We start from the raw sequence: 54,139 nt of genomic DNA on the forward strand, positions 1-54,139 counted from the left end.
CTCCGGCTCGCTCGACGACCAAAGAAAAACGGCCCGCTCGACGACCAAAGAAAAACGGCCCGCTCGACGACCAAGAAGAGAGTCGCTCGACGACCGTGCGGACCGGGGACATTGTCGGCTCCCGGCGTCTCGACGTCGCCTCCGCTAGCGCTCCGGCTCGCTCGACGACCAAAGAAAAACGGCCCGCTCGACGACCAAAGAAAAACGGCCCGCTCGACGACCAAGAAAACCGGCCCGCTCAAGGTGCCTACCTGTGCAGCGTCTGACGTGCGGAACCCGGCACCTAGGCCCAGGCCGCCACGTCGCTCGGCCAGGGGTTCGCTGGGCGACGGTGAGGGATCGCCTGGTAGCGGCGCGGCTCGCCGGGGCGCGGGTCAGATGCGGCGGAGGCGGATGCGCTCGACCTGATGGTCCTCGCCCTTGGTGAGAATCAGCCGGGCGCGGGCCCGGGTCGGGAGGATGTTCTCGATGAGGTTCGGCCCGTTGATCGAGTCCCAGATCCCCGACGCGGTCTGCACGGCCGCCGACTCGGTGAGCTTGGTGAAGTGCTTGAAGAACGAGTTCGGGTCGGTGAACGCGGTCTCGCGCAGCGCCATGAACCGCTCGATGTACCACTTCTTGATGATCGCTTCCTTGGCGTCGACGTACACCGAGAAGTCGAAGAAGTCGGACAGGAAGATCGGCGGCACCTTGCCGGCGCGCGTCATGCCGTGCTGCAGGACGTTCAGTCCCTCGATGATGAGGATGTCGGGGCTGGAGACCACCTGCTTCTGGTCCGGGATGACGTCGTACACGAGGTGCGAGTACAGCGGCGCCGCGACCTCGGCGCGCCCGGCCTTGACCTCTCCGACGAACTGCAGCAGGGCGCGCCGGTCGTAGGACTCGGGGAAGCCCTTGCGATCGAGCAGGCCACGCTCCTCGAGGACGGCGTTGGGGTAGAGGAAGCCGTCGGTCGTCACGAGGTCGACCTTGGGCGTGCCGGGCCAGCGCTGCAGCAGGGTCTGCAGCAGGCGGGCGGTCGTGGACTTGCCGACCGCGACCGACCCGGAGACGGCCAGGATGAACGGGACCTTGCGGGACGTCGAGCGCAGGAACTCACGCTGCGCGTCCCACATCTGCTGCGTGCCGGTGGTGTACAGGTTCAGCAACCGCGACAGCGGCAGGTAGACCGTCTGGACCTCCTCGAGGTCGATCCGCTCACCCAGGCCCCGGATCTGCTCCAGCTCCTCGGCGCTCAGCGGCAGGGGAGTGCTCTCGGCGAGCTCCTCCCACTCCTCGCGGTCGAACTCCAGGAAGAGATGGGGGGAGTTACCGCTCCCGCGCTGTCGTCCTGCGGCACTGCGTCGACGTTCGGGGGCTGCCGCGTGCGAGTCGGTCATTGCACAATCTTCCGACGCCGTTCACCAGGTTGTCTGCTAGTTGCGGCAATTTTCACACGCTGCGCACGGGGCGTCCTCCGCGTGCCGGTACGTTGGGTCTGACCCCAGCGAGGACCGCAGACGGCCTCCAGCGACTGCGTGAAGGAGACGTGTGAGCACCAGCGCCCGGTACGCCTCGCTGCGCACCTTCTTCCGCCGTCACCCGTCGGCGATCCTGCTCGTCGCGCAGCTGCTCGGCCTGCTCATCTACCCGGCCATGGAGGGCACCACGGGCGGCCGCGCCGCCTACGAGGTGTTCGGCATCGTCGTGCTGTGCCTGGCGATCGTCACGGTGCGCCAGACCCGGGTGCCGGTCGCGTTGACCATCGTCAACGGCGTCGCGGCGGCCGGCTTCTCGATCGCCGGCGCACTCACGAACGAGACGTGGCTGGTGGTGATGTCGTCGTCCAGCCACGCGCTGTTCTACTTCATCGCCGGCGTGGCGCTCGTGGACTACATGCTGCGCGACTTCGAGGTGACGCGCGACGAGCTGATCGCCGTCGCGGCCACCTTCACGCTGTTCGCCTGGGCGTTCGCGTACCTGTTCCAGCTGGTCCAGGCACTCAGCCCCGGATCGTTCACCGCGGCGGTGGACCCGGAGGGGCCACGCAGCTGGATCGAGCTGCTGTTCCTGTCGTTCACCAACCTCTCGAGCACCGGCCTCAGCGACGTCGTGCCGGTCCGCGGCTTCGCGCGCGGCGTGACGATGATCGAACAGCTCGCCGGACTGGTGTATCTCGCCGTCCTCACCTCGTACCTCGTCGGCCTCACCATGCGTCGGGCCGCGGCGACAGCCGACCGTAAAGCCAAGGAGACCAACGAATGAGCACCCGCCACTTCGACCTCGTGATCATCGGAACCGGATCGGGCAATTCGATCATCGGCCCCGAGCACGATCACCTCGATATCGCGATCATCGAGAAGGGCAAGTTCGGCGGCACGTGCCTCAATGTCGGGTGCATCCCGACGAAGATGTTCGTCTACCCGGCGGACGTCGTCTCGTCCGCGACGCATGCCGACCGGCTCGGGGTGCACTTCGATCGGCCGGCGGTCGACTGGCCGGCGATCCGCGACCGGGTCTTCGGACGCATCGACCAGATCCCGCCCGCCGGCGAGGCGTACCGGGAGAGCCTGCCGAACGTGACGGTCTACAAGGGCGCGTGCCGGTTCGTGGACAAGAAGACGATCGACACCGGGACCGGTGAGACGATCACGGCGGACCAGATCGTCGTCGCGGCAGGGGGCCGGCCTCGGCTGCTCGAGGTGCCCGGCCTCGACCACGCCGACCCGGCCCGCGGGGTGCACACCAGCGACACGGTGATGCGGCTGGACGAGCTGCCGCCGCGGATGATCATCCTCGGCGCCGGCTTCATCGCCGCCGAGTTCGCGCACGTGTTCTCGTCCTTCGGTGTCGACGTGCGCTGGCTGCACCGATCGGAGCTGGCGCTGCGCGACGAGGACGAGAGCGTCTCGCGCGCGTTCACCGACCTCTGGGTCGAGCGCGGCCTGCTGCACCTGAACACGCCCGTCATGGACGCGTCGTACGAGGACGGCGTCTGGACACTCACCTCCGGAGGACCGGACGGACCGCACGCGCACCAGGCCGAGGTCGTGCTCATCGCGGTCGGCCGCGAGCCGAACACCGACCTGCTGGACGTCGCCGCGGGCGGCCTCGAGGTCCACGACGACGGGCGGCTCGTCGTCGACGAGTACGGCCGCACGAACGTCGACGGGGTGTGGGCCCTCGGCGACATCAGCAGCGAATGGCAGCTCAAGCACGTCGCCAACCACGAGGCGCGGGTGCTCGCGCACAACGTGCTGCACGCCGACGACCCGCAGGCGTTCGACCACCGCTTCGTGCCGTCGGCGGTCTTCGGCTCGCCGCAGGTCGCGGCGTTCGGCAAGACGGAGCAGGAGCTGCGGGCCGCCGGCGCCGACTACCTGGTCAAGGTCCAGCGCTACGGCGACATCGCGTACGGCTGGGCGATGGAGGACACCGTCGGCTTCTGCAAGGTCCTGGCGGACGCCGAGTCGCGGACCATCCTCGGCGCGCACATCATGGGCTACCAGGCCGCCGCGGTGATCCAGCCGCTGATCCAGGCTGCGTCGTTCGGGCAGACCGCTGATGCGGTGGCCCGCGGGCAGTACTGGATCCACCCCGCGGTCAGCGAGATCGTCGAGAACGCCCTGCTCGGCCTGGAACGGCCGGCCGGCTGACTCAGATGTGGTACATGAGCGCGTGATCGGTGGTCGCCGGCGTACTGACCCGAGCGGGGATGCCGGTGGCCACCGAGTCCGGCGGTACGTCCTTGACCACGACCGCGTTGGCGCCGACCTGGCTGCGGGCACCGACGGTCACCGGACCGAGGATCTTCGCGCCGGTGCCGACCAGCACGCCGTCCTCGAGCGTCGGGTGCCGCTTGACGCGGTCGAGGGTCTTGCCGCCGAGGTTGACCCCGTTGTACAGCATGACGTCGTTGCCGATCTCCGATGTCTCACCGATCACGACTCCCATGCCGTGGTCGATGAAGAACCGGCGCCCGATGCGCGCTCCGGGGTGGATCTCCACGCCGGTGGCCGACCGCGTCAGGTACGCGAGGATCCGCGGGATCAGCCGAGGAGCGCCGCTGTACCAGAGGCGGTGGATCAGGCGATGCATCCAGATGGCGTGCAGCCCCGGATACGTCAGCGTCATGGTGAGCGTCGAGCCGGAGGCCGGATCCAGCTCCTTCGCGGTGCGGATGTCCTCGCGGTATCGCGCGAGAAGACCGACGCGTTCGGGGGTGTAGTTCAGGTCCGTCTCCGGCTCAACGCTCATTCGGCTAGTCCAGCAGATCCTTGTAGAGGTCGGTCGAGAGGTAGCGCTCGCCGAACGACGGGATGATGACGACGATCTTCTTGCCGGCGTTCTCGGGACGCGCGGCGACCTGGGCGGCCGCGTAGAGCGCGGCCCCGGACGAGATGCCCACGAGCAGGCCCTCCTGCTGGGCGGCCTTGCGGGCCCAGTCCATCGCCGTGTCGGCGTCGACGTCGACGACCTCGTCGTAGATGTCGCGATCGAGGTTCTCCGGGATGAAGTTGGCGCCCAGGCCCTGGATGCGGTGCGGCCCCGGCGCGCCGCCGGTCAGGATCGCCGACTCGGCGGGCTCGACCGCGACGACCTTGATCTCCGGGTTCTGCTCCTTGAGGTACTTGCCCGCGCCCGAGATGGTGCCGCCGGTGCCGATGCCGCTGACCAGGATGTCGACCTTCCCGTCGGTGTCCTCCCAGATCTCCGGACCGGTGGTCGCGTAGTGGATCTGCGGGTTCGCCGGGTTGGCGAACTGCCGGGCCTCGACCGCGCCACGCTCCTTGGCGATCTCGGCGGCCTTGTCGACGGCGCCCTTCATGCCGGCCTTCGGGTCGGTCAGCACGAGCTCCGCGCCGTACGCCCGCAGCAGCGCGCGGCGCTCCTTCGACATCGACTCCGGCATCGTCAGGATGACCTTGTAGCCACGGGCGGCGCCGACCATCGCCAGCGCGATCCCGGTGTTGCCGGAGGTGCCCTCGACGATGGCGCCGCCGGGCTTGAGCTCGCCGGACTGCTCGGCGGCGTCGATGATCGCCACGCCGATGCGATCCTTGACCGAGGACGCGGGGTTGTAGAACTCGAGCTTGCCGAGCACCTGCGCCTGAGCAGGGTCGATGATGCGGTTGATCTGGACCAGCGGGGTGCGCCCCACCAGGTCGGAGACGTTCTCGTACACGTTCATGTGAGCTCCGGTTTCGGTTCGTCAGACGAGTCTGCGGGCATCAGCATTAGGTCAAATTTTCAACCACGACTCTAGCCTAGTGCGGCGACCGGTGTCGCGCCCGCGTGGTTTGATGTGCGGGTCTGCAGAGAGGACTCCCGTACATGACGACGCGCGACGCCGGCTCCGCCTGATGAGTGGTGCTGACATCGCCGGGTTCGTCGGTGAGCGCTTCTTCGCCACGGGAGACCTCACCCGACCGACCCTAGCCGCCTGCGTGGCGGTGGCGGCGCTCGCCGTCGGCCTGGACCCCGTCTGGCGGCGGCTGCGCTACCTGGTGACCACCGTCCACGAGCTGGGGCACGTCGTGGTGGGCTGGTTCGTCGGCCGGTCCATCCAGTCGGTGCACCTGAACCACGACACGTCCGGGCTGACCGTCACCCGCGGGCGACCGACCGGGCCCGGCATCTTCTTCCTGTACGTGGCCGGCTACCCGGCTCCGGCCGTCTCGGGATTCGTCATCCTGTACGCGGTGATCTACCGGCACGCCGGCTGGGCGATGGCCGTGCTGCTCGCGCTGCTGCTGGTGTGCCTGGCGCTGGTGCGCAACGCGTTCGGCGCGGTGGTCGTGGTGGCCCAGCTGCTGCTGTTCGGGGGCATTTGGGTGTGGAACCAGGCGACCGTGCTCGCCGGCACGCTCACGCTCGCCGGATCGGTGCTCGCGCTCGGCGGCGTCCGCGCCGGCATCGATCTCGTCTCGTCGCAGCGGCGGCGCCGCAGCGCGACCTCCGACGCGGCCATCCTCGGGCGCCAGACGCATCTCGGCGCGACGGTCTGGGCGTACGGCTTCCTCGCGCTGTCGCTGGTGCTCGTCGCGCTGTCGGCGGCGCTGCTCTACGTGCAGTCCGCGTCGCTGTCCTGATCGTCAGCCGCGGCCGCGCCGTGCGGCGTCCCAGCGGGCCACCACCCGGTCGGCGTCGTACGGCATCAGGCCGAGCGGGGGTCCGGACGGCGGCTTGCGGATCGCGTCGGTGATCCGCTCGTTCAGCGCGCGCAACGCGCGGCGGACGTCGTCCTCGTCCTCCATTTCGTCGATGGCGGCGAGGGTCAGCTCGGCCTCCTTGCGCAGCTGAAGGGACGGCGGGAGGTACGACAGGCCCTCGCGCTTCATGAGCTTGCGGACCCACCAGAACTCGGAGTCGTCGGACAGGTCCAGCGGCTTGCCCTTGCTGGGCAGATCGTCGAACGCGCCCGCGGCCTCCGCCTCGGCGATCTGCTTGTCGATCCAGCTCTGGTAGCCCGGCATTCTCCGATCGTAGGTCGCCGCGTCCCCGTCGGCGAGCGGTCGATCAGCCGAACTCCACGCCTTGGGCCAGCGGAAGGTCCCGCGAGTAGTTCACGGTGTTGGTCGCCCGCCGCATGTAGGCCTTCCACGCGTCCGAGCCGCTCTCGCGACCGCCGCCGGTGTCCTTCTCGCCGCCGAACGCGCCGCCGATCTCGGCGCCCGACGGGCCGATGTTCACGTTCGCGATGCCGCAGTCCGAGCCGGCCGCCGAGGTGAAGATCTCCGCCTCGCGCAGGTCCGTGGTGAACACCGACGACGAGAGACCCTGCGGCACGTCGTTGTGCAGCGCGAGCGCCTCGGCGAAATCGTCGTACTCGAGCACGTAGAGGATCGGGGCGAAGGTCTCCTGCTGCACGACGGCCGTCTGGCCGGGCATCCGGACGATCGTCGGCTGCACGTAGTAGGCGTCGGGGTGCTCGGCCTGCAGAACGCGTTGGCCGCCGGCCACCACCTGGCCGCCCTGCTCGCGCGCGGCGTCGAGCGCGGCGACGAACCCGTCGTACGCGCGCCGGTTGATCAGCGGGCCGACGAGCGTTCCCTCGTCCAGCGGCGAGCCGATGGGCAGCGTGCCGTAGGCAGTGGCGAGCCGGTCGGTCAGGTCCGCGGCGATGCTGCGGTGCACGATGATCCGGCGCAGCGTCGTGCAGCGCTGCCCGGCCGTACCCGCCGCGCTGAACACGATGCCGCGCACGGCGAGGTCGAGGTCCGCCGACGGCGCGAGGATGGCGGCGTTGTTGCCGCCGAGCTCCAGCAGATACCGGCCGAACCGGGCCGCCACGCGCGGCGCGACCTCGCGTCCCATCCGCGTCGAGCCGGTCGCGCTGATCAGCGCGACGTCGGGGTGATCGACCAGTGCCGTTCCGACGTCCCGCCCGCCGAGCAGCAGGGCGATGAGGCCCTCCGGTGCGCCCGCCGTACGCGCGGCCTGGGTCGCGATCGCGTGCGTGGCCATCGCGGTGAGGACCGCGTTCTCGCTCGGCTTCCACACCACCGGGTTGCCGCACACCAGCGCCAGCGCGGCGTTCCATGACCAGACGGCGACGGGGAAGTTGAACGCCGAGATCACCCCCACGACGCCGAGCGGGTGCCACTGCTCCATCATCCGGTGGCCGGGGCGCTCCGAGGCGATGGTCAGGCCGCAGAGCTGGCGCGACAGCCCGACGGCGAGGTCGCAGATGTCGATCATCTCCTGGACCTCGCCGAGCCCCTCGGAGCGGATCTTGCCCGCCTCGATCGACACCAGTTCGCCGAGCGCGTCCTGGTGCTCCCGCAGCAGCCGGCCGAGCTCGTAGACCAGCCGTCCGCGGACGGGGGCCGGGGTGTCGCGCCACGCCGCGAAGGCGTGGTGCGCGGCCTGGACGCGGGCGCCGACCGAGTCGGCGTCGTCGTGGTCCACGCGGCCGATCGTCTCTCCGGTGATCGGCGAGCGCACCTGCTGCGCGCCGGCGTGCGGCGGGGGAGCGCCGATCCGGGTGAACAGGTCGGTGACGCGGGCGCCGAGGTCGGTCATGGCGTCCTCCTCAGGGCGTCTGCAGGCCGGCGAAGAGCGCGCCGGTCCGGGTGGTCAGGAAGGTGGCGAAGTCGATCTGCTCCTGGGCGACGAACCCGCTGCGCGGGAGCTCGCCGCCGTTCACCATCTCCAGGACGGCGACCGCGGACGCCGCCGTCGTCCACGAGATGGCGCGCCAGGTGCGCCCGTCGATCTCACGCGGCTCGTAGGCGCGCACGTACTCCTTGCGGAACGGCTGGCCCGGCGCGTCCGGAGCATCGTCGCGCAGCCGGCCGCCCACCGCGGCGTGCAGGTAGACGACATCCGAGTCGACCGGTGGCTTCGCCGCGACGAGCAGCTCGCCGGCGAGGTCACGACGGTCGCGCATGCCGAGCTCGTCGAAGAAGAACCGCATCTGCTTGAAGTGCCCGGGGTAGCGCAGCGTCTTGTAGTCCAGCCGCTGGACGACGCCCTCGTAGGTCTCGCACATCGTGCCGAGGCCGCCGGACGTCAGGGCCGCTTCGAACACGTGGCCGCCGATGACCACCCGTTCCAGCTCGGTCATCGCCGGCACCAGCTTGCGGACGCCGCCGCGCACCACCTCGCAGTCGTTGAGGTACTCGTTGACGACGCCCTCCGGCGACCAGTTGAACGCGTAGCCGAGCAGACCCACCGGGTTCTGGGGCAGCGCGCCGACCTTCAGCTCGATGCTGCGGACGTCGGCGAACTGCCGGGTGAGCGAGGCGCCGATGATCCCGATCAGCCCGGGGGCGAGGCCGCACTGCGGCGCGAGCACGGTGTCGGCGCCTGCGGCGGCCAGCTCGCGCACCCGAGTCGTCGTGGCGACGTCCTCGGTGAGGTCGAAGTAGTGCACTCCGGCGCGGTGCGCGGCCTCGGCGACGCGCGTGTTGAGGTGGAACGGCAGGCAGGAGACCACCGCGTCGGCCCGGCGCATCGCGTGGGCGACCGCGTCACCGTCGCGCACGTCGACCACCGCTGTCGCGAACGGGAGGCTCAGGGCAGACCGATCCGCGGCGTCGAGCCCGCAGACCTCGAATCCCGAGGTGCTGAGCAGCCGCGCGACCAGCTCGCCGACCTTGCCGAGGCCCATCACGGTCACCGTGTCGATCACTGCTTCACCCACTCCGTCCTGTTAAGCACTCCTTAATGGGAGATCGCATCGCCTTAAGTCGGTTGGATCCAGTGTGGCATAGCATCGCCGAATGACGAAGAACTGGGAACGCGGCGTCGCCCTCGACGTCACCCGGCTGCGAGTCCTCGGTGCCGTCCTGGACTGCGGCTCCCTCACCGCGGCCGCGCGGGCGCTGGGCGTGACGCCGTCCGCCGTGTCGCAGCAGCTCGCCGCGCTCGAGCGTGAGGTCGGCACCGACGTGGTCGAGCGCACGAGCACCGGCATCGTCCCGACGGCCGCGGGGGAGACCCTGGCCGGCCGCGCGCGGCAGATCCTCGACCTGCTCGAGGAGACCCGCGCCGAGCTCTCCACGGCGCCCGGGGGCGCGTCGGGCCGCGTCGCGGTGTCCGCCGTCGCGAGCGCCGCCGCCACGTTCGTCTCCGCCGCCGTACGACGGCTCGCCGACGATCATCCGCACCTGCGGGTCTCGGTCCAGACCGGTGAGCCGGTCGACAGCCTCGCCGCGGTGGCGGCCGGCCGGGTGGAGGTCGCGGTGGTCGACGAGTACGACCACGTCCCGCTGGCGCTGCCGGAGGATCTGCAGGCGACCGAGCTGTGCGCGGACCGGCTCGTCGCCGTCGGGGCAGCCGGCCGCTTCGGGGACCGCCCGGTGCGGCTGGCGGCGCTGCGCGAGGAACGGTGGGTGATGCCGCCGGTGACCGCCGCGTGCGGCCAGGCGGTCCGCACCGCGTGCCGGTCGGCGGGCTTCGAGCCGGACGTGCGCTGGGAGTCCGACGACATGCTCGCGCTGGAGCTGGCCGTGGCGGACGGCCACGGGATCGCCGTCCTGCCGCGGCTCGCCGTTCGCGAGGTGAGCGGCCGCATCGGGACGGCCGCGCTGCAGCGACCGGCATTGCGCCGGCGGTTGCTGGTGGTCGTCCGGCGCAGCGCCGCCGCCCGCCCGTCGGTCCGCGCGGTGCTCGGGTCGCTCGCCGCACACGCGCGATAAGGTGACGCCGAACCGGTCGAGGAGGCTCACCATGAAGTTGTCCGACGCGCCCACGACGCAGGCCCAGGTGGAGATCGCGGCGCCGGCCGAGCGGGTCTGGGAGATCATCGCCGACATCCAGACGCCGTCGTTGAGCAGTCCCGAGTTCTCCGGCGCCGACTGGCTCGACGGCGCCACCGAGCCGGCGGTGGGCGCCCGGTTCGCCGGTCGCAACCAGCACGACGCCATCGGCCACTGGGAGACGGTCTCGCAGTTCACCGTCGTCGACCGGCCGCGGGAGCTGGTGTACGCCGTCACGGACGTCGACAACCCGGGAGCGGTCTGGACCTACCGGATCGAGCCCGCCGGAGCCGGGTCGGTCACCCTCACCCAGATCGCGCAGATCGGTCCGGGGCGCAATGGGCTCAGCATCGCCATCGAGCGCTGGCCCGAGAAGGAGGACCGGATCGTCGAGCGCCGCCTGCAAGAGCATCAGGCGAGCATCCGGGCGAACCTCGAGAAGATCAAAGAGCTCGCCGAGAGTGCGGGGGAGTAGGAGTGCGCATCGGCGTCAACGTCCAGCCGCACACCGAGGACGGTGCCCGCGTCGCCGTCGAGGCCGACGCGATGGGCGTCGACTCGCTGTGGGCTCCGGAGGCGTGGGGCTACGACTGCCTGACGCCGCTTGCGTATCTCGCGGGACGGACCAAGCACGCTCGGCTCATCACCGGCATCGCCCAGCTGGGCGCCCGCACGCCGGCGATGCTCGCTATGTCCGCGATGTCGCTGCAGGCGCTCAGCAACGGGCGCTTCGTCCTCGGCCTCGGCGTCAGCGGCCCGCAGGTCATCGAGGGGTGGCACGGCGTCCCGTTCGCGAAGCCCGTCGGCCGCACCCGCGAGACCATCGACATCGTGCGGATGATCCTGCGCGGTGAGCGGGCGGCGTACGACGGGACGACGTACCGGCTGCCGCTGCCCGGCGGGGAAGGCAAGAGCATCCGCTCGATGGCGCCCACCCCCGTCGACGTCCCGATCTGGCTCGCCGCGCTCGGCCCGGCCAACCTGCGGCTGACCGGCGAGCTCGCCGACGGGTGGATCGGCAACTCGTTCATGCCCGGCACCGCGGGGGACGCGCTCGTGGCGCCCATCGCCGAGGGCGCCCGGGCGGCCGGCCGCGACCTCGCCGACGTCGAGCTCACCGTCGCGGTCAGCCTCGAGCTGTGCGAGGAGTCGGAGGTCGACGACCTCGCCCGCAAGCACGCGGGCGGCTACGCCTTCACCTTCGGCGCGATGGGCAGCGCCAAGACGAACTTCTACAGCGCGGCGTTCGCGCGCCAGGGATTCGGGCCGCAGATCGAGGAGGTCCACCGGCTGTGGACGTCAGGAGACCGGGCGGCCGCGGCCGCCGCCGTGCCCGCCGAGATCGGCCTGGGCACCAACCTGGTCGGCACCCCCGAGATGATCTCCGCGCAGCTCGCGGCGTACGCCGCCGCCGGGGTCTCGACCCTGCGGGTGAGCCTGACCGGCGACGGGCCGGACACGCAGCTCGCCGCGCTCGAGCAGCTCCTCGCGCTCGCGGCCTAGCCGCGCCGGGCCGGCTTCTGGTACGGCACGACCGGGTGGCCGGCCGACTTCCAGGCGGAGAAGCCGCCCTCGAAGTGCGTCACGCCCGGAACCCCCATCTCGGCGAGCGCCGCCGCCGACAACGACGAGCGCCACGCGGACCCGCAGAACAGGATCAGCCGCCGGCCGGTGTCGAGGGCCGGCTTGTAGTACGGCGACTCGGGGTCCACCCAGAACTCCAGCATCCCGCGGGGCGCGTGGAACGCGCCCGGTATGGTGCCCTCGCGCTCGAGCTCGCGCGGGTCGCGGATGTCGACGAACAGCACGCCCGGGTCGTCCAGGCACGCGGCGGCGTCCTCGAGCGGCATCGTGTCGATCTTGCGCCGCGCCTCGGCGATCATCGCCTGCGAGTTCTTCGGCAGCGGGGCGCCCGGCTCGCGTTCTGTCACGGTGTCCTCCTCGGACTAGAATCGACGTCGACTCTAGTCCGCAGCGTGATCTGGTTCACCGACCCGGTTAGGATCACCGCACCGAAGCCCCGACGCTGGAGACACCGTGCCTGTGACCCTTTCGACCTCATCGCCCGAGACCGATCCGCACATCGAGTGGTCGCTCATCGAGGGACGCGCGGCGTCTGTCGCGCAGCTGTTCCGGGACCGGGTCGCGGCGACTCCCGACGCCGAGGCCTACCGCTACGAGCGGGACGGCGAGTGGCTGTCGCTGACCTGGCGTGAGGTCGCCGAGCTCGCGTACACGTGGGCGGCCGGTCTCGTCGCGCTCGGCGTCGAGCCCCAGGACCGGGTCGCGATCGCGAGTGGCACCCGCTGGGAGTGGGCGGTGGCCGACCTCGCCGTGATGTGCTCGGCGGCCGCGACGACGACGGTCTACCCGACGACGATCGCCGGGGACGTCGCCTACATCATCGCCGACTCGGGCTGCAAGGTCGTCTTCGCCGAGGACGACGGGCAGATCGCCAAGCTGCGGGAGCGGCGCGCCGAGCTGCCCGACGTGGTGAAGGTGGTGACCTTCGACGGCACCCCGGACGGCGACTGGGTCATCTCCACCGACGACCTCGCAGCCCTCGGGCGCGAGCGGCGCGCCGCCGAGCCGGATCTGATCGACCGGCGCATCGACGGGCTCGCCAAGGACGACCTCGCCACGATCATCTACACCTCGGGTACCACGGGCCGCCCGAAGGGCGTCCGTCTGCCGCACTCCGCGTGGACCTACACCGGGGCGACGGTGATCGCGTCCAGGCTGGTGAGCGACGACGATCTGCAGTACCTGTGGCTGCCGCTCGCGCACGTCTTCGGCAAGGTGCTGCTGACCATCCCGATCGCCTCCGGCACGCCGACCGCGATCGACGGGCGGATCGACAAGATCATCGACAACCTCGCGGTGGTACGACCGACCTTCATGGGCGCCGCCCCGCGCATCTTCGAGAAGGCCTACTCCAAGATCGTCCAGGTCGCCGAGAGCGAGGGCGGCCCGAAGGCCAGGATCTTCCGGTGGGCCACCGCCGTCGGCATCGAGGCCGACGCCGCCCGCCAGGCCGGCAAGGAGCCCACCGGGCTGAAGTACAAGCTCGCCGACAAGCTCGTGCTCAGCAAGATCCGCGACCGCTTCGGCGGCCGGATCCGGTTCATGATCTCCGGCTCGGCGCCGCTGAACCTCGAGATCGCCAAGTGGTTCGGCGGCGTGGGACTGCAGATCCTCGAGGGGTACGGCCTCACGGAGACCAGCGCGACGGCCACGCTGAACCTGCCCGGGGACGTCGTGTACGGCAGCGTCGGCCGGCCGACGGCCGGCACGACGGTCAAGATCGCCGAGGACGGCGAGGTGCTGGTGAAGGGCCCGCAGGTGATGACCGGGTACCACAACAAGCCGGACGCGACGGGGGAGGCGCTCGAGGGCGACGGCTGGTTCCACACCGGCGACATCGGCCGGCTGAGCTCGACCGGTCACCTGTACATCACCGACCGCAAGAAGGAGCTGTTCAAGACCTCCGGCGGCAAGTACATCGCCCCGTCGCAGATCGAGTCGCGATTCAAGGGCATCTGCCCGCTGGTCAGCCAGTTCATGGTGGCCGGCGCGGCCCGCAACTTCGCCAGCGCGCTGGTGACCCTCGACGCGGACGCGATCGCCGAATGGGCCAGGCAGAACGGCCTGGAGGGCACGTCGTACGGCGAGCTCACCCGGCACCCGAAGGTGCGCGAGGCCATCCAGGGCTACATCGACGAGCTCAACGCCGGGCTCAACCGCTGGGAGACGATCAAGAAGTTCGTCATCCTCGACCGCGACCTCAGTGTCGAGCAGGGCGACCTGACCCCGAGCCTGAAGCTCAAGCGCAGCGTCGTGGCCAATAAGTACCGCGCGCAGATCGACTCGCTGTACGAAGGCTGAGCGGGGTTGCGCGGTGAAAGCGGGGAAGATTCCCCGCTTTCACCGGCAAAGCCCGCTTTCGGTGGCGCCGGCGCCGGCTCCCTCAGCGCGAGCCGGGCAGCGCGCCCGGCCGACCGCTGCGTCCGGCCGCCGTGATGGCGGCCTGCGCGGCCCGCCGTCCGGCGCGCCGTCCGCGCGACAGCCCGGGGGTCAGCGGCGGCATGACGACGACCGGGCACCGGGCGTGGTCCAGCAGCCGCGCCGACACGCGGTGGCTCGACTTCGTGGCATCGCGCGGGCTGCCCAGCACCAGGAGCCGGGCCCCTTCGGTGGCCGCCGCCAGCGTGGCCACCGCCGGTCCGCTCAGCACGACCGTGGTGACGGCGTGCCCGTCGCCGAGCGCCGCCTGCACGAAGTAGTCCAGCCGGTCCTGCAGCAGGTCCTCCGGCTCGCTGTCGGTGGTCGCCACCACCGGCGGCCGATGGGCCGACCCGGACGCCGGGATGCGCGGGTTGTTGTGTGCGATCACCGCCACCAGCGGCAGGTCGAACCGCGCCGCGTAGTCGGCGGCCCACGTCAGGGCGCTCGGGGATCCCGATCGCCGGCTGACTCCGACGACGACCGCTCCCTCGGGAATCTCGGTCATGGGAATGATCCTTTCCGCTAGCTGCCTGCGCCGCGGCCGGTCGGCTCGGGGTCGGGCAGGTCCGGGGTGATCCCGCCGCCGTCCCCGCCGACCTTGACCGCCGACATCGGCTCGGCGACATCCTCCAACGACTTCTGCTCGGCGTCCACGCCGATGAACCAGGCGACCAGGCCACCGACGATCATCAACCCGGCACCGATGATGTAGCCCCACGTCAGCGGCCCGTTCGGCGGCGCGTGGCCGAGCTTCTGCAGCGCCTCCGGATCGCCGATGAGCTTGCCGAAGATGAACGGCGCGAGGACACCGCCCGCGCCCTGGCTGATGGCGAAGAAGTACGAGATCGCCTGCCCGCGCAGCTCCAGCGGGAAGATCTCCGAGACCGTGAGGTACGCCGAGGAGGCGCCCGCCGACGCGAAGAAGAAGATGATGCACCAGAGCACGGTCTGGGTCACCGCCGACAACGCGCCGGCCTTGAACAGGAACGCGGTGATCAGCAGCAGCACGCCCGAGCCGCCGTACGTCAGCAGGATCATCCGGCGCCGCCCCCACGTGTCGAACAGGTGGCCCAGCAGCAGCGGTCCCAGCAGGTTGCCGATCGCGAACGGGAAGAAGTACCAGGGGATCTGGTCCGACGGGATGCCGTAGAAGGCCTTCAGGACCAGCGCGTAGGTGAAGAAGATCGCGTTGTACAGGAACGCCTGGGTGACCATCATCGTGAAGCCGAGGATCGACCGGTGCGGATATCGCTTGAAGAAGATCCGGGTCATCTGCCCGAACGTCATCGGCGGCGTCTCCTTGAGCAGGATCGCCTTCGAGTCCGGCACCGGCGTCAACGCGCCGCCCTCGGCCTCGACGCGCTTCTCGATCTCCTCGGTGGTGCGCTCGGCCTCCTCGGCGCGGCCGTGCATGAGCAGCCACCGCGGGCTCTCGGGGATCACCCGGCGCAGGAAGATGATGACGAGGCCCAGGACCGGGCCGATGAAGAACCCGATGCGCCAGCCCCAGTCCAGCGGGACCAGCTCGGTGTCGTAGATGAACAGCCCCATGACGTTGCCGATGATCGCGCCGGCCCAGTAGGTGCCGTTTACGGCGATGTCGACGCGGCCGCGGAAGCGAGCCGGGATCAGCTCGTCGATGGCAGAGTTGATCGCGGTGTACTCGCCGCCGATCCCGAGCCCGGCGACGAACCGGCAGATCGCCAGGGACCAGAAGTCCCACGAGAACCCGCCGAGCCCCGAGCCGATCAGGTAGATCGCCAACGTGAGGATGAACAGCTTCTTGCGGCCGACCTTGTCGGTGCGGCGCCCGAAGTACAGCGCGCCCACGACCTCGCCGAGCAGGTAGATCGATCCGAGGGCGCCGATCTCGCCGGCGGTCAGCTGCATGGTGCCGTGCGCGTCGGTCAGCGGACCACTGTTGAGCGAGACGATCTGGATCTCCAGCCCGTCCAGGATCCAGGACACGCCGAGGCCGACGACGACGAGCCAGTGGAAGCGCGTCCAGGGGAGCCGGTCCATGCGCGCCGGGATGGTTGATTTCTTCACTACCGGCTCAGGTATGCCGGCATCCGTCATGGCTGTCACCCTCGGCACTTCCTCTCGGATCGCTGGTCTGCGCACCCCCTCGGGCCATCCGGAGTGTTGCGGACCGCGACTATGGCTCGCAACACGTTCCGGGATTTTCCGGAAACTTTTTCGCCGCCGGGTTCGTTCCGGATCGTCCGCGGCCGTCGGCGTCCGCTGGGTAGGGTGGGACTCGACCGAACCGGAGGAAGCGTGCCACGGATCAGCTTCAGCAGCATCTTCGTCAGTGACCAGCGACGCGCCAAGGCGTTCTATACGACCATCCTGGGCTTCCAGCTTGCGGTGGATCGCCCGGCCGGCGACGACCGGTGGCTCGCTGTGGTCAGTGACGACGACCCCAGCGGTACCCAGCTGCTGCTCGAGCCCGCGGACGCCGCCACCGGACGGTCGCGCCAGAACGCGCTGTTCCGTCAGGGGATCCCGGCGACCTCGTTCGAGGTCGACGACATCGATTACGAGTACGAGCGGCTGGTCGCCGAGGGCGTGACGTTCCAGAGCCCGCCCACCGACTCAGGTGGGGTGCGCAGCTGCATCCTCGACGACACGTGCGGTAACTGGATCAGGCTGACCGAACCGATCGAGGAGGACCAGTGACGAACGAGGACAAGAAGATCGAGGTCGAGCGGGTCATCGACCAGCCCGCAGACGTGCTGTTCGAGGTGCTGTCCAATCCGCAGCGGCATCCCGAGATCGACGGCTCGGGCATGGTCCGTGCGGACGAGAAGACCGACCGCATCCAGGAGGTCGGCCAGGTGTTCCGGATGAACATGCACAACGACGTGCTGGGCGACTACCAGACCGACAACGTCGTTACCGGCTACGAGCACAACAAGCTGCTGGCCTGGAAGACCGGTATGGCCGACAAGGAGCCTGCGGGCTGGCAGTGGGTATGGGAGCTCGAGCCGGAGGGGCCCGGGTCGACCATCGTACGGCACACGTACGACTGGAGCGGGGTCACCGACAAGGGGGTTCTGCAGCGCATCCCGTTCCCGCTGATCTCGCAGGACGCGATGCAGGAGAGCCTGTCCCGCCTCGCCGCGGCCGCCGGCAGCTAGGCAACGGAACCATAACGATCGACCCCGCCGACGGCGGGGTCGATCGTCGTTCGGGGGCGCGTTTCTGACAGATTGCTCTCAGCATCGCCGAACGCCTGACCTGCAGGCCTGCCCCCGAGGAGCACGATGAAGAAGTTCACCCGGTCCGTGGTCGGCGTCCTCGCCGCCGCGGCGACCGCCTTGCTGACCCCCGCGCCGGCGTCCGCGATCACCGGTGGCACCGCCGACGGTGACGCGCATCCCAGCGTCGGGATGATCGTGTTCTACGAGAACGGCGGACGGTACCGCTGCTCCGCGACGCTGGTGTCGCCGACCGTCCTGCTGACCGCGGCGCACTGCACCGCCGGCACGGCCGGGAAGACGGCCGTCACCTTCGACTCGGTGATCGCCGAGGCGCCGCCGTCCGGGCTGCCGGTCGCCGACGACCCGGCCGCCGGCTACACGTCGACGGAGATCACCCACGGCGGCTATCTCGCCGGGACGTCGCACGCTCACCCGGACTACTCCGACTTCACCGACATGCAGAACTGGAACGACGTCGGCGTGGTCCAGCTCGACGAGCCGGTGCAGGGCATCACCCCGTCCCCGATCGCGCCGCCGGACTACCTCGAGCAGTTCCAGCAGCCCACGCTGAACAAGACGCTGTTCACGATCGTCGGCTACGGCACCGAGGTGCGCAAGCCGGACGCCGGCCCGCAGAAGCCCACCCCGATGAGCTACCCGCTGCTGCGGCGGGTCGCCGAGGCGCCCGGGCAGAAGCTCACCCCGCAGATCCTGCAGGTCAACGGCAACCCGAACGACACCAAGGGCACCGGCGGCTCGTGCTTCGGAGACTCCGGCGGTCCGACGTTCCACAGTGGGTACGTGGTGACCGTGACGTCGTACGGGTACACCGACAACTGCCGCTACCTCGACGGCCTGCAGCGCGTCGACATCGCGAGCGTGCAGGACTGGCTGGCGACCTACGAGGTCCGTCCCGCGTCGTGAGCGTCGTAGAGGTCCACGAGGCGCAGCTCCTGGAGGGCCGCTATGCGGTGAGCCCGCACGGCGCGCAGGTGACGTCGTGGTGGAGCGCGCGGTACGGGGACCTGCTGTACCTGTCCTCGGCCGCGCGCTTCGAGGCCGGCAAGGCGATCCGCGGCGGCATCCCGATCTGCTTCCCGTGGTTCGCCGGCGGTCCGTCCGGCGACCGGGCGCCCGCGCACGGCTTCGCGCGGCTGGCGCGCTGGCGGGAGATCACGTGGGACGTCGACGAGCAGCGCAGCCGGCTGCGCGCCGGCTACCTGCTCGACCCCTCGGCTGCCGGCCGCGCCGCGCCGGGGAGCGACAGCCCCTTCGTGCTGCGGTACGACCTGGAGCTGACGCCGCGCTCGGGCCGGTTCACCCTCCGGATCGAGAACCGCTCCGCGGCGCCGGCCGGCTGCGAGGCGGCCCTGCACACGTATCTGCGGGTGGGCGACGCGACCTCCGTCGCCCTCCACGGACTGGACGGCGCGACGTACGCCGACAAGACCGCCGGTGGGACGCGACGGTCGCAACGCGGACCGCTCACGCTCGGCCCGGAGGTCGACCGCGTCTACGACTGCGCCGGGGACGTCACGCTCCAGGACCCGGCGCTCGCCCGGTCGTTGCTGGTCCGCGCGGGCGGCGCTTCGCAAACGGTCGTGTGGAACCCGGGTGAGACCAAGGCCGCTGCGCTGGCGGACGTCGGGGCGGGGGAGTGGCGATCGTTCGTGTGCGTCGAGGCCGCCGCGGTGGGCGAGGACGCGATCCGGCTGGGCGCGGGACAGTCGCACGAGCTGGCCCAGGAGATCGTGCCCGGCGCCTAGAGGTGCAGGGTCGCCTCGGTCGACGCGACCAGCTGCTCGGTGCTCACGCCGGGGCCGAGCTCGACGAGGTGCAGGCCGTCGTCCTCCACCTGCAGGACGGCGAGGTCGGTGTACAGCCGGTCGACGCAGCGGGTCGCGGTGAGCGGGTAGCGGCAGTCGCGGACCACCTTGGAGCGACCGTCCTTCGTCGTGTGGGTCATCATCACGAACACCCGCTTGGCGCCGATCGCGAGGTCCATGGCACCGCCCACGGCCGGTGCCAGGGTGGGCTCACCGGTCGACCAGTTGGCCAGGTCCCCGCGCTCGGAGACCTCGAAGCCGCCGAGCACGCAGATGTCGAGGTGGCCGCCGCGCATGATCATGAACGAGTCGGTGTGATGGAAGATCGCGCCGCCGCGCAGCAGCGTGACCGGCTGCTTGCCGGCGTTGATCAGCTCGGGGTCGAACTGCTCCGGCGTCGGGGTCGGCCCCATGCCGAGGATCCCGTTCTCGCTGTGCAGCAGGATCTCCTTGTCGGCCGGCAGCGCGTCCCCGACCATGGTCGGCATCCCGATGCCGAGGTTCACGTACGAGCCGTCGGGGATGTCCTGCGCGACCCGGGCCGCCATCTGCGCACGGGTGAATCCGACGCTCATGCGCGCTCTCCGATCTGTACGACCCGGTCGACGAAGATGCCGGGCGTGACGATGTGCTCAGGGTCGAGCTCACCGAGCTCGGCAAACGACCGCACCTGCACGATGGTCGTGTCGGCGGCCGCGGCCATGGTGGGGCCGAAGTTGCGCGCCGCCAGGTGGTAGACGAGGTTGCCCCAGCGGTCGGCCGTCTCGGCGTGCACGAGGGCGATGTCGGCCGGCAGCGGGTCCTCCAGGACGTGCAGCCGGCCGTTGATCATCCGGGTCTCCTTGCCCTTGGCCAGCTCGGTGTCCGCGCCGGTGGGCGTGAAGAAGCCGCCGAGGCCGGCCGCCGCGGCGCGCATCCGCTCGGTGAGGGTGCCCTGCGGAACCAGCTCCAACTCCACCGAGCCCTCCTCCCAGCGCTGCTTGAACCAGTGCGAGCCGACGGAGCGGGGGTAGGAGCAGATGAGCCGGGCGACGCGGCCCTCCCGCAGCAGGGCGGCGACGTCGCTCTCACCGGCACCGCCGTTGTTGGTGATGATGGTGAGGTCGCGGACGCCCAGGTCCAGCATCGCGTGCGTGAGCTCGACGGGGACACCGGAGTCGCCGAACCCGCTGATCATCACGGCCATGCCGTCGGTGATGCCGGCTACGGCGTCCTCGAGGGACGGCACGCGCTTGTCGATCATTCTGCTCCCAGGGGTGTGTAGACCGTTGCTCATGCTAACGAACGCACCCGGTGCCGGCGAGCACGGGATGCGCCACGGTGCGGCTAGGCCTCCGGGATCGGCCGCGGCTCCTGATGACGCGACGCGCCGTGAATGGCGACCTTCCTGCTGAGCTCGATCTCCGCAGGAAAGTCGCCGTAGGCGCGTGGGTCCTCGATCGGCTCGAGGTGGCAGGTCACCTCCACGCCGTCGAACTCGCGGGCCACGGCCGTCTCGATCTCCTCGACGAGATCGTGCCCGCGCCACACCGTCCAGGCGCCCGGCACCAGCACGTGCATCTCGGCGTACCGCTGGTGGCCGGCCATCCGAGAACGCAGCGCGTGGATGTCGACCTCGTCGGTGCGAAAGGCCCGCACGATCGTCGCCAGCCGCTGGTTCTCCTCCTTCGACCAGGAGACGTCCATCAGGCCCTCGGTCGACTCGAACACCAGGCGGTAACCGGCCACCAGGATGTTCAGGCCCACCGCGATCGCGATCGCCGGGTCGAGCCACGGCAGACCGGTCAGCCCCACGAGCAGCACGCCGAGCACGACGCCGGCCGACGTCCACACGTCGGTCATCAGGTGCTTGCCGTCGGCGTGCAGCGTGTGCGACGTGTAGCGCCGGGCCGCGCGCAGCAGCACCACCGCGACGGCGCCGTTGATCAGCGACGCGACGACCGACACGGCAAGGCCGAAGCCGATGTTCTCGATCGCGCGGGGCGTGATGAGCCGTTCGATGCCCGTATAGATGATGAACGCCGCCGCGAGGAAGATCATGATCCCCTCGATCCACGCCGAGAAGTACTCGGCCTTGCTGTGGCCGAAGTTGTGGTTCTTGTCGGCCGGCTTGGCGGCGATGTGCAGCACGAACAGGGCGACGACCGCCGCGACGAGGTTCACGATCGACTCGGCGGCGTCCGACAGCAGGCCGACCGAGCCGGTGAGCAGGTAGGCACCGAACTTCAGCACGATCGTGGCGAGCGCCGCAGCGATCGACAGCCAGGCGAAACGAGTCAGGTTCCGGGGCGCGCGGGCGTGGGGGTTGGTCGTCGGCACGGCTCGATTATCGCCGATCGGCGCGCGCGACGCAGCGGGAGTGTGATTCGCGCGGTCCGGCTGCGCGCAGCGCCCGAACCCAATAGGGTCGTCCGCATGCGTATCAGAGTCGGCTTCGACATCCACCTCGGCGTGTGGGCGCCGACCCGCGTCATCCACATGCTGCGGGTGCACCCGTCCCGGCGCCAGGACATCGTCGGGGAGGAGACGATCACCGTCACCGGTGGACTGCCGCCGGCGCAGTACGTCGACTCGTTCGGCAACCTGTGCGGCTATGTCGACGTGATGGAGCCCGTCGACGCGGTGAAGCTGACCGGCGAGGCGATCGTGGAGTGCTCGGACGAGCCGGACCCGGTCGACCTCGGCGCGCAGCAGCACGCGGTCACCGCCCTGCCGCACGAGGTGCACCAGTTCCTGCTGCCGAGCCGGTACTGCGACTTCGACAGCGACCTCATGCAGGTCGCGTGGGACACCTTCGGCAAGGTCCCCGAGGGCTGGGAGCGGGTGCAGGCGATCAGCGACTTCACGCACGAGCGCATCACCTTCGACTACCAGAAGGCGCGCGCCAACCGCACTGCGCTGGACGGCTACCGCGAGCAGGTCGGGGTGTGCCGCGACTTCGCGCACCTGTTCGTCGCGCTCTGCCGCGCGATGAACCTCCCCGCCCGCTACGTGACCGGCTACCTCGGCGAGCACGGCGTGCCCGCGAGTGGGGACCCCGGCGACTTCTCGGCCTGGTCGGAGGTCTACCTCGGCGGCAAGTGGCACACCTTCGACGCCCGGCACAACGCCCGGCGCATCGGACGGGTCGTCATCGCGCGGGGCCGGGACGCGGCCGACGTCCCGATCACCATGTGCTTCGGCCCCAACGTCCTCAAGAAGTTCCACGTCGTCTCCGAAGAGGTGGATTAGCCATGCCCAACGGTTACTGGATCGCGCGCGTCGACGTCAGCGACGAGAGCAAGTACCAGCAGTACGTCGCCGCGAACGCGGCCGCCTTCGCGAAGTACGGCGCGCGCTTCCTGGTCCGCGGCGGCGACCACGACACGGTCGAGGGGACCGGCCGCGCCCGCAACGTGGTCATCGAGTTCCCGTCGTACGAGCAGGCGTTGGAGTGCTACCACTCGCCGGAGTACCAGTACGCGAAGTCGTTGCGCGCCGGTGCCGGCGACGCGGACATCACCGTCGTCTCCGGCTACGACGGGCCGCAGCCGACGGCCTAGCGATCCTGCCGGTCAGCCGGTCCGGCGGTGCCAGTGTGCCGGGCGGGTCACCCCGGGCGGCAGCGTGGTCAGCTCGTCGCCGCGCGCGGCGTTGAGCTGCGGCTGGGTCAGGAACAACGCGCCCGCGAGCGCGGCCCCGCGCAGGTCGCAGTCGCGCAGGTCCGCACCCAGCAGATCGGCGCCGCTCAGATCGTTCCCGGCCAGGTTCGCGCCGATCAGGACCGCTCCGCGCAGCGACCCGCCGACGAGCCGGGTCGCCCGCAGGTCCCGCCCCGCGAGGTCGGCGTGCGCGTGGTCCTCGCCACCGCGGCGCAGCCGGGTGCTGACGGTCGTCAGGAACGCGCCGACCCTGCTGCGCAGCGGACCGATCGGCGCCCAGAGCTCGTCGGTCGTCTGCTCCGTCGCCGCGGACGCCTCGACGCGGTCCGCGGCGGCCAGCGCCACGCGCAGCAGCTCGTCGCGACCGGACCGCATCGCCGCGGGCACCGGTGCGTGCCGCAGCAGGAAAACGACCTCATGCGCGGCCTGCAGTGCGGAGAAGGCCGCGAACAGCCGACCCGGCACCGGGGCGTCGCGCCACGATCCGCGCGCCGCGGTGAGCCGCTGACCCGCGCCGTAGCACTCGTACACGGTGCATCCCGACCAACCGGACTCGCGCAGCCGGTGGTGGATGGTGCACCGGTGGTCGGCGCCGAGGTTGGCGCACGGCTCGCCGGCCGGCTTGGCGGCGGCGAAGGCGCTGCTGCGGGTGATCTGCAGCGCGACGCAGCACAGGCCGCTGCAGCGGGTGCAGTCGCTGGCCAGCTCGAGCTCGTCGGCTCGGGTTCCCGCGCTGCTGGCGTCCATCCCGCGCTCCTCGCTAGGGTCGGTGGCGCGCCGGTGCCGCGCTCTGCCGGTACTGCCGACTCTACGAGAGCACGCGCGCTGCCCACGATGTGAGTCGCTGTGCCGGGCAACTAGTTAGCACTGTTAACGTTGCGCTGATGGCTCTCGTTCGAGCAGAAAGGCCAGGTCGCCGATGGCTTCCTCCCACGCACGCATAGCGGGTGCATACGAGCACCCCGGACGGCATCTCCCGGACACCTCCCACGCGGCGATCCACGCCGAGTCGGCGCTCGGCGCCTGCGCGGACGCGGGCATCACGCTCGCGGACGTCGACGGGTTCTTCTGCTCCGGCGACGCGCCGGGCTTCGGGGCGCTGTCCCTCGCGGACTACATGGGCCTGAAGCTGTCGTACGTCGACGTCACCGAGATGGGTGGCTCCTCCCCGGTCGCGCAGGTCGGGCACGCGGCCGCCGCGATCGCAGCCGGCAAGTGCCAGATCGCGCTGATCACCCTCGGCGGCAAGCCTCGGACCGGCGGCTCGGTGGCGGGTGCCCCGCGCCCCGGCGCCCCGGAGTACTCGTTCGAGAACGTCTATGGCCTGACCACTCCCGGCGGCTACGCGCTCGCTGCGCGCCGCCACATGCATGAGTACGGCACCACGTCGGCGCAGCTCGCCGCGGTCAAGGTGGCCGCCTCCAAGCATGCGAAGCACAACCCGAACGCGTTCCTGCAGAAGGAGGTCACCGTCGACGAGGTGCTCGCCTCGCCGATGGTCAGCGACCCGCTGCACCGGCTGGACTGCTGCGTGGTCACCGACGGCGGCGGCGCGCTCATCGTGGTGAGCCCCGAGGTCGCCAAGCGTCTGGATCGCCAGTCGGTCGCACTGCTCGGGCACGGCGAGTCGCCCAAGCTCGCCGACAACGGGCGGATCGACCTGACCTACACCGGCGCCCGCTGGTCCGGTCCGCGCGCGTTCGAGGAGGCCGGCGTGACGCACGCCGATATCGACTACGCGAGCATCTACGACTCCTTCACGATCACCGTCGTGGAGACCATCGAGGATCTCGGCTTCTGCAAGAAGGGCCAGGGCGGCGCGTACGTCGCGGACGGCGCGCTCGAGGCGCCCGACGGCGCACTGCCGTTCAACACCGACGGTGGGGGCCTGTGCAACAACCACCCCACCAACCGCGGCGGCATCACCAAGGTCATCGAGGCCGTCCGCCAGCTGCGCGGCGAGGCCCATCCCGCCGTACAGGTCGCCGACTGCGAGATCGCCCTCGCGCACGGGACCGGCGGCAATCTCGGCAATCGCATGGGGTCGGCCACGCTGATCCTGGGAAGGGAGTAGTCGATGAGCGAGCAGCTTCCGACGCCGGAGGTCGTGATCGACCCCGACACTCGTGAGTACTGGGCCGGCACGACGCGCGGCGTGATCACCCTGCAGCGCTGCGACGACTGCAACGCGGTGATCTGGATGCCGCGGGCGATCTGCCCGGTCTGCCACAAGCAGAGCCTCTCGAGCTTCGAGGCCAGCGGCAAGGGCACCGTCTACAGCTGGACGCGCACCGCGAAGGGGCTGGCGGAGTACCGCGACGCCGGTCCGTACGTCCTGGCGTACGTCGAGCTGGAGGAGGGGCCGCGGGTGATGACCAACCTGGTCGGCTTCGACGGCGACCCCGAGATCGGCGCCGCGGTCACCGCGACGTTCGACGCGGTCGGCGACGACGCGGCGCTGCTTCGGTTCACCCCGGCGTAACCGACGACGAACGAGGGGACACCATCGTGATCGATCGTGCCGAGGTCCTCGACCGATTCGGGGCCGTGGTGGACGGCGTGACCGACTGGGACGCGCCCACTCCCGTGGCGGAGTGGCGCGCCCGCGACGTCGTCGGTCACCTCACGACCTGGCTGCCGGGTTTTCTGCAGGGCGCGGGCTTCCCGCTCGACACGCCCCCGGACGACGTGCCGCCGCCGGCCGCGTGGGCGCAGCACCGGGCGGCGGTCGAGCGGCTGCTGGCCCAGCACGGTGACGAGCCGCTGCAGCACCCGATGACGCCCGGGGACGGGACCCTCGCCGAGGGCGTCGATCGGTTCTACACCGCCGACGTATTCATGCACACGTGGGACCTCGCCCGCGCGAGCGGTCAGGATCCGCGGCTGGACGAGCAGAGCGCCTCGGAGCTGCTGTCCGGGCTACGGGCGGCGGGGCCGGCGCTGCACGAGTCCGGCCAGTTCGGCCGCCCGCGCGACGTACCGGAGGACGCGCCCGTCACCGACCGGCTGATGGCGTTCATCGGCCGGGACCCCCGGCTGGCGCTGAGCCCGCGTGCGGCACGCTACGGCTTGAACCCCATCGACCTGCGCAGCTGCGCGAGCCGGTCCTGGCCGGCTCGCTTGAGCGCGGCCACGTCGTCGGTCTCGTGGCGGCCGCGATCGGACTCGCTGTCGAGCACCTCGTTGCCGTCCGCCATCGCCGCGCGGCGGTGGATCCGCTCGGCCACGGCGTCGAAGGTCGGGGTGCCGCCGGCGGTGTAGTAGTCCGCCGGCAGCGGCGACTGCGGCAGCGCCAGATCGTCCGTGTCGTTCGGCGGGGTGGTCGGTGCCGTCGGAGCGCCCTGTGTCGGAGCGGCCGCCGTGGGGGCCGCCGGGGCCACGGCCTTTGTCTGCACCAGCTGGATCGGATTGCCGTCCGGATCGGCGATCCAGGCGACGCGCAGCCGGCCGAGCCAGTCGTGCGGAGCGCTGAGCGCCGGCGCCCCGGCAGCGGTGAGCCGCGCGACGTCGGCGTCGGTGTCCGTACTGGTCAGCACCAGCTCCACGCGGTGGCCGCCGAGGTCGGGCGTCAGCCCGTGGTCCGCGCGCGCCGCGTCCGCGTCGGCGATCCCGAGGGTGAACCCGTCCAGCGTCATCTCGACGTGCCGGACCGTCCCCGTCGCGGGGTGCCGGAACGTCTCGTGGAACCCCAGGCTGGCGTAGAACGCGCGCAGCCGAGCAACGTCGTCCGTGTACAGGTTGATCTGCGGGCTCCCGAACGTCATGGCCCCAGCCTAGGCGCGACCGGCGGCGTCCGGGACGCGCTGGAGCAGGCTCGGCGCGGTTTGCGAGAATGGCGGCACTATCCCCACGGAAGGACAGCGGATCGTATGTCGACCAAGACGGTGCAGGGCAACTACTTCGAGGACTTCGCGGTCGGGCAGGAGCTCGTGCACGCCACGCCGCGCACCGTGACCGAGGGCGACATCGCGCTGTACACCGCGCTCTACGGCCCGCGGTTCGCCGCCACCTCGGCCGCGACGTTCGCCCAGTCGATGGGGTTCGACCGGATGCCGGTCGACAGCCTGCTCGCCTTCCATATCGTCTTCGGCAAGTCGGTCCCGGAGGTGTCGCTGAACGCGGTCGCGAACCTCGGGTACGCCGCCGGCGTGTACGGCGCACCCGTGTACCCCGGTGACACGCTGACCACGACGTCCACGGTGATCGGGCTCAAGCCCAACAGCAACGGCAAGTCCGGCAACGTCTACGTCCGGTCCGTCGGCAGGAACCAGCGCGGCGAGACTGTCCTGGAGTACGTGCGCTGGGTGATGGTGCGCAAGCGCGACGAGTCCGCCGAGGTGCCCGCCGCGCAGCTGCCCGAGCTGCCGGACGCCGTGGACGCCGCGGCGCTGCAGGTGCCGTTCACCGTCGACACCGCGGCGTACGACACGGTGCTCGCCGGCAGTGACTTCCTGTGGGAGGACTACGAGGCGGGTGAGCGCATCGACCACGTCGACGGCATGACGATCGAGGAGTCCGATCACATGCTCGCCACCCGGCTGTACCAGAACACCGCCAAGGTGCACTTCAACCAGCACGCGCAGGCCCAGGAGAAGATCGGGCGCCGGCTCATCTACGGCGGCCACATCATCAGCCTCGCCCGGGCGCTGTCGTTCAACGGGCTGGCGAACGCGCAGCTCATCGTCGCGATCAACGGCGGAACGCACGCCAACCCGACCTTCGCCGGTGACACCGTGTACGCCTGGTCCGAGGTGCTCGAGAAGATCGAGCTGCCGGGCCGCACGGACGTCGGGGCGTTGCGCGTCCGCACCGTCGCGACCAAGGACCTCCCGACCGCAGAGTTCCCGTACAAGGGCGAGGACGGCAAGTACCTGCCGAACGTCGTGCTCGATTTCGATTACACCGTCGTGATGCCGCGTCGCGGCTAAGGAGGCAGCATGAGCGAGAACGCCGAGATCGCGCCGATCTGGGGGCGCGTCGAGGAGATCAAGCAGAACCTCGAGAACCTGTCGATCGATCAGGTCGCGGACGAGATGGACGCCGGGGACGAGCGGTTGCTGGTCGTCGACATCCGCGAGATCCAGGAGCGGGTCGACTCCGGCGCGATACCGGGCTCGGTGCACGTGCCGCGCGGGATGCTGGAGTTCTGGGCCGATCCGGCCTCGCCGTACTACCGCGACTACTTCACCGCCGACCGGCGCATCGTGCTGTACTGCGCGGGGGGCGGGCGGTCGGCGCTCGCCGCGCAAGCGCTCAAGGACATGGGGTTCCCGGACGTGGCGCACGTCGAGGAGGGCTTCACCGGCTGGGCCAAGGCCGGCCGGCCCGTCGAGGACGCCGCCGCGACCAGCCGCTGGGTCCGCCGCGACCGCTAGCCGCTGCATCGGTCATCAGGTCAGGCTCCTTCGACGGTCGTCGGGTCGTTCCCCTTTCACGTCGTCGAACCGGTTCACCTTCCCGGTCGTCGAGCTGGTTCACCCTCACGGTCGTCGAGCGAGCCGGAGCGCCAGCGGAGGCGACGTCGAGACGTGGTGCGCCGTCCTGTCGGCTTGCGGCGTCTCGACGTCGCTCGTTCCTCGCTCGCTCGACGACCGTGGGGAAGCTCGCTCGTCGGTGGGGTCGCTCGACGACCGGGGGGAAGCTCGCTGGTCGGTGGGGTCGCTCGGCGACCGTGGGGTGGCCGGCGTCGGGTTGGGGTGGGTCGGATGCCGCGACCCGCTGCGGTGCGCCGTGTCCGGGCGGCGCGCCCTTCGACGGTCGTCGAGCGTAGGGGTCCTTTCCCGGTCGTCGGGTCGTTTTCCTTTCGCGGTCGTCGAGCTGGTTCACCCTCACGGTCGTCGAGCGAGCCGGAGCGCCAGCGGAGGCGACGTCGAGACGTGGTGCGCCGTCCTGTCGGCTTGCGGCGTCTCGACGTCGCTCGTTCCTCGCTCGCTCGACGACCGTGGGGAAGCTCGCTCGTCGGGTGGCTGCCCTCGTGGACGTCGGCAGCTAGGCGCGTTCGAGGAGTACGAGCACCTCGTGGTGCCAGGTCTGCGGGAACATGTCGAAAAGCCGCGCCCGTGCGGGCCGCAGTGACGGCATGCGGTCCAGGTCGCGCGCCAGCGACTCGGCGTTGCACGAGGAGTACAGGACCGTGCGGACGTCGCCGCCGTCCAGGAGGCCGGCGAGCTCGCCGATACCGCGCCGCGGCGGATTCACCACGATCAGGTCCGCACCACGGTGCCGGGCGGCGTACTCGGTCGCGTCGCCGACCACGAACTCCAGCTCACCCGGCAGCCCGGCGGCGCTGATCCGCGCGCTCGCGATCGCCTCCGCCGAGCTCTCCACGCCGACGACGCGCCTGCCCGGCGCGGCAAGGTGCAGCCCGAAGCCTCCGACGCCGCAGTACAGATCCCAGACATGGGCGGCACCCGCGTCGTGCGACCAGGTCACGGCCTGGGCGTACAGCGCGTCGGCGACCGCCGTGTTGGTCTGGAAGAACGATTGCGGCCGCAGGTGCACGGTGATCGCCGACAGCGGCATCGGCATGGTCTGTTGCGCGGTGAGCGGGATCTCCAGATCGCCCTCGAGCACCGCGCGGTGCTCCGGCAGGATGTTGACCGAGACGACGTGCAGCTGCGGGAGCGCCGCACGCAGCGCCGGTAGGTGCTTGCGGATGCGGGCGACCGCCTCCTGCGAGCGCAGCACGAACCGAAGCATCAGCTCGCCGGTCGGCGACCTGGTGACCAGCAGGTTCTTGAGCTCGCCGCGCCGCGTCGAGAGCCGGTACGGCTCGATCGCGGCGAGCGTGACGAACTCCGCGAGGCGCGGCAGGACCTCCCGCAGCCCGGGCTCGTGGATCCCGCAGTCACGCAGATCGACGCCGGCGCCGTCACGGTCGAGCAACCCCAGCGTCGGCGCGGTGGTCGTGCCGCCCACCGCGAGCTTGGCCTTGTTGCGGAACCCCGACTCCGGACCCGCGAACGGCGTCGCCCACGCGTCGTCGGGGACCTGCGCGGCCAGCAGGCGGCGCACCCGGGCGTCCTTCTCCGCGAGCTGGACGTCGTACGGCGTGCCCATGAGGGTGCACGAACGGCATCGGGCGGAGTCGAAGTAGTCGCACTGCATGGCTCCACCAGGGTACGGCCCGGTCGTAGGCTGAGCGCATGAGTGTTGAGGTGAAGCTGGCGGACCTGGGCACGGCGCTCGAGGACTTCGACGTGGCGTACCTGCTGAGCGTCGGCGGCGGCCGCGTGAAGGTGGTCTGCGTCGACGTGCGGGTGGACGGCGACGTGCTGGTCATCCCGACCGCGAGCAAGGGGACGCTGCGCAACCTCGAGGGGAACGATGCCGTCACGGTGCTCTGCCCGCCGCGGGAGCCCCGAGGGCTGAGCCTCATCGTCGACGGCACCGCGGCGCCCGACGGCGACGGGTTCGTGGTACGCCCGGCCAGCGCGATCCTGCACAGGCCGGCCACGCACGCCGACGGGCCGGTCGGCTCGGCTTCCTGCGACAACGACTGCCGTCCGGTCGGCTGACCTACCTGCGGTCGTCGGCGAGCAGGCCGCCGGCGATCCAGCCGATCGCCATCGCCGGGGCCGCGGTCGCCCCGCTGGTGTGGAACGGCAGGATGGACAGATCCGCCACGCGCAGGCCCTCGGTGCCGCGCACCCGCAGCCGCTCGTCGACGACGTCCGCGGCCTGCGGGCCCATGGCGGCCGAGCCGACCGCGTGGTACACCGACAGCGCGGTCGGCGCGGGGGACACCCGCGCCGGATCGGCCACCCCCGCCAATGGATCGGTCGCGGCGAGGTCCTGCAGCAGCCGCCCGATCTCATCGTCGGCCGCCACGTCGTCGGCGCTCCGTGGAGCGAGCTCGATCAGCGCAGGGCCGTCGGGATCCGCCGCGCGCACATGGATGCGGGCCGTCGACGACGGCTTGATCCGATAACCGCCCAGGAGCACCGCGGGGTGCCGCGCCGGGCGCAGCCGCCCGCCCTCGTCCAGACCGAACGGCGCGGCCACGAGCTGCGCGCCGCCCGAGGTCGTTTCCGCGATGGCGGCAACGTCGTACGCCGGACGCGCCAGCGCCCCACCGCGGTCGACGGCATAACGGGCTGCCTGGCGGGCCAGCGCGAGGAGGGACCGGAGCTCGCTCGCTCCGCCGACCGGCTCGCGCAGCGGGATCTGCAGAGCCTGGCCGCGCTGCTCCCGCACGTTCTCTCCGACGTTCGGGCTCGGCACCCGGACGTCGATACCCGCCGCGCGCAGCCGCGCGGGATCGCCGACCCCGGACCGCTCCAGCAGCAGCGGCGTCTCGATCGTCCCGGCGCACAGGATGACCGTGCGGCCGGTCAGCTCGCCCATGCCGCCGTTCCGCTCGGCGCGGACTCCGGTCACCCTGGTGCCCTTCCACAGCAAGGATCGAGCGCTCGTGCCGGTCAGCACACGGACGTTCCCGCGCCGGCGGGCCGGCTCCAGCAGCGCCCGGGCGGCACTCATCCGGCGACCGCCGGAGATCGTCGCCGGGGTCGCACCGGACCGCGGTCCGCCCGCCGCGTTGAGATCGTCCACCCGGTGCATCCCGCGCGACTCCACCGTCTCCAGGAGCAGCTCGTCGAGCGGGTTCAGCGTCGAGCGGGTGGGCCGCACGAAGCGGCGCTCGAGCTCCTCGAACGCCTCCTCAAGCACCGCCCAGCCCCAGCCGGGGTTCCCGCCCGACTCGAGGTCGTCGTACGCCGCGGGTGCCCCGCGCAGGTACATCATCCCGTTGAGCGCCGTCGACCCGCCGAGCCCGCGGCCCCGGACCCAGTAGCTCGCCTCGCCGCCCGGTGCTGCGCGCACCGGGTAGCTCTGCAGGAGCTCGGACTCGAGAGCGAACGGGAAGGCCCGCGGGACGACGGTCGAGGGACGTCGTGTCGCGCCGCCCGCCTCGAGCACCAGCACCTGCACGGTGGGGTCCTCGCCGAGCCGGGCGGCCAGCGCGCAGCCGGCCGCACCGGCACCCACGATCAGGTAGTCGACCTGCACCGCGCCTCCCGCCTCGTTCGATGCCGTAACGCTACTGGCCCCGGGCGAGAGCGCTGCCGTTATGGTGCTGGCATGCCTCCATCGACGGCCGAGCCGCTCTCGACGACCTTGATCGGCGACGGCGGCCCGCTCACGGTCTTCCTGCACGGCCTGTTCGGGCAGGGCAAGAACTTCACGACCATCGCGAAGGCGCTCGCGCCGGGCCGCAGCTCGCTCCTGGTCGACCTGCCCAACCACGGCGGCTCGGCCTGGACCACCGACGTCGACTACGAGCAGATGGCTGCGGCGGTGGCGGCCGAGATCGCCGCCTCCGGCCGCGGGCCGGCCGCGGTCGTCGGCCACTCCATGGGCGGGAAGGTCGCGATGGTCGTGGCGCTGCGCCACCCCGAGCTGGTGGAGCGGCTGGTGGTGGTGGACATCGCGCCCGTCTCCACTTCCGGCATGTCGCAGTTCGCCGACCTCCTCGGCGCGCTGGGGGAGCTGGACCTCGGCACCCTCGGCTCGCGGTCGGAGGCCGACCGGCTGCTGCGCCGCCGGGTACCCGAGGACAGCGTCCGCGGGTTCCTGCTGCAGAACCTGCGGCACCGGGACGGACGGTGGGTCTGGCGCGCCAACCTGGATCTGCTGCGCAGCAGCCTGCCGCGGATCGGTGGCTTCCCCTCCGGGCTCGACGCCGCGCCGTACGACGGCCCCGTGCTGTGGATCGCCGGCGGCGACTCGCAGTACATCCGCGACGAGCACACCGAGGCCATGCGCGCGCTGTTCCCGCGGGTGCGCAAGGTGACCATCAAGGGCGCCGGGCACTGGGTCCACTCGGAGCAGCAGGCGGTGTTCATCGAGGTGCTCCGGCGGTTCCTCGACGGTCCGTCGTAGGTCTCCAGGGCCACCGGAGCGGCGCCGTCGCCGATAGTTAGGATCGGCAACAAAGGGAGGTGCCGATGCCGGATTCGTACTTTCGACGGCTCGCGGAACACCGCTTCCAGGCGACCGAGCACACGACCGGCGCGTGGGATCCCGGCGAGCAGCACATCGCGCCGGCCCTCGGCCTGCTGCTGCACGCGGTGGAGACAGACCGCGACGCCCGCCGCGACGACGGCCTCGTGGTGGGGCGGCTGTCCTACGACATCCTCGGCACGGTGCCGGTGGCGGACTTCGACCTCGACGTGCGGGTCGTGCGGCCCGGCCGGACGATCGAGCTTGTCGAGGCGACCCTCGCCCACGCCGGACGGGCCATCGTGCTGCTGCGGGTGTGGCTGATGAGCCGCGCGCAGACCTCCCGGTTCGCGGCCAGCCCGTTCGCCGCGATGCCGCCCCGAGACCGGATGCGGCCGTGGAGCCCCTCGTCGGTGTGGCCGGGCGGATTCATCGCCTCGGCCGAGGCCTACCGGCTCGAGCAGGAACCGGGCAGGGCGGCGTACTGGGTGCGCCCGAAGGTCGAGCTGATCGACGGCGAGCCGGTCAGCGCCCTGTCCCGCGCCGCCGGCCTGATCGACATCGCCAACGGCATGACCGTGCGCGCGAGCCCCGACGAGGTGCTGTTCCCGAACATCGACGTCACGGCCCACTTCTTCAACCAGCCGGAGGGCGACTGGCTCGGCTTCGATACGTTCGTGTCGTTCGGGTCCGGTGGCCTCGGGCTCACCCACAGCGTGCTGCACGACGAAGGCGGCCCCATCGGCGTGCTGTCCCAGGTGCTGACGGTACGGCCCAGATGACGGAGGATCAGATGACCCGAAAGACCGCCCGCGTCGACGAGCTCGCGCAGCGGCTCGCCGACTTCATGGCCGAGCATGTCTACCCGAACGAGCGTCGCTACTACCTGGAGGCTGAGCGGCTCGGACCCTGGGCGGTGTACCCCGTGATCGAGGAGCTCAAGCCGCTGGCCCGCGAAGCGGGCCTCTGGAACCTCTGGCTGCCGGCGTCCGAGTCCGAGAACGGCCTGACGAACCGCGAGTACGCGCCGCTCTGCGAGATCATGGGCCGCAGCGCGCTGGCCCCCGAGATCTTCAACTGCGCTGCTCCCGACACCGGCAACATGGAGACGATCCTGCGCTACGGCACGACCGAGCAGAGGCAGCAGTGGCTCGAACCCCTGCTGGCCGGCCAGATCAGGTCCGCCTTCGCGATGACCGAGCCCGAGGAGGCGTCGTCCGACGCCACCCAGATCGGCAGCTCGATCGTCCGCGACGGCGACGAGTACGTCGTCAACGGCCGCAAGTGGTACACGACCGGCGCCACCGACCCGCGCTGCCAGATCATCATCTTCATGGGCAAGAGCGACCCCGACAACGCCAACCCGCACCAGCGGCAGTCGATGATCCTCGTCCCGAAGAACGCGCCCGGCGTCGAGGTGCTCCGGTCGCTTCCGGTGCTCGGCTTCTACGGCGTACCCGACCGCGCGTCGGAGGTGCTGTTCTCCGACGTGCGGGTACCGGCCTCCAACATGCTGCTCGGCGAGGGCCGCGGCTTCGAGATCGCGCAGGGCCGGCTCGGGCCCGGGCGCATCCACCACTGCATGCGGCTGATCGGCCTGGCCGAGCGGGTGCTGGAGCGGATGTGCCGGCGTGCCGAGCTGCGCGCTCCGTTCGGCCGGCCGCTCAGCGAGCAGACCGTGACGCTCGAGCGCATCGCCGAGTCCCGCATTCTCATCGAGCAGGCCCGGCTGCTCACGCTGAACGCCGCGGAGATGATGGACGCGGTGGGCAACAAGGGGGCCAAGCAGCACATCGCGATGATCAAGGTCGCCGCGCCGCGGATGGCCCAGACGATCATCGACTGGGCCATGCAGGCCTTCGGTGGCGGCGGCACCGGCAACGACCACTTCCTCGCCTCGGCCTTCGGCACGGCGCGGCTGCTGCGGCTTGCCGACGGCCCTGACGAGGTGCACCGCAACCAGATCGGCCGGCTCGAGCTGCGCAAGTACCGTGACGTCGACCCGGCCCGCACCGGCGGTGGCGCGGAGGTGCTCGCGCTGGACGAGTCGCGCCGCCTGGCGGCCGAGGGCCTGTGGCCGCGCCCGACCGACGAGGGTGCCCGATGACCTCCCTACGCGCGCGCATCGCCACCCCCGCCGACCTGGCGGCCGTGCAGGACATCGAGGCGGCAGCGGACCGGGTCTTCGCGCCCGTGCTGGACGTCGCCGGCTGGGGAACGCCGCCGAGCGGCGCCGAGCGGGCCGAGACGGGCGGGTTCGTGCTCGTCGTCGGGCAGCCGGTCGTCGGGTTCGCGCACGTGGTCGAGGTCGACGGCCATCACCACCTCGATCAGGTGGCCGTCCACCCCAGCCACATGCGCCAGGGCATTGGCACCGAGCTGGTGTACGCCGCGGTCGACATGGTCGCGAGCCTGGGCGGCGGCGACCTCACGCTGATCACCTTCGCCGACGTGCCGTGGAACGCGCCGTTCTACGAGACGCTGGGCTTCGAGACGGTCGATCCGGCGCCGGCGCGCCTCGAGCCGCTGCTGGCGCGAGAACGCGCCGGCGGCCTGCACGCCGCCGGTCGTCGCGTGGTGATGAGCCGCAGCATCACCGCCGGCGTCGTGCCGCGCCCCGCGGTGAGCGTGATCCCCGTGCGCGACGGCGAGCGCGGGCTCGAGGTGTACGTGCAGCACCGGGTGCACACCATGGACTTCGCGCCCGGCGCGGTGGTCTTCCCCGGCGGCCGGGTCGACCCCATCGATGCTGAGCACCCACCCGAGGTGTCCGCCGCGGTCATGTCGGATCTGCTCGACGCCTGGCGGGACTCGACGTACGTCGGCAATGCCGAGGACCGCAGCCTCGCCGTGCGAACCATCCTGGCGACCGGGCTCCGCGAGATGGCCGAGGAGACCGGCGTCGACCTGCGGGTGGAGGAGCTGCTGCCCTGGGACGACTGGACCACGCCACCGGGATTCCCGAAGCGATTCCAGGTGCACTTCATGGTGACCGGGCTCCCGAGCGACGATCCGCGCTCGCCGCAGAACACCACCACGGAGGCGCTGGCTTCGGAGTGGCTTCCCGTGCGCGAGATCCTCGAACGCGGGCGCGGGGGAGATCTGCAGCTCATGACCCCGACGCGGGTGATCCTGCAGGAGCTGGAGGAGCTGGGGTCGGCGGATGCCGTGCTGGCTGCCCATCCGCAGCCGACGCCGGTGCACCTGGACCGCAGCGGGACCCGACCCCGCCCCAGCCGCAAGCCGGGCTAGCTCTCCCCGTCCACGCAGGAGGCCGACGTCCGGCTCAGCTCACCGAGCGGTTGCGGTTGCCGACCGGAGCGGGCTTCGTCTGCTGCACCCGGTCGCTCGGACCGTCGTCCTTGCGCGTCATGATCTCGGTGATCTCCGCCCGGATGGCCGGCCCGGGCAGCCCCCAGCCGTCGCGGTAGGAGTAGACCTCGCGCAGCGGCGACTGGCCGAGGTGCCCGTCGAGCATCGCCACATCGTCCGGGGTGATCAGCCCGGGATGCGCGACGCCGGCGGCCTCCGACACCTTCAGCAGGTCCCGGCGCAGCGTCATGACGTAGTTGGCCAGCCGGTCGGCCTTCTTCGCCGGGTCGAGCCCGTGCGCGAGCCAGGGGCTCTGCGTCGCCACCCCGGTGGGGCAGTGGTCGGTGTGGCACTTCTGGGCCTGGATGCAGCCGATCGCGAGCATGGCCTCGCGCGCGACGTTGACCATGTCGGCGCCCAGCGCGAAGGCGACGATCGCGTTGTCGGGCAGCCCGAGCTTCCCGGAACCGATCCAGACGACGCGGTCGGTGAGTCCGGCCGCCGCGAAGATCCGGTAGACCTCGCTGAACGCGACCCGGAACGGGAAGGACACGTTGTCGGAGAAGACCATCGGCGCGGCCCCGGTGCCGCCCTCACCGCCGTCGATGGTGATGAAGTCGACGCCGCGGTCTCCGGGAGCCATCCGCTCGGCCAGCTCGTGCCAGAACTCGAGGTCTCCGACGGCCGACTTGATGCCGACCGGAAGACCCGTGGCGTCGGCGATCCGCTCGACGAAGTCGAGCATCTCGTCGATGTTGCCGAACGCCGAGTGCCGCGAGGGGCTGATCACGTCCTTGCCCTGCTCGACGCCGCGGATGCGGGCGATCTCGGCGTTCACCTTCGCGCCCGGGAGGTGGCCGCCCAGACCCGGCTTCGCGCCCTGGCTGAGCTTGATCTCGATCATCCGCACCGGGGCCGACTCGACCACGGAGACCAGCTTCTCGAGACTGAAGTGCCCGTCGGCGTCCCGGCAGCCGAAGTAGCCGGTGCCGATCTGCATGACCAGGTCGCCGCCCTGGCGGTGGTGGTCGGACAGCCCGCCCTCGCCGGTGTTGTGCATGAAGCCGCCGAGCCTGGCCCCGGTGTTGATGGCGGCGATCGCCTGGGGGCTCAGCGAGCCGAACGACATCGCCGAGACGTTGACCACCGACGCGGGCCGGAAGGCCAGCCGCCGGCCGCGAGCGGCGCCGACGACCTTGGCGCAGGGCAACGGTGTCTCCTGGCCACCGTGCAGCTTGGCGTTGGGCGCCACGTCCGAGAACGTGCGCTGCTTGATGATCGGGTAGACGCCGTGCTCCATGTCGTTGTCGGTGCCGAAGCCGAAGTAGTTGTTCTCCTTCTTCGCCGACGAGTAGACCCAGCGCCGCTGGTCGCGGCTGAAGGGCCGCTCCTCGTCGTTGCCGGTCACGATGTACTGGCGGATCTCCGGACCGATGGCCTCCAGCGCGTACCGCAGCCGCGCGATGACCGGAAAGTTCCGCCGCAGCGCGTGGTCGCGTTGGATGAGGTCCTGCAGGGCCATCCCGGCGGCGCCGACGACGGGGGCGAGGGCTGCGATGGTGCGCTTCTTCATATGCCCAGCCTGCCACCGACGCGGCGTCCGCGGGGCAAGTACTACGCGAATGACGCGCCCCGCAGGTACGGTCGAGCGATGGACGCGCGCGACGTACTCATCGACGGCATCGAACGCAGCTGCGAGGTCTGCCACGGCCTGCTCGACGGCCTGACCGCCGACCAGGTCAACTGGCGACCCGGCGGCGATCACAACTCGATCGGCTGGCTGGTCTGGCACATCGCCCGCGAGCAGGACGTCCAGATCGCCGCGCTGGCCGGAAGCGAGCAGGCATGGACCGCGAAGGGCTGGGTCGACCGGTTCGCCCTGGACCTGCCCGCCGGGTCCATGGGGTACGGCCACACGGCCGAGGAGGCCGGCCGGGTCGTCGTGCACGACCCCTGCCTGCTGTCCGGCTACCTCGACGACGCGGTCGACGCGACGATCCGCTATCTGAAGAGCCTCGACGAGGGGTCCTTGCAGGACGTCGTCGACCAGCGGTGGGATCCTCCGGTGACCCGGGGCGTGCGGCTGGTCAGCGTCGTCGACGACGCATCCCAGCACGCGGGGCAGGCCGCCTACGTGCGCGGGTTGCTGCCCTGACCGAGGCGCGCTCAGGCGGGCTTGACGTCCAGGACGACGTCGAACTCGAGCAGGTTCGCGCCTTGGGCGACCGGCTTCCCGTGCTCGCCGGCGTGGGCGGCACGGGCGTCGCCGTCCCGCCACGCGGCGTACGACGCCTCGTCCGCCCAGTGCGTGACGACGAAGTAGCGCTCCTCGCCGGCCGTCGGACGCAGCAGCTGGAATCCGAGGAAGCCCGGCGACGACTCGACCGCACCCGCTCGCGCGGCGAACCGGCGCTCGAGCTCGGGTCCGGCCTGCGGCGGGACGTTGATCGCGTTGATCTTCACAATCGACATGCCCATCAGCGTAGTGAACGCGCGTCGTCGGACGTCAGGATGACGAGCTGCTGGGTCGCCCGCGTCATGGCGACGTACCGGTCGACGGCGCCCTCGATGCCGGTGCCGAAGCGCTCCGGGTCGACCAGGACCACGAGGTCGAACTCCAGGCCCTTCGCGGTCTGCGGGGTGAGCGACCGGATGCGGTCGGTGCCGAGGAACGCAGGATCACCGATCACGCATCCGATCCCGTCCTCGTGCGCGCCCAGCCAGCCGTCGACGACCGAGCGCAGCGCAGAACGGGGAGCGTGCACGACGGGCTGCCCGGTGCTGCGCACCGAGGCCGGCACGTTCGCGTCCGGCAGCAGGGCGGTGATCACCGGCGCCGCTTCCTCCATGACCTCGGTCGGCGTCCGGTAGTTGATGCCGAGCGTGCGGACGCGGACCCCGTCGAGGCCCGCACCGCGCAGCCGCTCCGGCCAGCTCTCGGTGAACCCGTGCCGCGCCTGGGCCCGATCGCCCACGATCGTGAGGCTCAGCGACGGGCAACGAGTGAGCACCATCTGCCACTCGGCGTCCGTCAGCTCCTGCGCCTCGTCGACGATGACGTGCGCGAACGGCCCCGCGAGGGGGTCGGGGGCCGCCGCGCGGACGCCGCTGTCGTCGACGAGGACCTCGCGCAGGTCGGCGCCGCGCAGCATGCGCATCACCAACAGCTCCGAGTCGTCGGCGCTGATGAGGTCCTCCACGACGTCGGACATCCGCTGCCGCTGCGCGGCGAGCGCCCGCCGGCGGGCCCGCTGCCGTCGCGGCTCGTCGGGGTCACCGAGGCGACGCCGGGCGGCATCGAGCAGCGGCAGGTCGGACGACGTCCACGCGCGGGCGTCGACCCGCTGTAGAGCGTGCACCTCGTCGCGGGTCAGCCACGGCGCGCACATGCGCAGGTAGGCCGGGACGCTCCACAGATCCGCGACGAGCTGCGCCGCGTCGATCAGCGGCCACGACCGGCTGAGCGCGGCTGCCAGCTCCTCGTCGCGCTCGAGCTGGGCGCGGACGGCGTCCACCGGCGCGTCGCCCTCGTAGGCATCCAGCAGGATCTGCACGAGCGCCTGCCAGACCGTCTCGCGTGCCGAGTTGTGCGGCGTGCCCGGCTCCACCGCATCGAAGGCCTCTGCCCAGTCGTCGGCGGTCAGCCGCAGGTCGCCCCAGTCGGTGGCCACGATGAGGTCTTCGGTCGGCGGCTCCTCGTAGAACGCGACCGCCTTCTCGATCGCGCGCACCAGCTCGGCCGTCCCCTTCAACCGGACGATCTCCGGATCGTCCTCGGTGGACGCCTGCGCGCCCTCGGGCACCAGGTCGCGCAGGGTGCAGGTCAGCACGCCTTCCTCACCTAGGCTCGGCAGCACGTCCGCGACGTAGGCGAGGTACGGCTCGTGAGGGCCGATCACCAGGAGACCGCCTCGGCGGTGGCCGAGCCGCGGGTCGGTGTAGAGCAGGTAGGCGGCGCGATGCAGGGCGACGACCGTCTTTCCGGTGCCGGGTCCGCCGTCCACCACCAGCGCACCCGCCGAGGGCGCCCGGATGATCGCGTCCTGGTCTGCGGCGATCGTGCCGAGGACGTCGCGCATGTGCGGCGTGCGGCTCGCGCCGAGGCTGGCGATGAATGCGGACTGGTCGTCGAGTGCCTCCGGCGGGGTGCCGGTGTCGGTTGCGAAGACCTCGTCCCAGTAATCGGTGATGTGGCCGCGCGTCCACCGGTAGCGCCGCCTGCTCAGCAGCCCCATGGGGTGGGCGTGGGTCGCCGCGAAGAACGGCTCGGCGGCCGGTGATCGCCAGTCCACGAGGAGTCGTCGGCCACTGCCGTCGCCGAGGCCGAGGCGACCGACGTACACCGGCTCGGACCGGCCGGCGAGGACCATCCGGCCCAGGCACAGATCGACCCCGTAGCGGCGCAGCGTTCGCAGCCGGGCCGTCAGGTGCCGGATCTCGTCGTCCCGCTCGAGCGCGTCCGGTCCGTCCCCGGCCACGACCTTCCGCTGCTCGGCGAGCCGGGCGGACAGCGTGGCCGTCGACTCCTCCAGGCTGCGCGCGATCGCGGCGAGGTGCCGTTCGTCGGTCTCCACGAGGGTTGGCTCGGTCTTCCGGGCGAGGCGGTCCGGGAGGCTGAAAATGCTGCTGGGAAAGGGATCCATGGCGTCGGCTCCGATCTGAAGAGGTCACGATAGACCACGATCGCGAGGTTCATGAGGCGCCGGAAAACCTGCTATAACTAAGGTGAGGGGCATGGGCCCCGAAGAGGACGAGCGCGCCCACATCATCCCCCGGCTCAGGGCCGCGGGGTGCGTGTACGCGGAGCAGGAGGCAGCCCTCCTCTGCGACGCCGCACCCGATCGCGAGGCGCTTGCGCTGCTGGTCGAGCGGCGCGTGGCCGGTGAGCCTCTCGAGCACGTCCTCGGGCACGTCCGCTTCTGCGGCCTGCAGCTCGTCGTCCGTCCGGGAGTGTTCGTGCCGCGACAGCGCACCGCGCTGCTGGTCGAGCACGTGGCACGGGGCCTGCCGGCCGACGGCGTCCTCGCCGACCTGTGCACCGGTGTCGGCGCCGTCGCCGCGGCTGTGCGCGTCGCGCGGCCGGAGGCGCGGATCTTCGCCGCGGACGTCGACCCCGCGGCGATCGCCTGCGCCGAGGTCAACCTGCCCGGCGCGTGGGTGGGGATCGCCGAGCTGTTCACCGGGCTGCCGGCCGAGCTCGCCGGCCGCATCGACGTCGTGAGTGCGAACGCCCCCTACATCCCGGACGCGGAGCTCGCGCTGCTGCCGCGCGAGGCGAGATCGTACGAGCCGGCGCGGGCGTTGCTCGGCGGCGCGGACGGCCTGGCGCTCCATCGCCGGATCGTCGCGGAGCTGGGCGCTTGGCTTCGGCCCGGCGGGTGCGCCGTCCTGGAGGTGAGCCCGCGCCAGTGGCCGAGGGTCGCGGACCTCGCGCACCGGCACGGATACGCCGTGGAGTTCCGGCAGGACGGGGACGGCGGTCAGGTGGCCGTGCTGCGCGCCGCGCGGAGCAAGGCGCCGGCGTCGAGCAGCGCGAAGCCGGCCGCGCTGTAGAACGGGACCGAGCCGCGGCCCACGGCCACGCCCGCTCCCAGGGCGGCCGCCGACGCGCCCCACCCGGCGACCTCGGAGGGCGTCAGGCCGCCCTCGGCCAGGGCGGCGACGCTGGACACCCCGAGCGACGTGGCGGCCGCGACGCGCAGCTGCCTCGCGCTGAGCCGGTGCGGCAGCCCGCGTACACCGGTCCGCCGGTCGTCCTCGAGGTCGGGCAGGACGTTCAGCAGATGGGCGGCCACCCCGAGGAGCGCGCCCGCGACCGAGCGGGTGGCGGGCGCGAATCGTGACGGATTCGCGTAGAGCGTGGCAACCTGGGGGAGCGCGCCGAAGGCTACGGCGTACGGCACGAACGAGAAGACCGTGCGCTTGAGCCCGACGTTGTACGCCCACCCCGAGCCGACGACGAGGACACCATGGACCACACCAGCGCGCCGTCCGGCCCGCACGGACAGCGCGGCGGTGCTCAGGGTGGCCGTTCCACAGGCGACCGCGACCGGCAGCGTGAGGCGGGCGTCGGTCACCAGGGGCTTGTCGACGCGCCGCACCGTCCGGTCGCGCCGCGCGTCGATCAGGTCGTTGCTCCAGCCGATCGAGAGCTGGCCGCTCAGGACGCTGCCCACCAGGCTGAGCAGCCGCCGGCCGCGCAGCCCCGCGGTCCAGCCGAGCAGCGCGGCGAGGCCGGTCACCACACCGGTCGGACCGGGATGGCTCGCGGCGGCGACGAGGCGGGCGGTGCGCCAGGCGGGCATGCGCTCAGGCTAGCCGAGCAGCCCCTGGCCGGGATCCTCGCTTGCCGCGGCGTGACCGCGCCGCACCGGTATGCGCAGGACGAGCTGAGCGAGCAGGTCGCCGCGCTGCTCGGCTGCGACGACAGACAGCGGACCCTGCTGCGGCGGCTGCACGCCAACGCCGGCGTCGACTTCCGCAGCACGGCGCTCCCCATCGAGCGGTACGCCGCCCTCGACGACTTCGGAGCGGCCAACGACGCCTTCATCGAGAGCGCCGTCGAGCTCGGCGTGCGGGCCGTCGGTGCGGCCCTCGAGGCGGCCGGCCTAGAGCCGCGCGACGTCGACCTGTTCGCCTGCGCCACCGTCACCGGGCTCGCGGTTCCGTCCCTCGACGCGCGCATCGCCGCCCTGCTGGGCATGCGCACCGACGTGAAGCGGCTGCCCATCGTCGGCCTGGGCTGTGTGGCCGGCGCCGCCGGGGTCGCTCGCGTGAACGATCATCTGCGTGGGCGGCCGAACGAGACCGCCGTGCTGCTGGCGGTCGAGATCTGCAGCCTGACCGTGCAGCGTGACGACCTCTCGCCGGCGAACCTCGTCGCCAGCGGGCTGTTCGGTGACGGTGCCGCCGCCGCGGTGCTCACCGGGGGCGACCGCGCCGACCGCTCGCCGGTGCGGATCGTCGACAGCCGCAGCAGGCTGTACGCCGGGACCGAGCAGGCGATGGGCTGGACGGTCACCGGCGCCGGCCTGCGGATCGTGCTCGGCGTCGAGGTTCCCGAGCTCGTGCGCCGCGAGGTGGGCCCGGACGTCGACCACTTCCTGTCGAGCCACGGCCTGCGCCGCGCCGACATCGGCTGGTGGGTCGCACACCCCGGCGGACCCAAGGTGCTCGAGGCGATGCAGCAGGCCCTCGGCCTGGACCGCGGCGACCTGGCGGTCACCTGGCGATCGCTCGCGGACGTCGGCAACCTCTCGTCGGCGTCCGTGCTGCACGTGCTGGCCGATACCCTGCACCACCGGCCGCCCGAGCCGGGGGCCCTGGGCCTGATGCTCGCGATGGGGCCCGGATTCTGCCTCGAGATGGTGCTGCTCGAGGCGGCGGACCGCTCGTGAGCGAGGTGTGGTTCACCGCGCTGGTGCTGGCCGTCGGCCTCGAGCGGGTGGCCGAGCTGATCGTCAGCTCGCGCAACGCGGCGTGGTCGCTCGCGCGTGGCGGTGTCGAGTCCGGGCGTGGCCACTACCCGTTCATGGTGGTGCTGCACACCGGTCTGCTGGTGGCCGCGGTCGCCGAGGTGTGGCTGCTCGATCGCCCGTTCCGCTGGTGGGGCTGGGTGGCGCTGGTCGTGGTGCTGCTGGCGCAGCTGCTGCGCTGGTGGTGCATCAGCACTCTCGGGCGTCAGTGGACGACGCGGGTCGTCGTCGTGCCGGGCGCCCGGCGCGTCGGTTCGGGCCCGTACCGGTTCGTCGCGCACCCCAACTACGTCGCCGTCGTGGCCGAAGGCGCCGCGTTGCCGCTGGTCCACTCGGCCTGGATGACCGCGCTGGCGTTCACCGTCCTCAACGCGGTCCTGCTGCGGACCCGGCTGGCGGCGGAGCGTGCGGCGCTGCGCGAGCTGGTATGAGCGTCGACCTGCTCGTCGTCGGCGGCGGACCGGTCGGGCTGGTGACCGCGCTGCTGGCCTCCCGCGCCGGGCTGTCGGCGGAGGTCGTCGAGGCCCGCCGGCCGCCGATCGACAAGGCGTGCGGCGAGGGGCTGATGCCGGCCGGCGTCGCCCGGCTCGCGGCTCTCGGGATCGACCCGCCCGGCATGCCGATCCGCGGCATCCGCTACCAGGCGGGGGAGCAGGCCGCCGAAGCTCGTTTCCGCGGCGGCCCGGGCCGGGGCGTACGCCGCACCGTATTGATGGCGGAGCTCGATCGCGCGGCGTCCGAGCACGGCGTGCCGGTCCGCCGCGGCACCGTCGTCGGCGTCGTCGCGGGGCCGAGCGCGGTCACCGTGCACTTGCGCGACGGCGCCGCCCGCACCGCGGCGTACGTCGTGGGCGCCGACGGCCTGCACTCGACGCTCCGCCGCCTCTCCGGGCTCGGGTCGGGCGACCCTCGTGTGCGGGCTGCCGGGGGTGGACGCCGGTGGGGCGTGCGGCAGCACTTCGCGGTACCGCCGTGGAGCGAGCTGGTGGAGGTGCATTGGGCGCGGCATGCCGAGGCCTACGTGACGCCGGTCGCGAACGACCTGGTCGGCGTCGCCGTGCTCAGTGCCCGGCGCGCGCCGTTCGCGACGCAGCTCGCGTGGTTCCCCGAGCTGCGGGAGCGGCTGGTCGCGGCGGAGGCCGGACGCCCTCGGGGTGCCGGGCCGCTGCGCCAGCGCACCCTCGCCCGCAGCCGCGGCCGCGTCGCGCTCGTCGGCGACGCGGCCGGCTATGTCGACGCGCTGACGGGCGAGGGCCTGAGCGTCGGCTTCGCGCAGGCCGCCGAGCTGGTCGACGCCCTGCGGCGGGGGTCGCTGCGGGACTACGAACGACGATGGCGGCGCGTTGTCCGCCGCAGCAGCCTGCTGACCGGCGGGCTGCTGGCGGCGTCGCGATTCCCGCCGTCGCGGCGGTTGATCGTCCCTGCCGCGCAACGCCTGCCGGCGGTGTTCGGCGCGCTCGTGAACACCGCGGCGCGCGGCTGAGCGCTCAGCCCAGCCGCTGCGCGAGTGCGACGATGATGCCCTCGGGGCCGCGCACGTAGGCCATCCGCCAGATGCCTCCGTACTCGCCGATCCCGCCGACCAGCCGGTACCCATCGGCTCCGACGCGGTCCACGGCTTCCTGGATGTCGTCGACCTCGAGCGCGACGCTCCGGATGCCCAGCCAGGTCGCCATCGCGTCGGGGTCGCCGGGCACGTGCGCGGGCCGCTCGAAGCTCGACAGCTCGACGGAGCTGCCACCCCCCGGCGGGCTGAGCATCACGATCTCGGTGCGCGCGCCGGGGATGCCGGTCACCGTGTCCAGGAAGGCCCCCTCCACGGCGGTCCGCCCCTCGACCTCGAGGCCGAGCGCCACGAAGAAGGCCGTCGCGGCGTCGAGGTCGGCGACCGTGATGCCGACGTGGTCGAGGCGCGGGCTGCGGTCCACGGAGGCGGCCCGTCAGCGTCCGAGCGAGTAGTTGAACGCCCGGATGTCCTCCGCCGTCGAGTCGTTGACCTCCGGAGCGCTCGCGGGCGCGACGAGCAGGTCTGCCGCGTGGGTCGTGCCAGGCACGATGCGGCCGCGCGCGCTCACGCCCGCCGCCCACAGCTTCTGCAGGAAGCTCAGTCCCTCGTCGCGGAGCGGGTCGAGCTGGTTCACCGAGATGACCGTGGGCGGGAAGCCCGCGAGATCCTCCGACGAGGCGTACCACGGCCACGCGGTCGGCTCGGTCCGGTTGGCCCCCTGCGGGTCGTACGCCGCGACCAGCAACGCCATCATGTCGGTACGCAGGAAGTAGCCGTTGTTCTCGAACAGCGAGGTGAGCTCGGCCGGCGGGTCGTCGTACGCGCCGGAGATGTAGGGGCATTCGGCGTAGAGGCCGGCGATGCGGTCGATCCAGCCTTCGCGGTCGGCCCGGATCGCCGTCGCGAGCGTCAGGTTGCCGCCGCCGGACTCTCCGGAGACGATCAGGTGGCTGATGCCGAGCTCGTCGGCGTGGTCGAGCGTGTGACGCAGGCCGGCGACGCAGTCGTCGAGACCCGCGGGGTAGGGGTAGGGGCCGAGTGCGCCGGCGCCGTTGCGGTACTCGACGCCGACGACGACCATGCCCGCGGCGGCCTGGCGGTCGCGCCACCACACGTACTCCGGGTTCGCCGCCGCCAGCAGCACCATGCCGCCGCCGTGGATGTGGTACACGCCCGGGAGCGGCCCCTCGGCGTCCGCCGGCCGGTGGATGTACAGCGTGATCTCGTTGTCGCCGTCCCCGCTCAGCGTCCGGGTCTCGCGGACGACGCCCCGCACCGGCGGCACCTTCTCGAAGATGCCGGCGAACAGCCCCGCGAAGCCGACCTCCGCGGCGTCCACGAAGCCGAGGACCTGCTCGGTCGGCGCGTCCGGTCCGAACGGCGGGGGCTCGCCGTTGGTGTCCAGCCCCACCGCGGCGAGAGTGGCGAGGATGCGCGGATCCATCCGCGGGTCGGTGGCGATGGTGCGGTTCGGGTCGCCGAGACGACCCGGGAGCTGCGGTGTGGTCACGGTCACTCCTGACGTCGGTGGTCGTCAGTCAAGCACTATTGATCCAAGGCGTCGAGCCGCTCCGCGACATCCGCCGGGAAGCCCCCGGTGGCCAGCGGCCCCCACCGGGTCGGGGTGAGCCGCAGCAGGGACTTGTTCTGCACGCGCATCGCCGCGCGGTACTCCGCCCAATCGGGGTGCTCCCCGGCCAGGCAGCGGTAGTAGTCGACCAGCGCGTCCTCGGCCTCCGGCATGTGCAGCACCTCGAGGTCGCCGTCGATCTGCACCCACGGTCCCTGGAACTCGTCGCTGAGCACCAGCACGGAGCCGCGCGCCCGGCGCTCGGCGTTGCGCGTCTTCGCGCGCGCCGGGTAGGTCGAGGAGATGATCCGTCCCTCGTGATCGACCCCGCCGGTGACGGGGGAGAGCTGTGGACGGCCGTCCGCACGCTCGGTCACCCAGATCATGTGGTGGCGTGGGCGGACGAAGTCGAGCAGCCCGGTGAGGTCCACCTTCGTGTTCGTTGCGACAGTTCTGGCCATGCGGCCAGTCTTGCACTGCGCGCGAGCGAGATCACGCGAGGCGTGGTTGGAGATCGCGATGTACGCGGGGGAGACTGGAGCCGACTTCGCTTCGCCCGTCCCGTTCGAGGAGCCCCATGGCCGCCAAGGCGCCGACCATCTTCGCCATCGCCAACCAGAAGGGCGGCGTCGCGAAGACGACGACGACCATCTCGCTCGGTGTCGCGCTGCACGACCTGGGCTTCCGAGTGCTGCTGGTCGACCTCGACGCGCAGGCGTGCATGACGTTCTCGCTCGGGACCGACCCGGACGCCCTCGAGGTCTCCGTGCACGAGGTGCTGACCGGGGGCCGCGGGGCCGCCGACGCCATCGTGACGACCGAGGACGGCCCCGATCTGCTGCCGGCGAACATCGACCTGGCGGCGGCCGAGGCCATGCTGCTGACCCGCACCGGCCGCGAGTACGCGTTGCGGACCGCGCTCGACGATCTCGCCGAGGCCGGCGCGGCGTACGACTTCATCCTGCTCGACTGCCCGCCCTCGCTCGGCGTCCTGACCGTCAACGCGCTGACCGCGGCCGGCGAGGTGATCGTGCCGCTGCAGTGCGAGACCCTCTCGCACCGCGGCGTGGGGCAGCTGCTCGAGACGATCGCCGACGTCCGGAAGATGACCAACCGTGCTCTGCGGCTGCGCGGTGTCATCCCCACCATGTTCGATGGCCGTACGACGCACTCGCGGGACGTCCTGGCGGACGTCGCCGAGCGGTACGACGTCGCCGTCCTGGAGCCGCCGATCGCGCGGTCGATACGGTTCGCCGAGGCGCCGGCCGCCGGTCGGTCCATCCTGCGGTCCGGCGGCGGCCGCACCCGAGGCGCGGCGGCGTACCGCGAGCACGCAGAGGCGTTGGCCGGCGGCCGACGGAAGGGACGATGATGGCGAAGCACACCGATTTCGGCCGGCTCGGGCGCGGCGGCCAGGCGGCCCCGACGCGTCGCAAGGACGCCCGGGCGGCGCTGTTCACCGAGCAGCCGGAGACCCTGCCGGTCGACGCGGCCGAGGACGTCGCACCGGCTCACCGTGCCGAGCCCGCGGTCGTGGCGACCGCTCCGGCGCCGGAGGTGCCGGACCAGCCGCCGTCCGGCGCGCTCGACGCGGGATGGTTCGTGCTGGACTGCTCGGCGTGCCACACCCCCTCGCGGATGGGGCTGCTCGCGCTGATGTTCGCGGCCGTGCCGAGCGTCCACGTGCCGTTCCTGCGCCCCGACTACCCGTCGCTGATGCGCTGCCCGCGCTGCCACGCCTACCGCTGGGTCAACGTGCGGTTCGACCTCGACCTCTGATCGGTGACCGGGAAGGTGGCATGCCGATGCGGCTGAGCGACACGGCGGCGACGGGCCGCCTCGAGGCGGCCGAGCACGGCGTGCTCGGCACGGTGCATGCCGAGCGGGGCGTCGACACGGTCCCCGTCGTGTACGCCGTCGACGGCGGCGCGGTGGGCATCCCGATCGACCGGATCAAAGGCAAGCGGGCCGGTCTGCTGCAGCGGGAGCGCAACCTCTCCGCAGATCCTCGCGCGAGCCTGCTCGTCGAGCACTGGGACCGCTCGGACTGGAGCCGCCTGTGGTGGGTGCGCGCGACGCTGCGGTGGGATCCGACCCCGGGAGCGATCCGCGAGGACCGGCTGTCGAGCAGGCTCGCGGAGCGGTTCGAGCAGTATCGCGACGCACCGTTCGACCGGATCCTGGTGCTTCGTGTCGTCGCCGTTGCCGGCTGGACGGCCAGGCGTGCGGCGGGCGGTACACCGTGATGCGGTCGCGCCACCTGAGCTGCGTCGTCGCCGCGTCTCCGGAGGCCGTCTACCGCTATGCCGCCGACCCGGACAACCTGCCGAGGTGGGCTGCCGGGCTGGCCGCGGCCGAGGTCCGGCGCGACGGTGACGACCTCGTGGTCTGCTCGCCGATGGGCGAGGTGCGGGTTCGGTTCGTCCCCCGCAACGACCACGGGATCCTGGACCACGAGGTCGTGCTGCCGACGGGGGAGAGGGTGCTGAACCCGATGCGGGTCGTGGCGCACCCGCACGGCGCGGAGGTCCTGTTCACCGTGCGCCAGCTGGGCATGACCGACGAGGAGCTCGAGCGCGATGCTGCCGCGGTGGAGCGCGACCTCGACGCGCTTCGCCGCATCGTCGAATCCCAGCGCTGAGGGCGGTACGTCCGGCATTCTGGCTGCGCGTGCCTCTTGATCTGTTGCATCCAACATGTATTCTACGTCTGGTCGTGGACGGATCGAGGCCGCCACCCGAATCGACGTAGGTGGTGCCGCGTGACCCGCACGACCCGTTCCCGACGCAAGCTCGTCGCCGCCCAGCTGTTCTCCGGTGCCGGTATCGCCTCCGGCTACGCGGTGGGCGGGCTGCTGGCCGAGCAGATCTCCGGCTCCACCGCGATGGCCGGGTTCGCCCAGATGAGCGTGATCCTGGGCGCGGGCCTCGTCGCCTATCCGCTCGCCGCGCTGGCCGGACGGCGTGGGCGGCGCGTCGCGCTGAGCCTCGGCTTCGGTCTCGGCGTCCTCGGTGCCGCCATCGTGCTCATCGCGGTCGCCGCGCAGCTCCTGCCGCTGTTTATGCTCGGCATGATGCTGTCCGGGTCGTGCACGGCCGCGGGTCTGCAGGCCCGCTACGCGGCGGTCGACGGCGTGCCTCCCGCCGGCGCCGGGCGGGCGATGTCGATCGTCGTCTGGGCGACCACGGTCGGGTCGGTGCTCGGTCCGAACATCACCGAGCCCGGAGCGCGGCTGGGTGCGGCGCTGGGCCTGAATCCGCTCGCCGGACCGTACGTGATCTCGATGAGCGCCTTCGCGATCGCGTCCCTGATCGCCGCCACCCTCGGCCGCGAGACCAGGACGCAACCGTCGATGAACCGCGCCTCGGTCGAGCCCGGCGGGAGAGCGCCTCGACCGCTGCGGCTCGGGGCCGCCCTACGCCATGCGCTGGCGCATCCAGTCGCGCTGTTCGCGATGGTCACCATCGTCACCGGCCAGATGATGATGACGAACGTCATGGTCATGACGCCCGTGCACATGGACCACCAGGGGTTCGCGCTCGGCACCATCGGGATCGTCGTGAGCGTGCACATCGCCGGCATGTACGCGTTGTCGCCGATCTTCGGGTGGGCGGCCGACCGCTGGGGGCCGCTCGTCGTGATCGCCTGCGGGGCGGCCGTCTTCGCGGTGACGATCGCCCTCGGCGTGATCGATGCGACGGCGCCGGTGTCGTCGATGGGCCTGCTGACCACGGCGCTCCTGCTGCTCGGCGTCGGCTGGTCGATGTTCCTGATCGGCGGCTCGGCCTTGCTCACGGCGTCCGTCCCGAGCGAGGCGCGAGTCCCGCTGCAGGGTGCTTCCGACTCGGCGATGAACCTCGGTGGCGCCGTGATGGCCGCCAGCGCCGGGGCGGTCCAGGCGGCCGGCGGCTTCCTGTGGATCAATCTCATGGCGACCGCCGTCCTGCTGATCACCCTCCTCTTCGGCGCCCGGGCGCTGCGCGGCGGCGCGCGGGGGAGCGTACTGCCGGGCGGCGCAGCAGCCGGGTCGCCCGCGCTGTCGGAGCCGGTAGGCTAGCCCCGCGGCCGGACCGGCCCCACGGACGGCGAGGAGCGGATCGGTATGGCCAGCGCAGATCCCAGCGCGTCGGAGCGCGCCTATCAGCAGCTCCGTGGTCACATCCTCGACCACACGTACGCACCTGGCACGATGCTCGGCGAGGCGGCGCTGGCCGTCGAGCTCGGGATGAGCCGAACGCCCGTGAGAGTCGCGCTCGCCCGCCTGCAGGACGAGGGGTGGATCGTGGTCTACCCCAAGCGCGGCGCGCTCGTGCAGGGCGTCACCGATCGGACGGCCGCCGAGCTCGCCGACGCGCGCTTCGTCCTGGAGACGACGGCGATCGACCGCGCCACCCCCGCACGGCGCCGCGAGCTGGCGGGTCCGCTGGCCGACTCCGTCGAGGCGCAGCGCGCCGCCTTCGAGGCCGGTGATCTCCGGCAGTTCATCGACCTGACCCTGCGCTTCCATCGGTCCTTCATCGAAGCCGGCAGCAACGCCGTGATGCTGGAGCTCTACGACCGGCTGTCGGATCGCCACCGGTTCGTCCTGTTCGGGTCCGGAGACCGGCTGCTGAAGCGTTGCGCCGACATCATCGCCGAGCACCAACGCCTGGTCGATCGGCTTCGGGCCGGCGACGCGCGCGGGTTCACCGAGACCCTGCGGGCACACATCGCCGAGACCAATGCCACCCCCATCCGGCTGTTCGGCAGTGACAGCGGCAAGAGCAGCTGAGCAGCCCGGAACCGCACAGAACCGAGCGATCCTGTGCGATAGTCGCCTTACCCGACGCTATTGAAGGGTGGAGCGATGGCAGCTAACGACGTGCCGCTGTGGCGGCAGGCATTCAACAAGGCAGAGCGCGCGGTCGGCGAGCCGATGGAGAAGGCGATCGACACCCGGCAGTTCGCCGACGCGATGTCGCTCGGGGCCAAGGTCAGCCGGGGCGTGCGACGACAGATCTACGGCACGGTGAATCGCACGCTGCATTTCGTCGGGCTGAGCACGCTGAAGGACACTCGGGACATCTCCCGCCAGCTCGGCCGCGTGCACGCGCAGCTGCGGGAGGTCATCACCCAGCTGGAGTACCTGGAGGAGCGCGAACGCGGGCGTGAGACGGGGGAGCCGGGCACCGCGCCGCCCTCGGTGACGAAGTCGGCTCCTGCGAGGAAGACGGCCCCGGTCAAGACGGCGGCTCCTCCGCGGCGGACGGCACCGGCCCGGAAGACGACGCCGGCGAAGAAGTCGGCAGCGCCGGCCACGAACGCGCGTACGCCACGCGCGGTGGACGGGGAAGGGGAATGACATGGCCCGCACCTTCGGCACGCCGGACCTCGTGGGCGCGATCAGGCGGGAGCTCAGCACCGCGACCAACCGTGCCCGAAACGGCATCAGCTACCTCACGATGGACAAGAGCGAGGGCCTGAACCCCACTCCCCGCGTGCTCGTCGGGAGCCGCGACAAGGTGAGGCTCTGGAAGTACCCGAGCAAGAACCGGCGGCACGCCGAGCCGATCGTGGCGTTCCTCGGGCTGGTGAGCCGGCCCTACGTGTTCGACCTGCTGCCGGGCAAGAGCTTCGTCGGTCAGCTGGGGGACGCCGGGTACGACGTCTACGTGCTCGACTGGGGCCAGCCCGACCACGAGGAGTCCGCGAACTCCATGGAGACGTACGTCGACTTCTACCTGCCGCGGGCGTTCAAGATCGCCCAGCGCGACAGCGGAAGCCCGGGCATCCACGTGATCGCGTACTGCTTCGGCGCGATCTTCGGCCTGATGTACCAGGGAAGCCGGGGCAACTCGCCGATTCGGGCGCTGACCACGCTGGCGGCACCGGTCGACTTCCGGAAGATGCCGGTCTACACCCAGCCGTTCCAGGACGGCTCGATCCGCCCGCGGGACGTCATCACCGACGAGGGCATCGTGCCGGCCGCGGTCGTGGCCCGCACTCTGGCGATGCGGACGCCGACCTACGACGTGACCCAGGCGGTCGGGTTGTGGGAGAAGCTCGCCGGTGACCCGAAGTCGGGTGCGATCGAGGCGCACGCCGCGATGACCGGATGGGTGCGCGACCACGTGAACTTCCCGGGCGTCGCGTTCGAGCAGTTCGTGCGCGACTTCCTCAACGGCAACGGCTTCGTGAACCGCACGGCACGCGTCGGCAACCGGCCGGTCGCGCTGGACAGGATCGACATCCCGATCCTGTCGGTGGTCGCCGAACGCGACGACCTGGTGCCGCCGGCCGCGTCGTACCCGCTCCGCGATCTCGTGCCGGAGGGCGTCTACAACGAGGTCGTGCTCCCGGCCGGGCACGTGGGACTGGTGCTCGGAGGGACGGCCAAGAAGATCACGATCCCCGCGATCGTGGACTTCTTCAGCAGCCACAGCAGCGAGCTGGGGGAGCGGGCATGACGATCCGTACCTGCGAGCCGGGCGACCAGGAAGCGCTGGAGGCCTTTCTGAGAACCATTCCCGAGCAGGAACGCGCGTTCCACAAGGCCGAGGGCGCGGACGCCGCGCTGGCCGCCGAGTGGTCGTCGCAGCGCGATCCGTTGCGGCTGGTGGACGTCGCTGACGACGGCGTCGTGCGCGGCATGATCGGCATCCGCCGCGGCCGCGGCATGTCGGCGCACACCGGCGAGATCACCCTCCTCGTCGACCCGGCCTTCCGGCAGCAGCAGATCGCCACGAACCTCGTCGTGGCCGCCATCGGCGAGGCGCTGAAGGCGGGGTTGTCGCACGTCTTCGTCGAGGTCACCGCCGAGCACACCGCGACCGTGGGCATGTTCCGCAAGCTCGGCTTCGAGGCCGAAGCGTTGCTGCAGGGCTTCATCAAGAGGCGGGACGGCGAGCTGCAGGACCTCATCATGATGACCAACCGCCTGGAGGAGAACTGGGCTGCCGCGCAGCTGGTCGGCCTGGAGACCGGCGACGCCATGGCGTGAGCCGCGGATCGCTCGCGAAGGGGCATTTAGGCCCTGGCCGCCGCCCCCTGATTGCGCGATGCTCCTGGCACGGGTCCTCGAGCGAGGACGGTGAGGGGGACGCAGATGGCACCCATCGTGGTGGGCTACGACGGGCTGGAGGATGCCGAGCACGCGCTGACGTGGGCGGTCGCCGACGCCGCGGCACGAGAGCGGCCCCTGCGGCTGGTCTGCGCCTATCCCTCCGCATCGGACATCGGACCCGTACCGGGCTACGGCGAGCAGCTGCTCAGCGAGCTGGAGGTGGTCCGTGCCGGCGCCGCCCAGGTGGTCGCCGGCGGCGCGCGCAGGGTCTCGGAGCTCGCGCCGGAGGTCAGCGTCACCACCCGCGCGGAGCAGGGCTCGGCAGCGGCCGTCCTGCTCGAGGAGTCCGCGAGCGCGGCGGTGATGGTGCTGGGCTCGCGGGGCCTGGGGGCGGTCGGCGCGTCCTTCCTCGGGTCGGTGGGGACGGCC

61 protein-coding genes and 1 pseudogene (1 of these 62 cut by a window edge) are annotated in these 54,139 nt (G+C 71.5%); 39 read left to right on the forward strand and 23 right to left on the reverse strand.

Annotation, left to right across the window (positions count from 1 at the left end):
- Positions 1-266 (forward strand): hypothetical protein (locus F8A92_RS18885; RefSeq protein WP_228389177.1); only part of this gene is annotated, 266 nt, incomplete at its 5' end.
- A 108-nt stretch (positions 267-374) separates the two neighbouring features.
- Here F8A92_RS18885 and coaA read toward each other — a convergent pair.
- The gene (gene coaA, locus F8A92_RS04020; protein WP_153503589.1) at positions 375-1,379 is read right to left on the reverse strand and encodes a type I pantothenate kinase; all 1,005 of its coding nucleotides are present in this window, start codon (positions 1,377-1,379) and stop codon (positions 375-377) included.
- Positions 1,380-1,530: 151 nt separating this feature from the next.
- Between coaA and F8A92_RS04025 the strand changes: the two genes are divergently transcribed.
- Together F8A92_RS04025 and F8A92_RS04030 are read left to right on the forward strand one after the other, a co-directional pair.
- Entirely contained in the window at positions 1,531-2,244 is a 714-nt protein-coding gene (locus F8A92_RS04025; protein WP_228389178.1) for an ion channel, read from the forward strand.
- On the forward strand, positions 2,241-3,635 hold the full coding sequence (locus F8A92_RS04030; RefSeq protein WP_153503590.1) for a mycothione reductase: 1,395 nt from the start codon (positions 2,241-2,243) through the stop codon (positions 3,633-3,635). The genes F8A92_RS04025 and F8A92_RS04030 overlap by 4 nt, the downstream gene beginning before the upstream one ends.
- Before the next feature lies 1 nt (position 3,636).
- On the opposite strand, the gene epsC is transcribed toward F8A92_RS04030, so the two are convergent.
- Positions 3,637-4,236 carry a serine O-acetyltransferase EpsC gene (gene epsC, locus F8A92_RS04035; protein ID WP_153503592.1) on the reverse strand — a complete coding sequence of 200 codons (600 nt, stop codon included), beginning with the start codon at positions 4,234-4,236 and terminating at the stop codon, positions 3,637-3,639.
- Positions 4,237-4,240: 4 nt separating this feature from the next.
- On the reverse strand, positions 4,241-5,170 hold the full coding sequence (cysK, locus tag F8A92_RS04040) for a cysteine synthase A (RefSeq protein ID WP_153503594.1): 930 nt from the start codon (positions 5,168-5,170) through the stop codon (positions 4,241-4,243).
- A 172-nt stretch (positions 5,171-5,342) separates the two neighbouring features.
- Between cysK and F8A92_RS04045 the strand changes: the two genes are divergently transcribed.
- On the forward strand, positions 5,343-6,071 hold the full coding sequence (locus F8A92_RS04045) for a M50 family metallopeptidase (RefSeq protein ID WP_194291349.1): 729 nt from the start codon (positions 5,343-5,345) through the stop codon (positions 6,069-6,071).
- Positions 6,072-6,074: 3 nt separating this feature from the next.
- On the opposite strand, the gene F8A92_RS04050 is transcribed toward F8A92_RS04045, so the two are convergent.
- From F8A92_RS04050 to F8A92_RS04060, 3 genes are read right to left on the reverse strand one after another with little or no spacing between them, the layout of a single operon-like run.
- The gene (locus tag F8A92_RS04050) at positions 6,075-6,455 is read right to left on the reverse strand and encodes a DnaJ family domain-containing protein (protein ID WP_153503597.1); all 381 of its coding nucleotides are present in this window, start codon (positions 6,453-6,455) and stop codon (positions 6,075-6,077) included.
- A 43-nt stretch (positions 6,456-6,498) separates the two neighbouring features.
- Positions 6,499-8,004: an L-piperidine-6-carboxylate dehydrogenase gene (amaB, locus tag F8A92_RS04055; RefSeq protein ID WP_153503599.1), complete on the reverse strand. Its 1,506-nt coding sequence runs from the start codon at positions 8,002-8,004 to the stop codon at positions 6,499-6,501.
- 10 nt (positions 8,005-8,014) lie between these two features.
- Positions 8,015-9,127: a saccharopine dehydrogenase family protein gene (locus tag F8A92_RS04060; protein ID WP_228389179.1), complete on the reverse strand. Its 1,113-nt coding sequence runs from the start codon at positions 9,125-9,127 to the stop codon at positions 8,015-8,017.
- 79 nt (positions 9,128-9,206) lie between these two features.
- Between F8A92_RS04060 and F8A92_RS04065 the strand changes: the two genes are divergently transcribed.
- The 3 genes from F8A92_RS04065 to F8A92_RS04075 are packed head-to-tail and all read left to right on the forward strand — an operon-like array spanning position 9,207 to position 11,687.
- Positions 9,207-10,124 carry a LysR family transcriptional regulator gene (locus F8A92_RS04065; protein WP_153503601.1) on the forward strand — a complete coding sequence of 306 codons (918 nt, stop codon included), beginning with the start codon at positions 9,207-9,209 and terminating at the stop codon, positions 10,122-10,124.
- Positions 10,125-10,155: 31 nt separating this feature from the next.
- Positions 10,156-10,659, forward strand: coding sequence for an SRPBCC family protein (locus tag F8A92_RS04070; RefSeq protein ID WP_153503603.1), 504 nt, complete (start codon positions 10,156-10,158; stop codon positions 10,657-10,659).
- A 2-nt stretch (positions 10,660-10,661) separates the two neighbouring features.
- The gene (locus F8A92_RS04075) at positions 10,662-11,687 is read left to right on the forward strand and encodes an LLM class flavin-dependent oxidoreductase (RefSeq protein ID WP_228389180.1); all 1,026 of its coding nucleotides are present in this window, start codon (positions 10,662-10,664) and stop codon (positions 11,685-11,687) included.
- On the opposite strand, the gene F8A92_RS04080 is transcribed toward F8A92_RS04075, so the two are convergent.
- Positions 11,684-12,115, reverse strand: a complete 432-nt coding sequence (locus tag F8A92_RS04080; protein ID WP_228389181.1) for a rhodanese-like domain-containing protein — start codon at positions 12,113-12,115, stop codon at positions 11,684-11,686. The two genes, F8A92_RS04075 and F8A92_RS04080, sit on opposite strands and share 4 nt — an antisense overlap.
- A gap of 106 nt (positions 12,116-12,221) precedes the next feature.
- Between F8A92_RS04080 and F8A92_RS04085 the strand changes: the two genes are divergently transcribed.
- Positions 12,222-14,069: an AMP-dependent synthetase/ligase gene (locus tag F8A92_RS04085; RefSeq protein ID WP_228389182.1), complete on the forward strand. Its 1,848-nt coding sequence runs from the start codon at positions 12,222-12,224 to the stop codon at positions 14,067-14,069.
- An 82-nt stretch (positions 14,070-14,151) separates the two neighbouring features.
- On the opposite strand, the gene F8A92_RS04090 is transcribed toward F8A92_RS04085, so the two are convergent.
- Together F8A92_RS04090 and F8A92_RS04095 are read right to left on the reverse strand one after the other, a co-directional pair.
- Positions 14,152-14,694: a universal stress protein gene (locus tag F8A92_RS04090; RefSeq protein WP_153503605.1), complete on the reverse strand. Its 543-nt coding sequence runs from the start codon at positions 14,692-14,694 to the stop codon at positions 14,152-14,154.
- 17 nt (positions 14,695-14,711) lie between these two features.
- Entirely contained in the window at positions 14,712-16,268 is a 1,557-nt protein-coding gene (locus F8A92_RS04095; RefSeq protein WP_228389183.1) for an MFS transporter, read from the reverse strand.
- A 201-nt stretch (positions 16,269-16,469) separates the two neighbouring features.
- Here F8A92_RS04095 and F8A92_RS04100 point away from each other — a divergent pair, with 201 nt between their 5' ends.
- From F8A92_RS04100 to F8A92_RS04115, 4 genes are all read left to right on the forward strand, one after another.
- On the forward strand, positions 16,470-16,871 hold the full coding sequence (locus tag F8A92_RS04100) for a VOC family protein (protein WP_228389184.1): 402 nt from the start codon (positions 16,470-16,472) through the stop codon (positions 16,869-16,871).
- Positions 16,868-17,332, forward strand: coding sequence for an SRPBCC family protein (locus F8A92_RS04105; protein WP_153503608.1), 465 nt, complete (start codon positions 16,868-16,870; stop codon positions 17,330-17,332). The genes F8A92_RS04100 and F8A92_RS04105 overlap by 4 nt, the downstream gene beginning before the upstream one ends.
- A 126-nt stretch (positions 17,333-17,458) precedes the next feature.
- The gene (locus F8A92_RS04110; RefSeq protein WP_153503610.1) at positions 17,459-18,319 is read left to right on the forward strand and encodes a trypsin-like serine protease; all 861 of its coding nucleotides are present in this window, start codon (positions 17,459-17,461) and stop codon (positions 18,317-18,319) included.
- Positions 18,316-19,161 (forward strand): D-hexose-6-phosphate mutarotase, encoded by an 846-nt coding sequence (locus tag F8A92_RS04115; RefSeq protein ID WP_194291350.1) that lies wholly within the window; start codon positions 18,316-18,318, stop codon positions 19,159-19,161. The genes F8A92_RS04110 and F8A92_RS04115 overlap by 4 nt, the downstream gene beginning before the upstream one ends.
- Here the strand turns inward: F8A92_RS04115 and F8A92_RS04120 are convergent.
- The 3 genes from F8A92_RS04120 to F8A92_RS04130 all read right to left on the reverse strand — a co-directional run bounded on the left by F8A92_RS04120 (position 19,158) and on the right by F8A92_RS04130 (position 21,540).
- Entirely contained in the window at positions 19,158-19,796 is a 639-nt protein-coding gene (locus F8A92_RS04120) for a 3-oxoacid CoA-transferase subunit B (RefSeq protein ID WP_194291351.1), read from the reverse strand. The genes F8A92_RS04115 and F8A92_RS04120 overlap by 4 nt on opposite strands.
- Positions 19,793-20,464 carry a 3-oxoacid CoA-transferase subunit A gene (locus F8A92_RS04125; RefSeq protein ID WP_153503614.1) on the reverse strand — a complete coding sequence of 224 codons (672 nt, stop codon included), beginning with the start codon at positions 20,462-20,464 and terminating at the stop codon, positions 19,793-19,795. Before F8A92_RS04125 ends, F8A92_RS04120 begins: the two co-directional genes overlap by 4 nt.
- Positions 20,465-20,547: 83 nt before the next feature.
- Positions 20,548-21,540 carry a cation diffusion facilitator family transporter gene (locus F8A92_RS04130; RefSeq protein ID WP_228389185.1) on the reverse strand — a complete coding sequence of 331 codons (993 nt, stop codon included), beginning with the start codon at positions 21,538-21,540 and terminating at the stop codon, positions 20,548-20,550.
- 96 nt (positions 21,541-21,636) lie between these two features.
- Between F8A92_RS04130 and F8A92_RS04135 the strand changes: the two genes are divergently transcribed.
- Positions 21,637-22,452: a transglutaminase domain-containing protein gene (locus tag F8A92_RS04135; protein ID WP_153503616.1), complete on the forward strand. Its 816-nt coding sequence runs from the start codon at positions 21,637-21,639 to the stop codon at positions 22,450-22,452.
- Between the two features lie 2 nt (positions 22,453-22,454).
- Positions 22,455-22,763 (forward strand): DUF1330 domain-containing protein, encoded by a 309-nt coding sequence (locus F8A92_RS04140; RefSeq protein ID WP_153503618.1) that lies wholly within the window; start codon positions 22,455-22,457, stop codon positions 22,761-22,763.
- A 12-nt stretch (positions 22,764-22,775) separates the two neighbouring features.
- Here F8A92_RS04140 and F8A92_RS04145 read toward each other — a convergent pair whose 3' ends face one another.
- Positions 22,776-23,609, reverse strand: coding sequence for a pentapeptide repeat-containing protein (locus F8A92_RS04145; protein WP_153503620.1), 834 nt, complete (start codon positions 23,607-23,609; stop codon positions 22,776-22,778).
- A gap of 172 nt (positions 23,610-23,781) precedes the next feature.
- On the opposite strand from F8A92_RS04145, the gene F8A92_RS04150 reads away from it, so the two are divergent.
- From F8A92_RS04150 to F8A92_RS04160, 3 genes are read left to right on the forward strand one after another with little or no spacing between them, the layout of a single operon-like run.
- Entirely contained in the window at positions 23,782-24,936 is a 1,155-nt protein-coding gene (locus tag F8A92_RS04150; RefSeq protein ID WP_153503622.1) for a thiolase domain-containing protein, read from the forward strand.
- Positions 24,937-24,939: 3 nt separating this feature from the next.
- Positions 24,940-25,344 carry a Zn-ribbon domain-containing OB-fold protein gene (locus tag F8A92_RS04155; protein WP_153503623.1) on the forward strand — a complete coding sequence of 135 codons (405 nt, stop codon included), beginning with the start codon at positions 24,940-24,942 and terminating at the stop codon, positions 25,342-25,344.
- Positions 25,345-25,370: 26 nt separating this feature from the next.
- Positions 25,371-26,123 (forward strand): TIGR03086 family metal-binding protein, encoded by a 753-nt coding sequence (locus F8A92_RS04160; RefSeq protein ID WP_228389186.1) that lies wholly within the window; start codon positions 25,371-25,373, stop codon positions 26,121-26,123.
- A 143-nt stretch (positions 26,124-26,266) separates the two neighbouring features.
- On the opposite strand, the pseudogene F8A92_RS18890 reads toward F8A92_RS04160, so the two are convergent.
- Positions 26,267-26,626: pseudogene (locus F8A92_RS18890) on the reverse strand (VOC family protein); the annotation flags it as partial.
- 105 nt (positions 26,627-26,731) lie between these two features.
- Here F8A92_RS18890 and F8A92_RS04170 point away from each other — a divergent pair.
- Entirely contained in the window at positions 26,732-27,790 is a 1,059-nt protein-coding gene (locus F8A92_RS04170; RefSeq protein ID WP_153503629.1) for a MaoC family dehydratase, read from the forward strand.
- A 9-nt stretch (positions 27,791-27,799) separates the two neighbouring features.
- A complete protein-coding gene (locus F8A92_RS04175) occupies positions 27,800-28,237 on the forward strand; it encodes a rhodanese-like domain-containing protein (RefSeq protein ID WP_153503631.1) in 438 nt (145 codons plus the stop codon).
- 613 nt (positions 28,238-28,850) lie between these two features.
- Here F8A92_RS04175 and F8A92_RS04180 read toward each other — a convergent pair.
- A complete protein-coding gene (locus F8A92_RS04180; RefSeq protein ID WP_153503633.1) occupies positions 28,851-29,969 on the reverse strand; it encodes a methyltransferase domain-containing protein in 1,119 nt (372 codons plus the stop codon).
- A 38-nt stretch (positions 29,970-30,007) separates the two neighbouring features.
- On the opposite strand from F8A92_RS04180, the gene F8A92_RS04185 reads away from it, so the two are divergent.
- Positions 30,008-30,379, forward strand: a complete 372-nt coding sequence (locus tag F8A92_RS04185; RefSeq protein WP_194291352.1) for a pyridoxamine 5'-phosphate oxidase — start codon at positions 30,008-30,010, stop codon at positions 30,377-30,379.
- 1 nt (position 30,380) lies between these two features.
- Here the strand turns inward: F8A92_RS04185 and F8A92_RS04190 are convergent, their stop codons facing one another.
- Positions 30,381-31,871, reverse strand: coding sequence for a GMC family oxidoreductase (locus tag F8A92_RS04190; RefSeq protein ID WP_194291353.1), 1,491 nt, complete (start codon positions 31,869-31,871; stop codon positions 30,381-30,383).
- Positions 31,872-31,943: 72 nt separating this feature from the next.
- On the opposite strand from F8A92_RS04190, the gene F8A92_RS04195 reads away from it, so the two are divergent.
- The 4 genes from F8A92_RS04195 to F8A92_RS04210 all read left to right on the forward strand — a co-directional run bounded on the left by F8A92_RS04195 (position 31,944) and on the right by F8A92_RS04210 (position 36,056).
- On the forward strand, positions 31,944-32,744 hold the full coding sequence (locus F8A92_RS04195) for an alpha/beta fold hydrolase (protein ID WP_153503636.1): 801 nt from the start codon (positions 31,944-31,946) through the stop codon (positions 32,742-32,744).
- A 65-nt stretch (positions 32,745-32,809) separates the two neighbouring features.
- Positions 32,810-33,586 (forward strand): thioesterase family protein, encoded by a 777-nt coding sequence (locus F8A92_RS04200; RefSeq protein WP_153503638.1) that lies wholly within the window; start codon positions 32,810-32,812, stop codon positions 33,584-33,586.
- 11 nt (positions 33,587-33,597) lie between these two features.
- The gene (locus F8A92_RS04205) at positions 33,598-34,911 is read left to right on the forward strand and encodes an acyl-CoA dehydrogenase family protein (protein ID WP_153503640.1); all 1,314 of its coding nucleotides are present in this window, start codon (positions 33,598-33,600) and stop codon (positions 34,909-34,911) included.
- On the forward strand, positions 34,908-36,056 hold the full coding sequence (locus tag F8A92_RS04210) for a GNAT family N-acetyltransferase (RefSeq protein ID WP_153503642.1): 1,149 nt from the start codon (positions 34,908-34,910) through the stop codon (positions 36,054-36,056). Before F8A92_RS04205 ends, F8A92_RS04210 begins: the two co-directional genes overlap by 4 nt.
- A 34-nt stretch (positions 36,057-36,090) precedes the next feature.
- Here the strand turns inward: F8A92_RS04210 and F8A92_RS04215 are convergent, their stop codons facing one another.
- Positions 36,091-37,689, reverse strand: coding sequence for an FMN-binding glutamate synthase family protein (locus tag F8A92_RS04215; RefSeq protein WP_153503644.1), 1,599 nt, complete (start codon positions 37,687-37,689; stop codon positions 36,091-36,093).
- 78 nt (positions 37,690-37,767) lie between these two features.
- On the opposite strand from F8A92_RS04215, the gene F8A92_RS04220 reads away from it, so the two are divergent.
- Positions 37,768-38,271: a mycothiol transferase gene (locus F8A92_RS04220; RefSeq protein WP_153503646.1), complete on the forward strand. Its 504-nt coding sequence runs from the start codon at positions 37,768-37,770 to the stop codon at positions 38,269-38,271.
- 11 nt (positions 38,272-38,282) lie between these two features.
- Here F8A92_RS04220 and F8A92_RS04225 read toward each other — a convergent pair whose 3' ends face one another.
- Positions 38,283-38,588 carry an antibiotic biosynthesis monooxygenase family protein gene (locus F8A92_RS04225; RefSeq protein WP_153503649.1) on the reverse strand — a complete coding sequence of 102 codons (306 nt, stop codon included), beginning with the start codon at positions 38,586-38,588 and terminating at the stop codon, positions 38,283-38,285.
- A gap of 5 nt (positions 38,589-38,593) precedes the next feature.
- Positions 38,594-40,759, reverse strand: coding sequence for an RNA polymerase recycling motor ATPase HelR (gene helR, locus F8A92_RS04230; RefSeq protein WP_153503651.1), 2,166 nt, complete (start codon positions 40,757-40,759; stop codon positions 38,594-38,596).
- A 91-nt stretch (positions 40,760-40,850) separates the two neighbouring features.
- On the opposite strand from helR, the gene F8A92_RS04235 reads away from it, so the two are divergent.
- Positions 40,851-41,669 (forward strand): HemK family protein methyltransferase, encoded by an 819-nt coding sequence (locus F8A92_RS04235; RefSeq protein ID WP_153503653.1) that lies wholly within the window; start codon positions 40,851-40,853, stop codon positions 41,667-41,669.
- On the opposite strand, the gene F8A92_RS04240 is transcribed toward F8A92_RS04235, so the two are convergent.
- Complete coding sequence (locus tag F8A92_RS04240) at positions 41,597-42,421, reverse strand: UbiA family prenyltransferase (RefSeq protein ID WP_153503654.1); 825 nt, start codon at positions 42,419-42,421, stop codon at positions 41,597-41,599. The genes F8A92_RS04235 and F8A92_RS04240 overlap by 73 nt on opposite strands.
- 51 nt (positions 42,422-42,472) lie before the next feature.
- Between F8A92_RS04240 and F8A92_RS04245 the strand changes: the two genes are divergently transcribed.
- Genes F8A92_RS04245 through F8A92_RS04255 form a run of 3 tightly spaced genes read left to right on the forward strand, consistent with a single transcriptional unit; the run spans position 42,473 to position 45,074 of the window.
- Positions 42,473-43,513: a type III polyketide synthase gene (locus F8A92_RS04245; RefSeq protein ID WP_228389187.1), complete on the forward strand. Its 1,041-nt coding sequence runs from the start codon at positions 42,473-42,475 to the stop codon at positions 43,511-43,513.
- Positions 43,510-44,022, forward strand: a complete 513-nt coding sequence (locus tag F8A92_RS04250; RefSeq protein ID WP_153503658.1) for an isoprenylcysteine carboxyl methyltransferase family protein — start codon at positions 43,510-43,512, stop codon at positions 44,020-44,022. The genes F8A92_RS04245 and F8A92_RS04250 overlap by 4 nt, the downstream gene beginning before the upstream one ends.
- Positions 44,019-45,074, forward strand: coding sequence for an NAD(P)/FAD-dependent oxidoreductase (locus tag F8A92_RS04255; protein ID WP_153503660.1), 1,056 nt, complete (start codon positions 44,019-44,021; stop codon positions 45,072-45,074). Before F8A92_RS04250 ends, F8A92_RS04255 begins: the two co-directional genes overlap by 4 nt.
- Positions 45,075-45,078: 4 nt before the next feature.
- Here the strand turns inward: F8A92_RS04255 and F8A92_RS04260 are convergent, their stop codons facing one another.
- From F8A92_RS04260 to F8A92_RS04270, 3 genes are read right to left on the reverse strand one after another with little or no spacing between them, the layout of a single operon-like run.
- Positions 45,079-45,519, reverse strand: a complete 441-nt coding sequence (locus F8A92_RS04260; RefSeq protein ID WP_153503662.1) for a VOC family protein — start codon at positions 45,517-45,519, stop codon at positions 45,079-45,081.
- A gap of 12 nt (positions 45,520-45,531) precedes the next feature.
- A complete protein-coding gene (locus F8A92_RS04265; protein ID WP_228389188.1) occupies positions 45,532-46,608 on the reverse strand; it encodes an alpha/beta hydrolase fold domain-containing protein in 1,077 nt (358 codons plus the stop codon).
- Positions 46,609-46,643: 35 nt separating this feature from the next.
- Positions 46,644-47,129: a PPOX class F420-dependent oxidoreductase gene (locus tag F8A92_RS04270; RefSeq protein ID WP_153503664.1), complete on the reverse strand. Its 486-nt coding sequence runs from the start codon at positions 47,127-47,129 to the stop codon at positions 46,644-46,646.
- Positions 47,130-47,245: 116 nt separating this feature from the next.
- Between F8A92_RS04270 and F8A92_RS04275 the strand changes: the two genes are divergently transcribed.
- From F8A92_RS04275 to F8A92_RS04320, 10 genes are all read left to right on the forward strand, one after another.
- Positions 47,246-48,040, forward strand: coding sequence for a ParA family protein (locus tag F8A92_RS04275; protein ID WP_153503667.1), 795 nt, complete (start codon positions 47,246-47,248; stop codon positions 48,038-48,040).
- Positions 48,037-48,447, forward strand: a complete 411-nt coding sequence (locus tag F8A92_RS04280) for a hypothetical protein (RefSeq protein WP_153503669.1) — start codon at positions 48,037-48,039, stop codon at positions 48,445-48,447. Before F8A92_RS04275 ends, F8A92_RS04280 begins: the two co-directional genes overlap by 4 nt.
- Before the next feature lie 26 nt (positions 48,448-48,473).
- Positions 48,474-48,914 (forward strand): PNPOx family protein, encoded by a 441-nt coding sequence (locus F8A92_RS04285; RefSeq protein WP_153503671.1) that lies wholly within the window; start codon positions 48,474-48,476, stop codon positions 48,912-48,914.
- The gene (locus F8A92_RS04290) at positions 48,914-49,309 is read left to right on the forward strand and encodes an SRPBCC family protein (RefSeq protein ID WP_153503673.1); all 396 of its coding nucleotides are present in this window, start codon (positions 48,914-48,916) and stop codon (positions 49,307-49,309) included. Before F8A92_RS04285 ends, F8A92_RS04290 begins: the two co-directional genes overlap by 1 nt.
- Positions 49,310-49,429: 120 nt before the next feature.
- Positions 49,430-50,725 carry an MFS transporter gene (locus tag F8A92_RS04295; protein WP_153503675.1) on the forward strand — a complete coding sequence of 432 codons (1,296 nt, stop codon included), beginning with the start codon at positions 49,430-49,432 and terminating at the stop codon, positions 50,723-50,725.
- 45 nt (positions 50,726-50,770) lie between these two features.
- A complete protein-coding gene (locus F8A92_RS04300) occupies positions 50,771-51,439 on the forward strand; it encodes a GntR family transcriptional regulator (protein WP_153503677.1) in 669 nt (222 codons plus the stop codon).
- 75 nt (positions 51,440-51,514) lie between these two features.
- Positions 51,515-52,009 carry a hypothetical protein gene (locus F8A92_RS04305; protein ID WP_153503679.1) on the forward strand — a complete coding sequence of 165 codons (495 nt, stop codon included), beginning with the start codon at positions 51,515-51,517 and terminating at the stop codon, positions 52,007-52,009.
- Position 52,010: 1 nt separating this feature from the next.
- Entirely contained in the window at positions 52,011-53,114 is a 1,104-nt protein-coding gene (locus tag F8A92_RS04310; protein WP_153503681.1) for an alpha/beta fold hydrolase, read from the forward strand.
- Entirely contained in the window at positions 53,111-53,647 is a 537-nt protein-coding gene (locus F8A92_RS04315) for a GNAT family N-acetyltransferase (protein WP_153503683.1), read from the forward strand. The genes F8A92_RS04310 and F8A92_RS04315 overlap by 4 nt, the downstream gene beginning before the upstream one ends.
- A 105-nt stretch (positions 53,648-53,752) precedes the next feature.
- Positions 53,753-54,139, forward strand: the beginning of a protein-coding gene (locus F8A92_RS04320; protein ID WP_153503685.1) for a universal stress protein. It continues 474 nt past the right edge of the window; only the first 387 of its 861 coding nucleotides appear in the window; it begins with the start codon at positions 53,753-53,755; its stop codon lies off the right edge, out of view.

Origin of the sequence: Cumulibacter manganitolerans, assembly GCF_009602465.1 — a bacterium.
Classification (GTDB): Bacteria; Actinomycetota; Actinomycetes; order Mycobacteriales; family Antricoccaceae; genus Cumulibacter; species Cumulibacter manganitolerans.

Bases quoted from the DNA above. Each gene is read 5' to 3' on its own strand.
- F8A92_RS04195 (WP_153503636.1), top strand. From the start codon at position 31,944: ATGCCTCCATCGACGGCCGAGCCGCTCTCGACGACCTTGATCGGCGAC.
- F8A92_RS04255 (WP_153503660.1), top strand. From the start codon at position 44,019: ATGAGCGTCGACCTGCTCGTCGTCGGCGGCGGACCGGTCGGGCTGGTG.
- F8A92_RS04215 (WP_153503644.1), bottom strand. From the start codon at position 37,689: ATGAAGAAGCGCACCATCGCAGCCCTCGCCCCCGTCGTCGGCGCCGCC.
- F8A92_RS04150 (WP_153503622.1), top strand. From the start codon at position 23,782: ATGGCTTCCTCCCACGCACGCATAGCGGGTGCATACGAGCACCCCGGA.
- F8A92_RS04170 (WP_153503629.1), top strand. From the start codon at position 26,732: ATGTCGACCAAGACGGTGCAGGGCAACTACTTCGAGGACTTCGCGGTC.
- F8A92_RS04315 (WP_153503683.1), top strand. From the start codon at position 53,111: ATGACGATCCGTACCTGCGAGCCGGGCGACCAGGAAGCGCTGGAGGCC.
- F8A92_RS04155 (WP_153503623.1), top strand. From the start codon at position 24,940: ATGAGCGAGCAGCTTCCGACGCCGGAGGTCGTGATCGACCCCGACACT.
- F8A92_RS04210 (WP_153503642.1), top strand. From the start codon at position 34,908: ATGACCTCCCTACGCGCGCGCATCGCCACCCCCGCCGACCTGGCGGCC.
- helR (WP_153503651.1), bottom strand. From the start codon at position 40,759: ATGGATCCCTTTCCCAGCAGCATTTTCAGCCTCCCGGACCGCCTCGCC.
- F8A92_RS04240 (WP_153503654.1), bottom strand. From the start codon at position 42,421: ATGCCCGCCTGGCGCACCGCCCGCCTCGTCGCCGCCGCGAGCCATCCC.
- F8A92_RS04110 (WP_153503610.1), top strand. From the start codon at position 17,459: ATGAAGAAGTTCACCCGGTCCGTGGTCGGCGTCCTCGCCGCCGCGGCG.
- coaA (WP_153503589.1), bottom strand. From the start codon at position 1,379: ATGACCGACTCGCACGCGGCAGCCCCCGAACGTCGACGCAGTGCCGCA.
- F8A92_RS04095 (WP_228389183.1), bottom strand. From the start codon at position 16,268: ATGACGGATGCCGGCATACCTGAGCCGGTAGTGAAGAAATCAACCATC.
- F8A92_RS04065 (WP_153503601.1), top strand. From the start codon at position 9,207: ATGACGAAGAACTGGGAACGCGGCGTCGCCCTCGACGTCACCCGGCTG.
- F8A92_RS04290 (WP_153503673.1), top strand. From the start codon at position 48,914: ATGCGGTCGCGCCACCTGAGCTGCGTCGTCGCCGCGTCTCCGGAGGCC.
- F8A92_RS04145 (WP_153503620.1), bottom strand. From the start codon at position 23,609: ATGGACGCCAGCAGCGCGGGAACCCGAGCCGACGAGCTCGAGCTGGCC.
- F8A92_RS04275 (WP_153503667.1), top strand. From the start codon at position 47,246: ATGGCCGCCAAGGCGCCGACCATCTTCGCCATCGCCAACCAGAAGGGC.
- F8A92_RS04070 (WP_153503603.1), top strand. From the start codon at position 10,156: ATGAAGTTGTCCGACGCGCCCACGACGCAGGCCCAGGTGGAGATCGCG.
- F8A92_RS04280 (WP_153503669.1), top strand. From the start codon at position 48,037: ATGATGGCGAAGCACACCGATTTCGGCCGGCTCGGGCGCGGCGGCCAG.
- F8A92_RS04220 (WP_153503646.1), top strand. From the start codon at position 37,768: ATGGACGCGCGCGACGTACTCATCGACGGCATCGAACGCAGCTGCGAG.
- F8A92_RS04300 (WP_153503677.1), top strand. From the start codon at position 50,771: ATGGCCAGCGCAGATCCCAGCGCGTCGGAGCGCGCCTATCAGCAGCTC.
- F8A92_RS04135 (WP_153503616.1), top strand. From the start codon at position 21,637: ATGCGTATCAGAGTCGGCTTCGACATCCACCTCGGCGTGTGGGCGCCG.
- F8A92_RS04180 (WP_153503633.1), bottom strand. From the start codon at position 29,969: ATGCAGTGCGACTACTTCGACTCCGCCCGATGCCGTTCGTGCACCCTC.
- F8A92_RS04090 (WP_153503605.1), bottom strand. From the start codon at position 14,694: ATGACCGAGATTCCCGAGGGAGCGGTCGTCGTCGGAGTCAGCCGGCGA.
- F8A92_RS04050 (WP_153503597.1), bottom strand. From the start codon at position 6,455: ATGCCGGGCTACCAGAGCTGGATCGACAAGCAGATCGCCGAGGCGGAG.
- F8A92_RS04305 (WP_153503679.1), top strand. From the start codon at position 51,515: ATGGCAGCTAACGACGTGCCGCTGTGGCGGCAGGCATTCAACAAGGCA.
- F8A92_RS04270 (WP_153503664.1), bottom strand. From the start codon at position 47,129: ATGGCCAGAACTGTCGCAACGAACACGAAGGTGGACCTCACCGGGCTG.
- F8A92_RS04185 (WP_194291352.1), top strand. From the start codon at position 30,008: ATGAGTGTTGAGGTGAAGCTGGCGGACCTGGGCACGGCGCTCGAGGAC.
- epsC (WP_153503592.1), bottom strand. From the start codon at position 4,236: ATGAGCGTTGAGCCGGAGACGGACCTGAACTACACCCCCGAACGCGTC.
- amaB (WP_153503599.1), bottom strand. From the start codon at position 8,004: ATGACCGACCTCGGCGCCCGCGTCACCGACCTGTTCACCCGGATCGGC.
- F8A92_RS04045 (WP_194291349.1), top strand. From the start codon at position 5,343: ATGAGTGGTGCTGACATCGCCGGGTTCGTCGGTGAGCGCTTCTTCGCC.
- cysK (WP_153503594.1), bottom strand. From the start codon at position 5,170: ATGAACGTGTACGAGAACGTCTCCGACCTGGTGGGGCGCACCCCGCTG.
- F8A92_RS04120 (WP_194291351.1), bottom strand. From the start codon at position 19,796: ATGAGCGTCGGATTCACCCGTGCGCAGATGGCGGCCCGGGTCGCGCAG.
- F8A92_RS04030 (WP_153503590.1), top strand. From the start codon at position 2,241: ATGAGCACCCGCCACTTCGACCTCGTGATCATCGGAACCGGATCGGGC.
- F8A92_RS04125 (WP_153503614.1), bottom strand. From the start codon at position 20,464: ATGATCGACAAGCGCGTGCCGTCCCTCGAGGACGCCGTAGCCGGCATC.
- F8A92_RS04310 (WP_153503681.1), top strand. From the start codon at position 52,011: ATGGCCCGCACCTTCGGCACGCCGGACCTCGTGGGCGCGATCAGGCGG.
- F8A92_RS04175 (WP_153503631.1), top strand. From the start codon at position 27,800: ATGAGCGAGAACGCCGAGATCGCGCCGATCTGGGGGCGCGTCGAGGAG.
- F8A92_RS04285 (WP_153503671.1), top strand. From the start codon at position 48,474: ATGCGGCTGAGCGACACGGCGGCGACGGGCCGCCTCGAGGCGGCCGAG.
- F8A92_RS04225 (WP_153503649.1), bottom strand. From the start codon at position 38,588: ATGTCGATTGTGAAGATCAACGCGATCAACGTCCCGCCGCAGGCCGGA.
- F8A92_RS04140 (WP_153503618.1), top strand. From the start codon at position 22,455: ATGCCCAACGGTTACTGGATCGCGCGCGTCGACGTCAGCGACGAGAGC.
- F8A92_RS04205 (WP_153503640.1), top strand. From the start codon at position 33,598: ATGACCCGAAAGACCGCCCGCGTCGACGAGCTCGCGCAGCGGCTCGCC.
- F8A92_RS04235 (WP_153503653.1), top strand. From the start codon at position 40,851: ATGGGCCCCGAAGAGGACGAGCGCGCCCACATCATCCCCCGGCTCAGG.
- F8A92_RS04200 (WP_153503638.1), top strand. From the start codon at position 32,810: ATGCCGGATTCGTACTTTCGACGGCTCGCGGAACACCGCTTCCAGGCG.